The 57,671-nt window shown below is 60.7% G+C and carries 48 protein-coding genes (1 of these 48 running past the window's edge); 31 read left to right on the forward strand and 17 right to left on the reverse strand.

Annotation, left to right across the window (positions count from 1 at the left end):
- Positions 1-59: 59 nt before the first annotated feature.
- On the reverse strand, positions 60-1,400 hold the full coding sequence (locus tag LAT62_RS02380; protein WP_293378378.1) for a YjiH family protein: 1,341 nt from the start codon (positions 1,398-1,400) through the stop codon (positions 60-62).
- A 316-nt stretch (positions 1,401-1,716) separates the two neighbouring features.
- Between LAT62_RS02380 and hutI the strand changes: the two genes are divergently transcribed.
- From hutI to hutH, 4 genes are read left to right on the forward strand one after another with little or no spacing between them, the layout of a single operon-like run.
- Entirely contained in the window at positions 1,717-2,922 is a 1,206-nt protein-coding gene (hutI, locus tag LAT62_RS02385) for an imidazolonepropionase (protein ID WP_293378381.1), read from the forward strand.
- On the forward strand, positions 2,919-3,872 hold the full coding sequence (gene hutG / locus LAT62_RS02390; protein ID WP_293378384.1) for a formimidoylglutamase: 954 nt from the start codon (positions 2,919-2,921) through the stop codon (positions 3,870-3,872). The genes hutI and hutG overlap by 4 nt, the downstream gene beginning before the upstream one ends.
- A gap of 41 nt (positions 3,873-3,913) precedes the next feature.
- The gene (gene hutU, locus LAT62_RS02395; protein WP_293378387.1) at positions 3,914-5,596 is read left to right on the forward strand and encodes a urocanate hydratase; all 1,683 of its coding nucleotides are present in this window, start codon (positions 3,914-3,916) and stop codon (positions 5,594-5,596) included.
- 8 nt (positions 5,597-5,604) lie between these two features.
- Positions 5,605-7,137: a histidine ammonia-lyase gene (hutH, locus tag LAT62_RS02400; protein ID WP_293378390.1), complete on the forward strand. Its 1,533-nt coding sequence runs from the start codon at positions 5,605-5,607 to the stop codon at positions 7,135-7,137.
- An 18-nt stretch (positions 7,138-7,155) separates the two neighbouring features.
- Here hutH and LAT62_RS02405 read toward each other — a convergent pair whose 3' ends face one another.
- The 3 genes from LAT62_RS02405 to LAT62_RS02415 form a co-directional block, all read right to left on the reverse strand.
- Complete coding sequence (locus LAT62_RS02405) at positions 7,156-8,442, reverse strand: diguanylate cyclase (protein WP_293378393.1); 1,287 nt, start codon at positions 8,440-8,442, stop codon at positions 7,156-7,158.
- Complete coding sequence (locus LAT62_RS02410) at positions 8,439-9,194, reverse strand: ABC transporter substrate-binding protein (RefSeq protein ID WP_293378396.1); 756 nt, start codon at positions 9,192-9,194, stop codon at positions 8,439-8,441. Before LAT62_RS02410 ends, LAT62_RS02405 begins: the two co-directional genes overlap by 4 nt.
- Positions 9,195-9,308: 114 nt before the next feature.
- Entirely contained in the window at positions 9,309-10,304 is a 996-nt protein-coding gene (locus tag LAT62_RS02415; protein WP_293378399.1) for a threonine/serine dehydratase, read from the reverse strand.
- 247 nt (positions 10,305-10,551) lie between these two features.
- Between LAT62_RS02415 and LAT62_RS02420 the strand changes: the two genes are divergently transcribed.
- Positions 10,552-11,271 carry a DUF3581 family protein gene (locus tag LAT62_RS02420; RefSeq protein ID WP_293378401.1) on the forward strand — a complete coding sequence of 240 codons (720 nt, stop codon included), beginning with the start codon at positions 10,552-10,554 and terminating at the stop codon, positions 11,269-11,271.
- A 32-nt stretch (positions 11,272-11,303) separates the two neighbouring features.
- On the opposite strand, the gene manA is transcribed toward LAT62_RS02420, so the two are convergent.
- The 5 genes from manA to LAT62_RS02445 form a co-directional block, all read right to left on the reverse strand.
- Entirely contained in the window at positions 11,304-12,554 is a 1,251-nt protein-coding gene (gene manA, locus LAT62_RS02425) for a mannose-6-phosphate isomerase, class I (protein WP_293378404.1), read from the reverse strand.
- Positions 12,555-12,605: 51 nt separating this feature from the next.
- Complete coding sequence (locus LAT62_RS02430; RefSeq protein ID WP_293378406.1) at positions 12,606-13,493, reverse strand: DMT family transporter; 888 nt, start codon at positions 13,491-13,493, stop codon at positions 12,606-12,608.
- An 83-nt stretch (positions 13,494-13,576) separates the two neighbouring features.
- On the reverse strand, positions 13,577-14,671 hold the full coding sequence (locus LAT62_RS02435; protein WP_293378409.1) for an ABC transporter ATP-binding protein: 1,095 nt from the start codon (positions 14,669-14,671) through the stop codon (positions 13,577-13,579).
- The gene (locus LAT62_RS02440) at positions 14,658-16,466 is read right to left on the reverse strand and encodes an iron ABC transporter permease (protein ID WP_293378412.1); all 1,809 of its coding nucleotides are present in this window, start codon (positions 16,464-16,466) and stop codon (positions 14,658-14,660) included. Before LAT62_RS02440 ends, LAT62_RS02435 begins: the two co-directional genes overlap by 14 nt.
- On the reverse strand, positions 16,466-17,488 hold the full coding sequence (locus LAT62_RS02445) for an extracellular solute-binding protein (RefSeq protein WP_293378415.1): 1,023 nt from the start codon (positions 17,486-17,488) through the stop codon (positions 16,466-16,468). The genes LAT62_RS02440 and LAT62_RS02445 overlap by 1 nt, the downstream gene beginning before the upstream one ends.
- Before the next feature lie 295 nt (positions 17,489-17,783).
- Between LAT62_RS02445 and LAT62_RS02450 the strand changes: the two genes are divergently transcribed.
- Both LAT62_RS02450 and LAT62_RS02455 read left to right on the forward strand, forming a co-directional pair.
- Positions 17,784-18,767, forward strand: a complete 984-nt coding sequence (locus LAT62_RS02450) for a LysR family transcriptional regulator (RefSeq protein ID WP_293378417.1) — start codon at positions 17,784-17,786, stop codon at positions 18,765-18,767.
- Between the two features lie 142 nt (positions 18,768-18,909).
- On the forward strand, positions 18,910-20,532 hold the full coding sequence (locus LAT62_RS02455; protein WP_293378420.1) for a methyl-accepting chemotaxis protein: 1,623 nt from the start codon (positions 18,910-18,912) through the stop codon (positions 20,530-20,532).
- On the opposite strand, the gene LAT62_RS02460 is transcribed toward LAT62_RS02455, so the two are convergent.
- Positions 20,533-21,291, reverse strand: coding sequence for a phosphatase (locus tag LAT62_RS02460; RefSeq protein WP_293378423.1), 759 nt, complete (start codon positions 21,289-21,291; stop codon positions 20,533-20,535). It abuts the gene before it with no gap.
- Positions 21,292-21,446: 155 nt separating this feature from the next.
- Here LAT62_RS02460 and LAT62_RS02465 point away from each other — a divergent pair, with 155 nt between their 5' ends.
- From LAT62_RS02465 to LAT62_RS02485, 5 genes are all read left to right on the forward strand, one after another.
- A complete protein-coding gene (locus LAT62_RS02465; protein WP_293378425.1) occupies positions 21,447-23,276 on the forward strand; it encodes an ABC transporter ATP-binding protein in 1,830 nt (609 codons plus the stop codon).
- Between the two features lie 213 nt (positions 23,277-23,489).
- The gene (locus tag LAT62_RS02470) at positions 23,490-24,260 is read left to right on the forward strand and encodes an energy-coupling factor ABC transporter ATP-binding protein (protein ID WP_293378428.1); all 771 of its coding nucleotides are present in this window, start codon (positions 23,490-23,492) and stop codon (positions 24,258-24,260) included.
- On the forward strand, positions 24,257-24,931 hold the full coding sequence (locus LAT62_RS02475; protein WP_293378431.1) for an energy-coupling factor transporter transmembrane protein EcfT: 675 nt from the start codon (positions 24,257-24,259) through the stop codon (positions 24,929-24,931). Before LAT62_RS02470 ends, LAT62_RS02475 begins: the two co-directional genes overlap by 4 nt.
- Positions 24,928-25,479, forward strand: a complete 552-nt coding sequence (locus LAT62_RS02480) for a biotin transporter BioY (RefSeq protein ID WP_293378434.1) — start codon at positions 24,928-24,930, stop codon at positions 25,477-25,479. The genes LAT62_RS02475 and LAT62_RS02480 overlap by 4 nt, the downstream gene beginning before the upstream one ends.
- A gap of 96 nt (positions 25,480-25,575) precedes the next feature.
- Positions 25,576-25,785 carry a CPXCG motif-containing cysteine-rich protein gene (locus tag LAT62_RS02485; protein ID WP_293378437.1) on the forward strand — a complete coding sequence of 70 codons (210 nt, stop codon included), beginning with the start codon at positions 25,576-25,578 and terminating at the stop codon, positions 25,783-25,785.
- Between the two features lie 3 nt (positions 25,786-25,788).
- On the opposite strand, the gene LAT62_RS02490 is transcribed toward LAT62_RS02485, so the two are convergent.
- Positions 25,789-26,637 (reverse strand): LEA type 2 family protein, encoded by an 849-nt coding sequence (locus LAT62_RS02490; RefSeq protein WP_293378440.1) that lies wholly within the window; start codon positions 26,635-26,637, stop codon positions 25,789-25,791.
- A 258-nt stretch (positions 26,638-26,895) separates the two neighbouring features.
- Here LAT62_RS02490 and LAT62_RS02495 point away from each other — a divergent pair, with 258 nt between their 5' ends.
- From LAT62_RS02495 to LAT62_RS02505, 3 genes are all read left to right on the forward strand, one after another.
- On the forward strand, positions 26,896-30,228 hold the full coding sequence (locus tag LAT62_RS02495; protein WP_293378443.1) for a methylmalonyl-CoA mutase family protein: 3,333 nt from the start codon (positions 26,896-26,898) through the stop codon (positions 30,226-30,228).
- Between the two features lie 123 nt (positions 30,229-30,351).
- Positions 30,352-32,148: an autotransporter assembly complex family protein gene (locus tag LAT62_RS02500; protein WP_293378446.1), complete on the forward strand. Its 1,797-nt coding sequence runs from the start codon at positions 30,352-30,354 to the stop codon at positions 32,146-32,148.
- Positions 32,148-36,527, forward strand: coding sequence for a translocation/assembly module TamB domain-containing protein (locus LAT62_RS02505; RefSeq protein ID WP_293378449.1), 4,380 nt, complete (start codon positions 32,148-32,150; stop codon positions 36,525-36,527). Before LAT62_RS02500 ends, LAT62_RS02505 begins: the two co-directional genes overlap by 1 nt.
- Here the strand turns inward: LAT62_RS02505 and LAT62_RS02510 are convergent.
- From LAT62_RS02510 to gpmI, 5 genes are all read right to left on the reverse strand, one after another.
- A complete protein-coding gene (locus LAT62_RS02510; RefSeq protein ID WP_293378452.1) occupies positions 36,521-37,306 on the reverse strand; it encodes a TatD family hydrolase in 786 nt (261 codons plus the stop codon). The genes LAT62_RS02505 and LAT62_RS02510 overlap by 7 nt on opposite strands.
- Before the next feature lie 24 nt (positions 37,307-37,330).
- Positions 37,331-38,038: a divergent polysaccharide deacetylase family protein gene (locus LAT62_RS02515; RefSeq protein WP_293378454.1), complete on the reverse strand. Its 708-nt coding sequence runs from the start codon at positions 38,036-38,038 to the stop codon at positions 37,331-37,333.
- 77 nt (positions 38,039-38,115) lie between these two features.
- On the reverse strand, positions 38,116-39,405 hold the full coding sequence (locus LAT62_RS02520) for a S41 family peptidase (RefSeq protein ID WP_293378457.1): 1,290 nt from the start codon (positions 39,403-39,405) through the stop codon (positions 38,116-38,118).
- Positions 39,406-39,477: 72 nt separating this feature from the next.
- Positions 39,478-40,659 carry a peptidoglycan DD-metalloendopeptidase family protein gene (locus LAT62_RS02525; protein ID WP_293378460.1) on the reverse strand — a complete coding sequence of 394 codons (1,182 nt, stop codon included), beginning with the start codon at positions 40,657-40,659 and terminating at the stop codon, positions 39,478-39,480.
- Positions 40,652-42,205, reverse strand: a complete 1,554-nt coding sequence (gpmI, locus tag LAT62_RS02530) for a 2,3-bisphosphoglycerate-independent phosphoglycerate mutase (RefSeq protein WP_293378463.1) — start codon at positions 42,203-42,205, stop codon at positions 40,652-40,654. Before gpmI ends, LAT62_RS02525 begins: the two co-directional genes overlap by 8 nt.
- A 400-nt stretch (positions 42,206-42,605) precedes the next feature.
- Here gpmI and LAT62_RS02535 point away from each other — a divergent pair, with 400 nt between their 5' ends.
- The 7 genes from LAT62_RS02535 (at position 42,606) to LAT62_RS02565 (ending at position 49,289) form a co-directional block, all read left to right on the forward strand.
- Entirely contained in the window at positions 42,606-43,022 is a 417-nt protein-coding gene (locus LAT62_RS02535; RefSeq protein ID WP_293378466.1) for a rhodanese-like domain-containing protein, read from the forward strand.
- Positions 42,986-43,294: a glutaredoxin 3 gene (gene grxC / locus LAT62_RS02540; RefSeq protein ID WP_293378469.1), complete on the forward strand. Its 309-nt coding sequence runs from the start codon at positions 42,986-42,988 to the stop codon at positions 43,292-43,294. The genes LAT62_RS02535 and grxC overlap by 37 nt, the downstream gene beginning before the upstream one ends.
- A gap of 6 nt (positions 43,295-43,300) precedes the next feature.
- Positions 43,301-43,765 (forward strand): protein-export chaperone SecB, encoded by a 465-nt coding sequence (secB, locus tag LAT62_RS02545; protein ID WP_293378472.1) that lies wholly within the window; start codon positions 43,301-43,303, stop codon positions 43,763-43,765.
- A 554-nt stretch (positions 43,766-44,319) separates the two neighbouring features.
- On the forward strand, positions 44,320-45,726 hold the full coding sequence (gene glnA, locus LAT62_RS02550) for a glutamate--ammonia ligase (RefSeq protein ID WP_293378475.1): 1,407 nt from the start codon (positions 44,320-44,322) through the stop codon (positions 45,724-45,726).
- Between the two features lie 217 nt (positions 45,727-45,943).
- Positions 45,944-46,711: an ABC transporter substrate-binding protein gene (locus tag LAT62_RS02555; RefSeq protein ID WP_293378477.1), complete on the forward strand. Its 768-nt coding sequence runs from the start codon at positions 45,944-45,946 to the stop codon at positions 46,709-46,711.
- A gap of 124 nt (positions 46,712-46,835) precedes the next feature.
- Positions 46,836-48,032, forward strand: coding sequence for an FAD-dependent monooxygenase (locus LAT62_RS02560; RefSeq protein ID WP_293378480.1), 1,197 nt, complete (start codon positions 46,836-46,838; stop codon positions 48,030-48,032).
- Positions 48,033-48,056: 24 nt separating this feature from the next.
- The gene (locus LAT62_RS02565) at positions 48,057-49,289 is read left to right on the forward strand and encodes a UbiH/UbiF/VisC/COQ6 family ubiquinone biosynthesis hydroxylase (protein ID WP_293378483.1); all 1,233 of its coding nucleotides are present in this window, start codon (positions 48,057-48,059) and stop codon (positions 49,287-49,289) included.
- Here the strand turns inward: LAT62_RS02565 and LAT62_RS02570 are convergent.
- On the reverse strand, positions 49,286-49,741 hold the full coding sequence (locus tag LAT62_RS02570) for a tRNA (cytidine(34)-2'-O)-methyltransferase (protein WP_293378486.1): 456 nt from the start codon (positions 49,739-49,741) through the stop codon (positions 49,286-49,288). The genes LAT62_RS02565 and LAT62_RS02570 overlap by 4 nt on opposite strands.
- A 204-nt stretch (positions 49,742-49,945) precedes the next feature.
- Between LAT62_RS02570 and pilM the strand changes: the two genes are divergently transcribed.
- The 9 genes in view from pilM to LAT62_RS02615 are tightly spaced (at most 17 nt apart) and all read left to right on the forward strand, a layout consistent with a single transcriptional unit that may run on beyond the window.
- On the forward strand, positions 49,946-50,908 hold the full coding sequence (pilM, locus tag LAT62_RS02575) for a hypothetical protein (RefSeq protein ID WP_293378489.1): 963 nt from the start codon (positions 49,946-49,948) through the stop codon (positions 50,906-50,908).
- Entirely contained in the window at positions 50,905-51,534 is a 630-nt protein-coding gene (locus LAT62_RS02580; RefSeq protein WP_293378492.1) for a hypothetical protein, read from the forward strand. Before pilM ends, LAT62_RS02580 begins: the two co-directional genes overlap by 4 nt.
- Positions 51,531-52,181, forward strand: coding sequence for a hypothetical protein (locus LAT62_RS02585; protein WP_293378495.1), 651 nt, complete (start codon positions 51,531-51,533; stop codon positions 52,179-52,181). Before LAT62_RS02580 ends, LAT62_RS02585 begins: the two co-directional genes overlap by 4 nt.
- Positions 52,174-52,617, forward strand: a complete 444-nt coding sequence (locus LAT62_RS02590) for a hypothetical protein (protein ID WP_293378498.1) — start codon at positions 52,174-52,176, stop codon at positions 52,615-52,617. Before LAT62_RS02585 ends, LAT62_RS02590 begins: the two co-directional genes overlap by 8 nt.
- Complete coding sequence (locus tag LAT62_RS02595; RefSeq protein WP_293378501.1) at positions 52,614-54,206, forward strand: pilus (MSHA type) biogenesis protein MshL; 1,593 nt, start codon at positions 52,614-52,616, stop codon at positions 54,204-54,206. Before LAT62_RS02590 ends, LAT62_RS02595 begins: the two co-directional genes overlap by 4 nt.
- A 2-nt stretch (positions 54,207-54,208) precedes the next feature.
- Positions 54,209-55,144 carry an AAA family ATPase gene (locus tag LAT62_RS02600; protein WP_293378504.1) on the forward strand — a complete coding sequence of 312 codons (936 nt, stop codon included), beginning with the start codon at positions 54,209-54,211 and terminating at the stop codon, positions 55,142-55,144.
- Positions 55,141-56,331 carry a hypothetical protein gene (locus LAT62_RS02605; RefSeq protein WP_293378507.1) on the forward strand — a complete coding sequence of 397 codons (1,191 nt, stop codon included), beginning with the start codon at positions 55,141-55,143 and terminating at the stop codon, positions 56,329-56,331. The genes LAT62_RS02600 and LAT62_RS02605 overlap by 4 nt, the downstream gene beginning before the upstream one ends.
- A 17-nt stretch (positions 56,332-56,348) precedes the next feature.
- Entirely contained in the window at positions 56,349-57,185 is an 837-nt protein-coding gene (locus LAT62_RS02610; RefSeq protein WP_293378510.1) for a hypothetical protein, read from the forward strand.
- Positions 57,172-57,671: the 5' portion of a GspE/PulE family protein gene (locus LAT62_RS02615; RefSeq protein ID WP_293378513.1), read on the forward strand. Its footprint extends 1,471 nt past the window's final position; the window shows 500 of its 1,971 coding nt (coding positions 1-500); the start codon lies at positions 57,172-57,174; its stop codon lies off the right edge, out of view. The genes LAT62_RS02610 and LAT62_RS02615 overlap by 14 nt, the downstream gene beginning before the upstream one ends.

The following is a 57,671-nucleotide window of genomic DNA, read 5'->3' on the forward strand; positions in this document are numbered from 1 at the left end:
GCTCTCAGAGCGCTCAGTGGCTCAGAACCGTGACGAATTAACCACTCGGGACACTGGGGTCATCCGCCGGTCAGTGCCACCACCCCATAGGCCACCGGCACCGCAATGAACAGACTCAGCGCCACGCGAATGAACCAGACGGCCACGATCCGGGGTACGGACAACGGAATCCGGGTGGCCAGGATGCAGGGAATGGACGCCGAGAAGAACAGTACCGACGACACCGAGACGACACCGGCAGCGAAGCGCGCGGCCAGATCGGCTTCTGTCATCAGCAGAGCGGGCAGGAACATCTCGGCCAGGCCCGCAGCAGCGGCCCGCGAGAGATCCATCGCTTCCGGCAGTCCCCATACCGCCACGAACGGCCAGAACACCAGCCCCAGCCAGTCGAACACCGGGGTATGGTTGGCCACCACCAGACCGATCAACCCGACCGACATGATGGACGGCAGAATGCTGATGGCCATGATCAGACCCTCTTTCACGTTCAGCCGCACGCTTTCTACCAGCCCCGGAGACTCGGCAGCCCCCTGCAGACCGGCCTGCCAGGCCGCAGACAACCGCTTGCCGCGCGGCACACTGTCATCGGGCCGCTCGGACTGATTGTTCATGCCGCGCAGCGGCGGCAGGCGCACGGTAATGGCGGTTACCAGAAAAGTGATCAGCAGCGTCAGCCAGAAGTACCAGTTCCAGATGTGCATCAGGTCAAGAGTGCGCGCCACGATGATCATGAAGGTGGCTGATACGGTCGAGAAGCCGGTCGCAATGATGGCGGCTTCCTTGGCAGAGTACTGCCCGGAAGAATAGACCCGGTTGGTAATCAGCAGGCCAATGGAATAGCTGCCCACAAAGGAGGCCACTGCATCAATGGCAGACCGCCCGGGCGTCTTCCAGATCGGGTTCATCAAGGGCTGGAACAGCACCCCGACCAGTTGCAGCAGCCCGAAGCTGATCAGCAAGGCCAGAAAAACGGCACCGACGGGAACAATCAAACCAACCGAAATCACCAGGGTGTCAAACAGGAAGGGCAGCATGTCCGGCGCCTGCAACATGGCGGGGCCCCATCCGGAAATGGCCATCAGGGCGGCCACCACCCCCAGCAGTTTGAGCACCGTAAAGACCCGCTCGGTCAGCGTGCCCTTCCACTGCCCGGTAACAAACGGGTAGACAGCCCCTGCCACAATCATGGCCAGAGCCACCCAGGATGCGGCGCCACCGAGCAGGTTGCGCAGCCCCGTGACCATATGATCCAGCGGTATGGTGCGGGTCTCGCCAATGGTGATGGGTGCGAAAAAGATGAACAGGCCGAGCACACTGGGCACGACCAGCTTCAACACCAGTTTCCAGTCCGTTCTGGATGAGCCGCTCTGTTCGGCCGACGTTTTGCTGTGTTGCGACATGAGTTGGTCCCTCTGCGGGTGTTTGTTGTTGTCTGTCATGCTCCGGCAGCGGTAAGCGCCGGGGCACACTCTATTTGTATATACATTAAAAGCAACAAACCATCAGGCTGTCAATACAACAGCCTCTGACAACGTCCATCGATCCAGACTCACACATCTGATCCGAACGCCTTGTGCCCACTGACTTTCAGCCTTTATTCATCCTTTCCCCCGGTCTCCTGGTAACAATTTATTACAATTAAAAAGGCCAGACCGTTGACTTTCACAGCACCCTGATCAATTGTATATACATTAAGTCAAATCACAGGAGTGGTTCATGACACACCAACCTGAAACACGCCGACTCTGGCAGAACATGACGCTCTTTGACGGGCGGACGGTGCACCCGGAGCCCATGACAGTGGCCGTGTGCGGTGAGCGTATCGAACGGGTCTGTCCTTCTGCTGCAGCCACTGGCCTGGACGGTGAGGTGATGGCAAACGGCGGTGTCATGACGCCCGGCCTCATCGACTGTCACACCCACCTGGTATTTGGTGGTCGGCGCGCCGACGAGTTCGAGCAGCGCCTTGAGGGCGCCAGCTACGAAGACATAGCTCGAGCTGGTGGCGGCATTCTCAGTACCGTGAGCGCCACCCGCATGGCCAGCGAAGACGACCTCTATGCGCAGGCTCGTCCCCGCTTGGAAGCGCTGATGCATGATGGCGTAACCACGGTCGAGATCAAATCCGGTTACGGTCTCACTACCCGGGACGAAATGAAGATGCTGCGCGTCGCACGGCGTCTCGGGCGTGACCTGCCGGTGCGCGTGCAGACCACCTTTCTCGGGGCTCATGCCCTGCCTCCGGAATTCAAGGGCAACGCCGACGGCTATATCGATCTGGTGTGCAGCGAGATGATCCCAGCGGTCGCCGCCGCGGAGCTGGCCGATGCGGTGGATGTGTTCTGTGAAGGCATCGCCTTTTCAGTGGCCCAGAGCGAGCGCGTGTTTCAGGCGGCACAGGCACATGGCCTGCCGGTCAAGGCGCATGCCGAGCAGTTGTCGAACCTGGGCGGAAGCGCCCTGACCGCCCGCTACAAGGGGTTGTCGGCCGACCATATCGAATGGCTCGACGAGCCGGCCATCAAGGCCATGGCAGAGGCCGGCACTGTGGCCACCCTGTTGCCCGGCGCCTTCTATACGCTGCGCGAGACCCGCGTGCCGCCGATCGACCTGCTGCGTCAGTACGGCGTACCCATGGCGGTCGCCACCGACGGCAACCCCGGGTCTTCGCCGATTTTCCAGCTGACCCTGATGCTGCACATGGCCTGCACCCTGTTCCGTCTGACCCCGCAGGAAGTCCTGCAGGGCGTCACTGTGCATGCTGCTCAGGCCCTGGGCCTGCAACACGAAACCGGCCGCATAAAAACCGGACTGGCCGCTGACTTCTGTATCTGGGATCTGGAGGCACCCAATGAACTGGCGTATGCCGTGCAGCCGGGACGATTGACCCAGCGAGTCTTTGCCGGACAGGAGACGTTATGACAATCGATCAGACACCCGACATGACCGTCTGGACTGGCCGCATGGACCAGCAGCCCGACAGTGAGCGCTGGCACCAGCAAGTCAAACCCTGGCAGCACAATGCCAGCCCCGGCTTTGCACTGCTCGGATTTGCCAGTGACGAGGGTGTGCGCCGCAATCAGGGCCGCATCGGCGCTGCCGCTGGCCCCGCTGCAATTCGCCGGGCATTGGCCTCGCTGGCCGTCCATGACAGCAGGCCGCTGTATGATGCGGGCGATGTGGTCTGCGCCAACGGTGACCTGCCCGGCGCCCACGAACGGCTGGCCAGCAGCGTGGCCCAGTTGCTGGATTCAGGCCAGAAACCCATGGTCATGGGCGGCGGCCACGAAATCGCCTTCGGCACCTGGTCCGGCCTGGCCCGGCATCTAGGTTCCAATACCGACCGAACGCCGCGCATCGGCATCATCAACTTCGATGCCCATTTTGATCTGCGTCCGCTCAGTGAAGCCCCCTCTTCCGGCACCCCGTTCAGCCAGATTGCCGAACAGTGCCGGCAGCGAGGCTGGCCCTTTCACTATGCCTGTCTGGGCGTCAGCCGGGCCGCCAACACCCGGGCCCTTTTCAACAGGGCTGACGAGCTGGGTGTGGTCTACCGAGAAGACCAGACCATGACGCAGAGCACTCTGCCCGAACTGCACAGCCTGCTGGATGACTTCATGGCCGACTGTGACGCCCTCTACCTGACCCTGTGCCTGGATGTTTTCCCGGCGGCTCAGGTCCCGGGCGTCAGCGCCCCGGCGGCACGCGGCGTCGCGCTGGACCTCATCGAACCCCTGCTGAGGCAGATCGCCCGCAGCGGCTGCCTCGCAGCCGCCGATATTGCCGAACTCAATCCGGATTACGACATAGATCAGCGCTCGGCCCGCGTGGCGGCGCGCTGTCTGCATACCCTCAAACAGGAATGGGCCTGATACCGGGCGCCCATCACAGCCTATAGAACGGGAGACTATCCATGAACACGACACAGAATCGCCACGACCCCAGCCGCCAGATCGCAGCGCCCACAGGTACCGAAAAAAGTTGCAAGAGCTGGCTGACTGAAGCCCCGCTGCGCATGCTGATGAACAATCTGCACCCGGACGTGGCCGAGCGTCCGGAAGATCTGGTGGTGTATGGGGGCATTGGTCGCGCCGCGCGCGACTGGGCCTGCTACGACAAGATCGTCGAAACCCTGCAGCGCCTTGAGGACCATCAGACCTTGCTCATCCAGTCCGGCAAGCCGGTCGGTGTGTTCGAAACTCATGCCGACGCGCCCCGGGTCTTGATTGCCAATTCCAATCTGGTGCCGCACTGGGCCAATTGGGAACACTTCAACGAGCTGGATAAGAAAGGCCTGATGATGTACGGCCAGATGACGGCCGGCTCCTGGATCTATATTGGCTCGCAGGGCATTGTGCAGGGCACTTACGAGACTTTTGTCGAGGCCGGGCGCCAGCACTATGACGGCGAGCTCAAGGGGCGCTGGATTCTGACCGCCGGCCTCGGCGGCATGGGTGGTGCCCAGCCGCTGGCGGCAAGTCTGGCCGGGGCCTGCTCGCTGAACATCGAGTGCCAGCAGTCGCGTATCGACTTCCGTCTGCGCACCCGCTACCTGGATGAACAGGCTGATGACCTGGACGATGCATTGGCCCGCATTGAGCACTACGCGCGGGCCGGCGAAGCCAAATCCATCGGTCTGTGTGCCAATGCGGCCGAAGTACTGCCGGAACTGGTCAAGCGCGGTGTGCGCCCGGACATGGTAACCGACCAGACCAGTGCCCATGACCCGCTGCACGGCTATCTGCCCGCTGGCTGGACCTGGGAAGACTACCAGCGGCGTGCCGAATCCGAACCCGAGGTGGTCAACCGCGCCGCGCGCCAGTCCATGGCCGTGCATGTGCAGGCCATGCTCGACTTCCAGCAGGCCGGCATCCCCACCTTCGACTATGGCAACAATATCCGCCAGATGGCGCTGGAGGAAGGCGTCGACAATGCGTTCGACTTTCCCGGCTTTGTACCTGCCTATATCCGGCCGCTGTTCTGTCAGGGCATCGGGCCCTTCCGCTGGGCGGCCCTGTCCGGCGACCCGGAAGACATCTACAAGACAGACCAGAAAGTGAAGGAACTGATCCCGGACGACCCCCACCTGCACAACTGGCTGGACATGGCCCGCGAGCGCATCAGCTTCCAGGGTCTGCCAGCGCGCATCTGCTGGGTCGGCCTGAAAGACCGGGCGCGACTCGGCCAGGCCTTCAACGAGATGGTGAAGAACGGCGAACTGAAGGCCCCGGTGGTCATCGGCCGCGATCATCTGGACAGCGGTTCGGTAGCCAGCCCCAACCGTGAAACCGAAAGCATGCAGGACGGCTCGGATGCGGTATCCGACTGGCCCCTGCTCAATGCCCTGCTCAACACGGCCGGCGGCGCCACCTGGGTATCACTGCATCATGGTGGCGGCGTTGGCATGGGCTATTCTCAGCATGCGGGCGTGGTGATTGTCTGCGACGGCACAGAAGCGGCGCACCAGCGTGTGGGCCGAGTACTGCGCAATGACCCGGCCACCGGTGTCATGCGCCATGCCGATGCGGGGTATGATATCGCCATAGACTGCGCGCGGGAAAACGGACTGGACCTGCCCATGCTCAACCAACAGTGAGGACCCACATGGACACTCTGACACTGCAACCCGGCGCCATGACACTGGCTGACTGGCGCCGCATCTACACCAACCCCATACAGCTTGCACTGCCGGACAGTACGCAAGCCGACATGGACGCTTCGGTGGCCTGCGTCAATCGTGTGGTCGCCGAGGAGCGCAGGGTCTATGGCATCAATACCGGCTTTGGTCTGCTGGCCCAGACCCGGATAGAGCCTGGCGAGCTGGAGCACCTGCAGCAAGCATTGGTGCTGTCACACGCCGCCGGTGTCGGTGAGGCGCTGGACGACGCTATGGTGCGCCTGATCATGGCGCTGAAAATAAACAGCCTCGCCCGGGGGCATTCCGGCATTCGACCCGAGGTAGTGGAGGCGCTGGTCAGACTGGTCAATGCTGGTGTCAGCCCGCGCATTCCGGCTCGTGGCTCCTGCGGTGCCTCAGGCGATCTGGCCCCGCTGGCACACATGAGCCTGATCCTGCTGGGTGAAGGCCAGGCGCGCTGGCAGGGCCAATGGCTGGAAGCAACGGAAGCACTGGCCAAGGCCGGCCTCGAGCCCTTGCGTCTGGCCCCCAAGGAAGGCCTGGCGCTGCTTAACGGCACCCAGGTCTCCACCGCCTATGCGCTGCGCGGCCTGTTCGATGCCGAAGATCTCTATGCCGCCGCGACCGTCTGCGGGGCGCTGACCGTCGAGGCCACACTGAGTTCACGCACGCCTTTTGATCCGCGCATTCATGCCGTGCGGGGTCAGCCCGGCCAGATTGATGCGGCGGAGGCCTATCGTCACCTGCTCGGTGACGACAGCGCCATCAGTCGCTCGCACGCCCACTGTGACAAGGTGCAGGACCCCTATTCGCTGCGCTGCCAGCCCCAGGTGATGGGCGCCTGCCTGACCCAGTTGCGCCAGGCCGCTGAAGTGCTGGCTATTGAGGCCAATGCCGTCACGGACAATCCACTGGTGTTTGCCGATGACGACGAGATTCTGTCCGGCGGCAACTTCCACGCCGAGCCGGTGGCCATGGCGGCCGATAATCTGGCCCTGGCGCTGGCCGAAATCGGCAGTCTGACGGAGCGGCGCATCTCGCTGATGATGGACACGCACATGTCCCAGTTGCCGCCTTTTCTGGTCGAGAACGGTGGCGTGAACTCCGGCTTCATGATCGCCCAGGTCACTGCGGCCGCGCTGGCCAGCGACAACAAGGCCCTGTCTCATCCCGCGTCGGTGGACAGCCTGCCCACATCCGCCAATCAGGAGGACCATGTGTCCATGGCACCCAATGCCGGCATCCGCCTGTGGCAGATGGCCGACAATGTGCGTCATATCATTGCCATTGAATGGCTGGCCGCCTGTCAGGGGCTGGATTTCAGAAACGGCCTGCAGACCACGGAAGCCCTGGAGCAGGCGCGCTGCTGGCTGCGCGAAGAAGTGCCCTATTACGCCGAGGATCGTTTCTTTGCCCCCGATATCGAGGCCGCTGACCGATTGCTGCGCCAGCGTCGGATAAACAGTCTGCTGCCCTCGGGCCTGCTGCCGGGCCTGTAGCGCACTCTGTTCGCGGCGTCAGACTTGCTCGGCATCCGCCCAGACAATGGTGTTTCGACCTGTCTGTTTGGCCTGATACAGCCGACGATCTGCGGCAGCCAGCAGATCGTCCTGGCCGCCCTTTGCGCTCCCCGGGACTGCGCTGGCCACGCCCATGCTGACCGTCACATAGTCATTGATGTCGGAGTACTCGTGGATGATGGCCAGGGCTCTGATTGCCGCCTGAATATTGCGCGCCACGGCCAGGGCGCCCTCCATATCGGTGTGCGGCAGCACGCAGACAAACTCTTCGCCTCCGTAACGAGCAACCAGATCCGTGGACCGCGGCAGGGCCCTGGACAGCGCACGACTGACTTCACGCAGACAATCGTCACCCACGGCGTGACCATAGTTGTCGTTAAAGGCTTTGAAATAATCGATATCAATGAAGATGGCGGCCAGGTCAGCAGAAGACCGTCTGCCCTCCAGCCAGTGACGCTCCAGAAATTCATCAAAACGGCGCCGGTTGGCAATGCCGGTGAGGCCGTCGATCGTTGAAATCTGATGCAGCTCGTCGCGTTGGTCCAGACCGGTCTGAAAAGCAGACAGCAGCTCATGGAGCGCCTTGACCAGCATGCCCAGCTCATCCCTCTGATGGCTGGGCAGATCCGGTCTTGGCCACTCGCCGGGTTGCTGTGGGTCAGCGGCCAGAATGGCTGCATAGATCTTCAGCAAAGGCCGAGTGATCAGTATATGAAAACCGGCCACGACCAGTGCCGCAATGACAAACGCCTTGAGCATGCCGAGGGCGAAAGCCCGGGTGCTGCGCGCCAGGAAGTCCTGACCGATCACATACAGCGACAAGTCGACTTCCAGCTCTCCCACCGGCTCAGCAGAGCCAGCGCCAACCATGTGGTGTTCCAGGCTAATGCGGTAGTCGGTGATGTCGCCAAACAACCAGGTGGCCAGACGCCCCGGGTTCCCGTCCTGAGTGACCTCGTCAGAGGCCATAATCCGCCCGAAGTCATCTCTCAATACAGCGCGTCTGACAATCTCGCCGACGAACAGCCCGCTGATCACCTGCTCCGCCAGCTCGGTATTCAGTTGAAAGGCGGCCTCAGCAGCGGTGCCGCCGGCCACCTGCATAAGCTGGTCAGTCTGCTGCTGAACCTCGGCTCGCGTCAACCTCGCGTCCTGTGCCAGCTCGATCCCTCCGCCAATGATGCTGATGAGCAGCGCCACGATAAAGGTAAGAACGGCCTGCCGGGTGGTGATGCTGCGCCATCGTGAAACCCGGTGACGATGCTGCGCTGACCGCTGCTTCATCTGCCTGGCACCGGCGCTATCTCCCCGGCTGCCCGAAGTTCATCAAGCAAGGCCTGCATGGTGTCCACCACCTCGTGATCCGTATCCCGATTGATGGCGAAATAGAGGTGGGCTTCACTCAGTGTATACACCGATTCGAACTGATCAGGGTCCACGCCCTGCTCAGCCATCAGCCAGCGGGCGACATCTTCACCATAAGCCCAGAGGTCCACTCGCCCGGCCTCCAGCATGCTCAGCGCACTGGTATTGCTGATGGCGGTGCGCAATAGGTCAGCGTCAACGCCGGCCTCCAGCAAGCGCTGGGCGCCAATATCTTCTCGAATCACGGCTATCCGGTAGTCCGAATCATTCAGGCTGGAAATGCTGTCAATCCGGATGCCTGCATCACGAGGCGCGATCAGTGTCACGCGATCCAGTGCCAACGGGCCCACCCAGTGAAACAGGTCTTCCCGCGCCGGTGTCCGGGTCGTGGAAAAAAGCACCGTATCGGGCTCACTGAGCACTGTTTCATAACCCCTGGCCCAAGGCCATATCCGCACATCTTGCAGCGATTGGGCACTTCCCGCAGCGTCCAGAATGGTTGCCAGAACCTCGATCGAGTACCCCTGCAACTGGCCGTGCCGCTCAAAGTTGTAAGGCGGGTATTCCTCGGTAATAAAGGTCAGCCGGTCAAGCTCGGTGGCGTACGCCACCGAACAGACCGCAGCCACCAGCAACCACAACCGCGCCCACAGAACTGAAAACTTCTGCATCTAGGGGTCCCGAAGCGTTATTATTGACAGTGGCGGCACTCCGGCCGCCACTCTATCTCTGAATTTGAACTGCACTCAGTATAGTCCACCCCTTTGGGTGCCGCTAATTCGCTGTCACTGCAATACGCCGCGCGCCAGATGCTGGGCAAACCGGGACTGATCAGTGTTCGCACCACACAGGACAATGCCGACCCGACTGCCCGCCAGACGCTCGTGCAGCGGGCCCAGCAAGGCCGCCGTTCCGGCAGCGGTGGCCGGCTCGGTTACCAGCTTCATGTCACGAAACAGATGTACCATGGCCCGACTCAGGTCATCGTCAGTGACCCGGACCACTTCATCGACAAAGCGCTGGCACACAGCAAAGCTGTAGGGCATGGCCATGGGAGCGCCGAGGCTGTCTGCAATCGTGTCCACTCGTTCCAGCCTTTCCGGCTGGCCGGACTGAAAGCTTCGATACATGGAATCTGCTCCATAGGGCTCTACCCCATAGATGCGACACCCCGGTCTGAGCTGCTTGATGGCCGCAGCGACGCCGGCGCAGAGACCACCACCCCCAACCGGCACGATGACCGCATCCAGGTCGGGCATCTGCTGCACCATTTCCAGGCCCACGGTGCCAGTCCCCTCTGCAGTACGCGCACCTTCGAAAGGATGGATCAGCGTTCTGCCCTCGTCAGACTCTATTTCCTGACACCGGGTAAATGCGGTGTGCACGTCAGGCACCAGCTCAACTTCAGCGCCCAGTTCGCGGCAGGTCTCGATGCGTGCCGGGTTGGCATAGTCGGGCATCACCACGCGCGCACTGACGCCTTCAAGCGCTGCGGCATAGGCCAGGGCTATGGCATGATTGCCGGCACTGACCGTGACCACACCCCGCTGTCGGGCAGCGTCCGGCAGCGCATCCATATTGTTCAGCGCCCCACGTACCTTGAATGTACCGGTTCTCTGAAACAGCTCCAGCTTGAGCCAGATTTCAGTATGCCTGGGCAAGGTTTCGGCAATGCCGGTCTGCCATTGCCAGACGGGTGTCTCCAGCACTCGCCCATGCAATCTTTCGGCAGTCGCCCGGATGGCCGTCAGCGTGGGAAATTCGTTTTCAGACTGCGTCATGTTGTCTTCCTCAATTGTTCTGTTCATGGTAGCCAAATTCTGTAACGAAATCAGACGCACAGAGTGATTGCTCGCGACTGGACAGGGCCATCATCTTCCCGGCACAGAACTTTTTCCGGTTGCGGGGTTCACAAAACGCAACAATCCGCCACAATGGGGCCTCATCAAAGCAGGGTGCACTGTTCCTGCGGCGAGACAGGTTGTCGTGAGGTGACCATCAATACAGAGCAATGCAAGGATCTGGTTCGTGTTTCTTGACCCCTATTTCACCAGAGATGGTGAGCAGATCATCATCAGTGCCGCCCAGGGCAGCGCTTTCGCCAAGCAAATTGCCGGTGATTTCAATCCGATTCATGATCCGGACAACCGCCGCTTCTGTGTGCCCGGAGACCTGCTGTTCTCGCTGGCCCTGAACCGGTACGGGCTCAGCCGCAGCATGGCGGTCCACTTTGCCGGCATGGTAGATGCAGACCAGCCTGTGGTTTTTCCGGACAGTGAGACCGCGGAGCAGCAGGCCATCGAAGTCAGGGATCAGCGCGACAAGATGATCATGCACATTGATCACAGTGGCGAGACCTTGCACAACCCAGCCCTTCTAGAATCCTTCACGCGCGAGTACGTGAAATTCTCCGGCCAGAACTTCCCCTACATTCTGGTTCCCCTGTTGCGTGAGCACAATGTGATGTTCAACCCTAAGCGGCCCTTTGTTATCTACGAACGCATGTCTTTCGAGCTGAACACTATCGACCTGGCGGAGCCGCACCTGGAGCTGGCTGATCGCACCCTGACAGTGAACGGGCGCCGCGGTGATACCCAGTTTCTGTTCCGGGTGCTCGATGGCGACAAGGAAGTTGGCCGGGGGGCCAAAACACTGATTGTCAGCGGCCTGCAGCCGTATGACGAAGAGCAGATGCAGGTGGTGGTCACCAATTTCAATGCCGCCAAAGCCGCCTATCAGGAAGGCTGACGGACACGTCTGGCAGTCTTCAGCCTAGTGGCTCAGAACCGTGAAGAATTAACCACTCGGGACACTAGGTGCAGGGCGGTACTGACCCTGGCCAGGGTCAGTGACTGGCCGCACGCCAGGTGACGAGGCTCCTGAACCGGTGGCAGGAAAACAATACTGCCCTGCTCGAGATTCAACGAGCCAAGGCGCCCCATGCCAGACAGCACCAGCAGCAGCTCGGGCCCTGACGCCTTGTTCAGCGTGGCCTTTGCCTGCGCCTCCAACTGCAGTATCTGCAGCTGGAAGTCCCGGCAGGGCACCGGATAGTCCGTCACGGTCAAGCCTTCAGACTCCGTGATGCGGCCCTGCATCACCTGTGTTGTATCAGGTTCAAATCGCGTAATCGCCAGCAGCTCTTCCCGGTCCATGTGCTTGCGGGTCAAGCCACCACGCAGCACATTGTCCGAGTTCGCCATCACCTCCAGGCCCGTGCCTTCCAGATAGGCATGCGGTACGCCACTGCCCAGATAGAGCGCCTCGCCGGGGTGCAGTTGGTGGACATGCAGCAGCAGCGGTGCAACTACCCCCATATTCTCTCCAAACTGGTCATGCAGTCGGGCCACCACCGAGTAGGGTTCGTCAGGGGGCAGATCGCTCATCAGATCGCGCAGAATCAAGGTCCTGACGTCTTCTTCCTGCGCCAGACACCAGGCGAACAAAGCTTCCAGAGCAACCAGACCCCGTTCACGCAAAGGCCGAGCCCAGGCCCTGAGGGCTCGGCTTCCCGACAACTCCAGCAAGCCGGCAACCTCTGCCGGGGCTCGAAATCCGGCCATGGCAGTGAACGGTGTCAGGGCTACCAGCAACTCGGGTTTGTGATTGTCATCCCGATAATTGCGTTGCCCGGCATCCATAGACAACCCCAGAGCATTGTCATGGCGGAAGCCGGCTTCGGCCTGCACCTTGCTCGGGTGCACCTGAATGGACAGGGCCCGGGCGGCACTCAGCACCTTGAACAGATAGGGCAGTCGGCCCTGGAACAACTGATGGTCGGAGCCCAGCATGGTTTGCGGGTGCTGCTCTATCAGGGCGCACAGATCAGCGCAGCCGCTGACCGGCTGCTGCAGGGGTGTTGGCAGGCCGGGATGAGCGCCCATCCACAACTCCGCCAGTGGTTCATTGCCACCCGGGTGCGGCAGGTCCAGCAGCTTGATGATCTGATCTCGCGTTCCCCAGTCATAGCGTTGATAGACCGGACTGAGCGGCAGCCCTGATGCGACAATATCCTGAATGTTCTGCGTCATGTCCTGCCACCTGCACGCTTTTCGAGCTGTTGTTGCCCAGTATATCCTGAATCAACCCCGACGCGGGCGACGCTGGCTGATGGCGATACCGAGCAGTATGGCTACCAGGGCAATCAGCCGGTCAGCCGAAGCGGACTCACTGAGCAACCCGACACCGGCGACAAACGCAATCACCGGGATAATATAATTGATCATCGACAGAAAACTGGGCCCCTGGCGCTGCACAATCGTGAAGTAGACCCAGTTTGCCAGGCCGGATGAAAACACACCCAGCATGACCACGGCCATTACAGGCTGCCAGCGAAAATCCAGCGTCCATGGCTGATCCACGAGCAGCGCCACTGGCCAGAGCATCACGCTGCCGGCAATCAGGGTACCCGTACCGGCCACCAGTACCGAAATGGCGGGCAAGCGCTTGGTATAGATACTGGTCACGGCGTAGAACACTGTCGCCACAATGACCGCCAGTTGGGCCCAGAAGGCATCGCCTCCCAAACCGGACAGCGCCTCGGTGCCCACCAGCACCAGAACACCTACAAAGCCCAGGGTAAAGCCGATGATCTTGCGCGGAGTCATGGGCTCGGTGGCGATGAAGAAGTGCGCCAGAATCATCACGTTGATGGGCATCAGGGCCATCAATATGCCCGCCAGACTGCTGGAAATATAAAGTTCACCCCAGGAGATCAGCGTGAACGGTATCACATTGCCCAGCAGGGCAAGCACCGCGAAACGCCCCCACCAGGCGATGTCGCGCGGCAAGGTCAACCTCAGTGCCACCATGATTGCAAACAGCGTCACGGCACCCAGAGTGAGACGCGAGGCCACCAGCGTCAGCGGCGGAAATGACGGCAGCGCCAAAGCAATCAGCATGAACGCCAGCCCCCAGGCCAGCGAGAGATACAGAAGCAGGGCCCAGTCAACAGGCGTACGAGAGTTCAACAGCGGCGTCTATGATCGATCATCCAGTGGACGCCGAAGTGTAGTTCATCGCCGGCACTTCGTCAGCTGCAGGAACGACGCCCTCAGACGAAGCCCAGTGTATCCTGTACCGGAAAGCGTACGGTCAGTTCAGTGCCCGGCGTATAGGGCTCCGGCACCACCAGTGACAGCCTGGTCTGACCAAGATCAAGGCGCAGGCGCCACGAACGACCCTCGTAGATGCATTGCAGTACCTTGCCCATCAGTTCGTTGTGTTGTGCTGTGTCGAGCGCTGCCGGTGCCTCCCCAACAGGTCTATCTGACCGGGATTGCACCTCGATCGCGGACGGATGGAGCATGACCGACAGAGGCGTGTTGGAGCGCACATGCACCGATTTCTGCAGCTTGACGCGCAGAAATTGCCCGCTGACCAGTACCCGCCACAGGCCTTCCTGGTCGGCTTCCAGCGCTTCGCCACTGAGTCGACTGTCATAGCCGGCCAGGGCCGCCACCCAGGGCGATACCGGTGTTTCAAACAGGGAGCGGGTCGGCCCCAGCTGTTCCAGAAGACCATTGCGCAGTACCAGCAAACGATCCGCGAAAGCACAGGCCTCCAGCGGATCATGGGTCACGTAGATGACCGTCTTGTCCAGACGCTGGAACAGATCGGCCAGTTCATGGCGCATTTCAAGGCGCAGTTGCACATCCAGATTGGACAGAGGCTCGTCAAACAGCAGCAGGTCCGGGTCGGTCGCAAGCGCCCGGGCAATGGCGACGCGCTGCTGCTGACCGCCCGAAAGCTGGCCGGGCAATCGGTCGGCATAGGCCCGAATCTGCAACAGATCCAGCAACTCATCGACACGCTTGCGGCGTTCCGGACGGCTCAGGTGGTTGAGACCATAGCCGACAATGGTGCGCACCTTCATGTGTGGCCACAGCGCATAGTCCTGAAACACCATATTGACCGGTCGACGCTCCGGCGGCAGGCTGAAGCCGGCGCTGGCGATCAGGTTGCCGTTCACCCGGATACTGCCCGCATCGGGGTTGTCCAGGCCGGATATCAGTTTCAGCAGAGTCGACTTGCCACAGCCGGACGGGCCAAGCACACACAGTACTTCGCCCTCCTCCAGCTCAAGCGACAGGTCGCGCAAGGCCACTGCCTTGCCGTAATACTTGCTCAGACCTTCAAGCTGCAGCATTGTCGGGTTCTCCTGCGGGCGCAGCCTTGTGGGCCGCGGTAGATTGGAATAGTGGTCTGCAGGCCCAGCGCACACCCTGATTGACCAGCATGATAATAAGCACCGTGACCAGCCCGGCCACCATGGTCGAGGCGGTCGACAGCCCGTAGTAGCCCTGCTGAAACTGGCGATTGATCACCACCGGCAATACCGGATATCCGGGAGGGTGCAGTATGGAGGTGATGGCCAGGTCGAATACACCGGTGCCGAAAGCGGCCAGAGTCGCTGACAGAATGGCGCCCAGCGTCAGTGGAATGACAATGGTCAGTATCCGACGCGGCAGGGAAACGCCCTGCAGGGCAGCCGCGTTCAGAAAGGAGGCCGGCACCTGACTCATGGCGCCCAGCACCACACGGATGGCGATGGGAATGGCCCCCGCCATGGCAGCCAGCACCAGAATGGCGGGATTGCCATAAAGATTCAGGCCCCACTGACCGAGCCAGGGGTGATTCCAGACAAAGATGAAGCCCACCCCGAGTATGACCCCCGGAACCGCCAGGGTTGCCGTGCAGGTCACGTCGATCAGACGGTTCAGGGAAAAACGGCTGAAGGTCAGCAGGTAGGCCGCGGAGACGGACACGATAATGCTGCCCACTGCCGCCCAGGCGGCAATACGCAGTGAGTTCTGCAGGGCCTGCAGGAAGCGGGAACCCGGCGTCAGTATCTCGCCATAAAACCGCAGTGTCAGATTGTCCCAGGCCAGACCGCCGCTGATGCGCTCGATCACCGACAGGCTGAAGCTGGTGCCTATGGGCACCCCCAGCGCCAGCACGACAAACCCCAGTGCCACCACCGACAGCAGGATACTGAACTTCTGACTGCCGCTGTAGCCGGCTTGCGCGCGGGCGGTCAGAAAGTCGAAACGCGAACGTCGCAACAGCCAGAAATAGAGGCTGACGGCGATCGCCAGTATGACCACCAGGTAAAAGGACAGCACGCCCGCCAGATCAAAGCGGATCGGAGACTGGTTGATGGCGGTATAAATCGTGTAGGGCAATGTCGGGTAGCGATAGGTCGTGGCCAGCGCTGCGGGCAGCCCGAAGTCGCCGATGGTATCAATGAACACCAGCACCATGCCCGACAGGATGGCGGGCAGCAACAGCGGGAAGCGGATGGTCAGCAGTGTGCGCCAGACGCCAGCACCGCAGAGTTGCGCAGCATGCTGGTATTCACGAACGTGCCACTGCATGGCAGCGGACACCGCCAGGTAGGCGAACGGATAGTTGGTCAGGCTCATGATGACGACCAGACCATTGGGCGAGAATACCCAGTCGTAAACCATGGGCAGGCCCAGCCACTGGGCCGCTATGCCATCGCGGATAGCAAACAGAATCCAGCCCTGGGCAATCACGAAGGAAGGCATGATCAACAGCGCCCAGGCGGTCACATCCAGCGCTGCCGCGCCCGCAAAGCGTGCACTGTGCCGCATCACCGCGAGGCTGGCCCCCAGCAGAGTCCCCAGCACCGCAGTACCGGCCGCCAGATACAGAGAATTCGTCAGTGACACGCGCCACAACCGACGGTTGAACAGCTCGAACAGATTGCTCAGCCCGGCAAATTCGAAGTTGCCGCGCAGAATGCCCGGGTAGAAGGCCTGCGCCAGCACCAGCACCATGGGGGCGCCGATCAATACCAGCAGGAGCAGGCACACCAGGATGCCCAGACCGGTGTCAGCCGAGGGCCGCCTGAGGTACAGGCGACCCAGCAGGCGGCGCCCGGTATCTGCCAGTCCGGGCAGAACAGCGGGCGTGGTCATCAGTTAATGGCCTGATCGGCAAACCAGCTCTTGATGTCCGCTTCATGCTCGGCCGCCCAGGCTGCCGGAGCAATGCGGTAAATCGCATCAGCCGGAGGTCCGTCAGCACGCTGGTTGACGCCTTCAACCGAGGGCAGGAAAAAGCCGTCAACGCCACCCTCGTCGGTCAGGAATTGCTGCGTTTCTGCCGTCAGTACCCAGTTGATGAAGGCCTCCGCCGCGTCCTGGCGCTGTGTGTTCGCCTGAATGGCGACGCCGCGCGATGACGCAGGAGCGCCTTCTTCCGGCCACACTACAGAAACCGGGTTGTCGCTGTTCTGCAGATTATAGGACTGGGGTGAGGACAACAGGGCCACATGGGTCTCTCCTGCGGCCAGAGCACGACCGGTCGGCCCGTTGGTGCGGAAAACACGCAGGTCATTGTCCAGAATGTCGGAATACAGGTCCCGCGCACCGTCCATGCCAAGGTCATAGTGCAGTGATGCCACACAGGGGTAAGCCGGTGCCGCCACCGCAGGATCGGCCTGGCCGATCAGGCCGCGAAAACGGCTGTCGGTCAGGTCAGCAAAGGTCTGGGGTGCCTGATCCACCAGATCAGTACGGTAGGCGATCACGCAGGAAGCCGTGGCGCCGGCAGGCATCCAGCCCAGGGTGTCCGGTACCAGTTCTCTGGCCTGTTCGGTCAGGTTGGCAAAATTGCCGGGCTCCCAGCCGCGCCGGAACTGACCTTCCTGATCCATGTTGTGCAGGCTGCCCACACCGTCGAACATCAGTACATCCCACTGGGGGTTATTGCTCTCGGCAGCGATACGGGCCAGCAGGTTGCCGCCGCTCATTTGCACCACTTCAATGTCATAGCCCGTGTCTGCAGTAAACCGGTCGCCGACAATGTCTTCGAAATCGTTGGTGTAAAGGACCAGGGTGTCCGCGCTGGCGGCACAGGCCAGGCCCAGCAGACCAGTGCTGACGGCGAGGCTGAGACCCCGAAGGCGGAATCGATTGGCTACAGTTGCAACACTCATGATGAATCCTCTGTTTTGGGGCGGAACCAGATCCGACGTCCCATTGTGTATATGGCTTTTATATGTCGATTTGATGACGTTTCTGTCTCTTTTTGTTCGATGTTTTGCGTGCCATCCCGGCCAACAACGAGTCCTTTCGAACAAGACAGGCAGCAGCGTAATGTCCGGTTGAAGAAGTGGGAATGGGGCTGCAGGTCCGACTATTACGGACAATGAAGTCCGCATTCGGTCATTTTATGGTCACACTTGTCTGGTAGAACGAAGCTTCCATGCGACTTCCGGACCGAACGTCTACATGAACGACCTGCGCACGCAGCCTCGGCTGGCCCAGGGCAGCCAACCACTGAACAGTGACTCTCTGCCCCAGATTCTGGCTTTTGTCTATGCCGTCAGACATGGTGGCTTTGCGGCCGCCGGACGCAGACTCGGCCTGACCGCCTCCGCTGTTGGCAAGAGCGTCGCCCGACTGGAACGTGCGCTGGGCGTAACACTGCTCCACCGGACCACACGCAGCATCACGCTGACCGACATTGGCGAAGGCATCTACGAGCGTTACGGAGAAGCACTGCGTCTGCTGAAAGACGCTGATCTGATGGCTCTGCAGGAAGCCAGCCTGCTGACCGGCACCCTGCGCCTTGATCTGCCCAAGGTCTACGGTGCCCGGGTCATCGGACCCATGCTGACGCGCTTTGCCGAGCAGCATCCGCTGCTGGGCATGGACATTCGGCTGAACGATGAAATCTGCAATCTGGTGGCCGAGGGTATAGACCTGGCGGTGCGCATTGGAGAAGTTGCCGAAAGCCGACTGGTGGCCCGCGTTCTGGACCAGCAGTATCTGGTGATTGTCGCTTCTCCGGGCTATCTCGAGCGACACGGCAGTCCGCAGCAGCCGGAAGACCTCAAACACCATCAGTGCCTTGGGTTCCGTCATGCATCACATGGTCGAATAAGACCCTGGCAATTCAGAATGGAAAACACGATCACGCATCTCACTCTGGAACATCGCTATCTGTTCGACGAGGGTATTGCCCTCAAGAGAGCCGCCGAGACGGGCTTTGGTGTTATTCAGGTGCCTTCCTACATGGTGCGTCGTGCCGTCAGTGAAGGCACGCTGCAGACGATTCTGAACGACTATCAGCCAGAACCGACGCCCATTTCACTGGTCTACCCCGGCCAGACCCGGCATTCGCCGAAGATCAGGGCTCTGGTGGAATTTCTGCTGCTGGAATCCAGCGCCGGGCGATTGGGGCCAGACGGGACACAGCGCGTCGGGTTCTGAACCTCGACTTTTTTCGTCTCTGCTAAATTCTACTGAATATTTCCGTACAGCGGCCGACTATACTGGGGATAGCCGGGCACTATAGTGTCAGGCCGTGGGTATTCGAATTAAAAACAACCCCCGAGTTTACTGGAGTTGCCGCATGTTAATGAATCTGTCTATCAGACACCGCCTGATGGCGGCCTTTGGTCTGATCCTCGCCATCATTGTGGCCTGGGGCATACTCAGTCTGAGCCGCCTTGCCGCCACCAACGAGCAGATTACCGTGATCAGTCAGCAGCGTGTGCCTGGCCTGATTGCGGTCAATGATGTTTATGACCATTTCAACCGTGTCGTCGTGCCGGCAACTGCCATTGTCTACTCTGCCACGGCAGAAGAACGCAGAGTCCTGCAAGAGCAGATAACAGAGCTGACCGAGCGCCTGGATACGGCCAGTGACGAGTATGGCGAGACCATGACCTCCGAATTCGAGCGTGAACGCTTTGCTGCCTATCTTGAACTGGAACAATCGTTCTTCGAGGCGTTGGAGGAAGCCATCGGTTTTGCCGCCAACTTCCGGGCGGCGGATGCGATCCGAATCTGGAGTGACCAGTTGATTCCCATTTCGGATGAGGCGTCTTCCACCCTGCGTGAACTGGTCAGCTACAACCAGAACCTGGTCCAGGAAGCCGAGCAGAACGCCTCCCAGGCTTACCAATTGTCCATATTGCTGACTGTCGGGATTGCCGTCTTGGTGGCGTTGCTTCTGTTTGCCCTGGGCGCCACTCTGATCCGCAGTATCAGCGGCCCTCTGAGAGAGGCTGTGCGCGTGGCCGACAGCATTGCACAGGGCGACCTGTCCACCGAGATTCATGCCCAGGGCAATGACGAACTGGCGCAGTTGAAAGCCAGCCTGGGGGCCATGCAGGCCAGTCTGCGCGACGCGGTGGGCAGCATCCAGCAGTCTACTGAGCGCCTGGTCAATTCGGCCGATGCAATGAATGAAGTCACCGACCGGACGAAACAGAACAGCCAGCGCCAGAGCGACGAGCTCGAGCAGGCGGCAACTGCGGTCAATGAGCTGACTGTGGCCATTTCCGAAGTCGCCCAGACGGCCTCGGACACCGCTCGCGAATCCGAACAGGCTGACGAGCAGACCAGTGAGGGGCTCAGTGAAGTCAGCCGAGCCGTGGGTTCGATCGAAAAGCTGGTGAAAGATCTCGAATCGACCGGCCATGACGTGGACGAACTGTCTCAGCAGGTGCGCAATGTGACTGCCGTGCTGGATGTCATTCGTGGCATAGCCGAACAGACCAATCTGCTGGCACTCAATGCCGCCATCGAGGCTGCACGAGCCGGCGAAGCCGGGCGTGGCTTTGCGGTAGTGGCAGACGAAGTGCGGGCACTGGCCAGCCGCACTGCAGACTCAACCACCGAAATAGAAAGTATTATTCAGGCGGTTGAAACCGGCACAGCCAATGCGGTTAATGCCATGAAAACCAGCAATGAATCCGCCGCGCTCACCATGGACGCAGGCAAGAAAGCCAGCGAGGCCCTGCAGGCGATTGCCAGCCTGGTCAGCAGTATTCGCGACCGCAATACTTCTTCCGCCAGTGCCGCAGAAGAACAGGCCCATGTGGCCCGGGAAATTGATGCGAATCTGGTCAACCTGCGCGACCTGGGCCAGCAGAGCGCCAGCGACGCGCTGACGGTCAGCAGCGCCGGAAACGACCTGGTCACCCTGGCCGACGAACTTAAAAAGCTGGGCGCCCGTTTCCAGACCTGATCAGGTCCGGAACTGCTCGGCCCAGGGCTGCAGTTCGCCGGCAACGGGTTTATCATGTTCGGCCAGAAAATCCAGAAACCGCGGCGCATTGGCAGTGACCACGCGCGCTTCGGGAAAGCCGATGGCATTGGCTTTCTCGATACAGGCATCGAAGTGCCCCAGCGTGAAGGCACTGTGCGAATCACTGCCAAACGACACCTTCCAGTCCAGCCGGTCGACCAGCTCCAAAATGTGGAGGCAATTGGGCTCACTGCCCTGTCGGGAATGGGTGAATGAACTGTTGTTGATTTCGATCAGCACATTGTTGTCTTTTGCCGCGCGCACCACCTCCTCGTAGTCGATCGGGTAGTTGGGATTGCCCGGATGACCAAGAATCTGGCAGCGGCCGGTTTCCAGCGTGCGGATCACCGCACGCGTGTTGGTTGCCAGGTCTGACGGCGGGAACACCGGCTCATGAAAGCTGGCAATCACATAGTCGAGAAAGGGATACATGCCGTCAGGCAGGCCGAGGCCCCCCTCCATCGGCTGGATGTTCGCCTCGATACCCCGCAACAGAGCAACATTGCGATAAACGCGGGGCAATACCTTCATGTTTCCGAAGTGCCAGCCGTGTGCACCATCGGGCATATCCGGCGCGTGATCAGTCACCCCGAACATCTGCAGACCTCGCTCAACGGCAAGGGCCCAGTAGTCATGGACCGTGCTGTAGGCATGGTCGCTGGCCACCGTATGCATGTGGGTGTCGGTCAGAATCTGCATGTCACGCCTCTTCAGTCAGCCTATTGATCAGAAAGAGTGCATTTTAACACAGCCCTATGACAGTCCCGGGTATAGCCATGACAGTCTGCGACTGAAATGAACCCATTATTGCCCTATACTCTCCGGCCGTTGATTGTATGTGAGCGCTTTCATCCATGCTCGGATTTTTCGAACGCCTGATCAGGCCCTTCCCTCCCGAGGAGCCCAAACAGCCCCCGGACTCCCTGGTGGCTTTCTGTCGCCACTATACACGTGGTATGGAAGGTCCGCTGCTGATGATGTCTACAGTTACCGTTTGCGTGGCGGTACTGGAAGTCATGCTCTTTGGATTCATGGGTCAGTTGGTGGACTGGCTCAGCACCAGCGAACGGGACACCTTTTTGCAGGACGAAGGCTGGAAGCTGGCCGGCATGGCGTTTCTGCTGCTGGTGGTCATGCCCGCCCTGACGCTGCTGCGGGCCGCCATCGTGCACCAGACGCTGCTCGGCAATTACCCCATGGTCATCCGCTGGCTGGCTCACCGCTACCTGCTCAAGCAGAGCCTGTCTTTCTACCAAAACGACTTTGCCGGCCGTATTGCAACCAAGGTCATGCAGACCTCACTGTCGATCCGGGAAACCGTGGTCAAGCTGCTGGATGTACTGGTCTTCATTATCGTCTACTTCATCACCATGGTCGTGCTGCTGGCCCAGCTCGACTGGCGCCTGGCGGTACCCATGGTGGTCTGGCTGGTGCTCTATGTCGGCGTGCAACTGCATTTTGTGCCCCAGCTCAAGCAGGTATCCGAGGAGCAGGCCGACGCGCGCTCCATCATGACCGGTCGAGTGGTCGACAGCTATACCAATATCCAGACCGTCAAACTATTCGCCCATACCGAGCGGGAGGCCGACTACGCTCAGCGTGGCATGGGCGGTTTCCTGGACACCGTTTACCGGCAGATGCGACTGGTCACCGGCATCAATTTCAGCGTCGAGGCGATCAACTACGGGCTGGCCTTTGTGGTCGCCGCACTGTCAATCTGGCTCTGGCTGCAGGAAGCCGTGTCCGTGGGCGCCATTGCCGTGGCCATTGCCCTGGCTCTGCGCATGAATGGCATGGCGCAGTGGATCATGTGGGAGATCAGCGCCCTGTTCGAGAACATCGGCAACGTCAATGATGGCATGAATACCATTGCGCGCCCGCGCGACGTACTCGACGAGCCTCAGGCGCCGGCACTGACGGTTCCGCAGGGGCGGGTCGAATTTCGCCAGGTGCGCTTCCACTATGGCAAGGAATACGGTGTTTTCGACGATCTGAACCTGGACATCCGCCCCGGCGAGAAGGTCGGACTGGTCGGTCGCTCCGGTGCCGGCAAGTCAACGCTGGTGAATCTGCTGTTGCGCTTCCACGATGTCGAGCGCGGACAGATTATGATTGACGGGCAAGACATCAGCCAGGTGTCGCAGGACAGCCTGCGTGCACAGATCGGCATGGTGACCCAGGATACCTCTCTGCTGCACCGCTCGGTGCGGGACAATATTCTCTATGGGCGACCGGATGCTTCAGAGCAAGAGTTGCTGAACGCTACCCGTCAGGCCGAGGCTCATGAATTCATTCCCGAACTGACCGACCCCTATGGCCAGTCAGGCTATGACGCCATGGTCGGGGAGCGCGGCGTCAAGCTGTCCGGCGGCCAGCGCCAGCGCATCGCCATTGCCCGGGTGCTGCTCAAGGACGCCCCCATTCTGGTGCTGGACGAAGCCACCTCGGCGCTGGACTCGGAAGTGGAAGCGGCCATCCAGAAGAGCCTGAATCGCCTGATGGAAGGCAAGACCGTCATTGCCATAGCCCACCGCCTGTCCACCATCATGTCGATGGACCGCCTGATCGTGCTGGATCAGGGCCGGATCGTCGAAATGGGCACGCACCAGGAACTGGTCAATGGGGGTGGGATCTATGCCCAGCTATGGGCGCATCAGACCGGAGGTTTTCTGGGGGAGGAATAGAAGACAGTGCATATTAGTCGACAGATGACAGTAGACTGTCGACAGTGAAGGCATGGCAACCTTGGGTGGTCAGGCTGCGACTTTACTGTCTTCTGTGCACTGTCTACCGTCGACCAATATTTAATCTGTTGTAAACAACAATAACCGCATAATAGAGACAAACCACCAACTGCCCTCTTACAATCCGCTCATCATGAACACTAGAGACCCGTGATGAGTCCTGCCGACGCCAAAGCCGCTGTTGAATTTGATCAGGTCAGTCTGACCCGCGATGGTGTGCGGGTGCTGACTGACCTGTCACTGCGCCTGGATGAATCCCGTGTCGGTCTGATTGGCCACAATGGCTCGGGCAAGAGCTCGCTTGTGCGTCTGCTGAACGGGCTGCTGCCCGCCGACAGTGGGCAGATCAGGGTGCATGGCAGGGACCCCGCCAAGGGGCCCGAGCAGATGTCGGCCACGGTCGGGTTCATTTTCCAGAATCCGGACCATCAGCTGATTTTCCCCACGGTGATCGAGGAGCTGACGTTCGGCCTGCGCAATCAGGGCCTGTCCGCAAAGGAGGCGACCCGGCAGTCCAGTGACCTGCTGCATGCCCAGGGTCATGCCGACTGGGCCGAACGACCGGTGCACAGCCTGTCGGAAGGCCAGAAACAACTGGTCTGCATTTTTTCCGTGCTGCTGCTGAACCCGGATCTGCTGATCCTGGATGAACCTTTCTCGGCACTGGATCTGCCCACCCGTTACCGGTTGCTGGACCTGCTGCATGAACTGCCGCAGCAGATCGTGATGATCAGCCATGAGCTGGACACGCTGGAGCGCTTTGATCGGATAATCTGGCTGGAGCAGGGCCGGGTTCATCAGGACGGACCACCCGATCAGGTGCTGCCCGCCTACCAGGCCGACGCCCGGGCGCGCGCTGCCACTCTGGGCCTTGGGCGCGGTCGCGCTGAAAGCGACCGCCGGACGGAGCCGGCTGGCTCATGATCAGCCTTTATCTGGCCCAGACCGGATGGCTGCATCGCTGGCCTGCCGGACTCAAGCTGCTGGTGCTGGCGCTGGCCAGCATCGGACTCTACTTTGTCAGCATCGCCCACTGGGTCTTGTTCGCACTGCTGGGTGTACTGTCTCTCTATGCCTCGCTGGGCCGCCCTGCCTTGCGCCAGCTTCGTCTGCTGCGCCCGCTGTTGCTGCTGTTTGCACTGATGTTTTTAGTGCAGTGGTGGAGCGTTGGCCTGGAGGCCGGTCTGACACTGGTTCTGCGGATGTGCACCCTGATTCTGCTGGCCAATCTGGTCACCCTGACCACGCGCATGGACGCCATGATGGATGCCATCTCTCCCCTGCTCGCACCGCTTCGCCTGATCCGGGTGGAGCCGGCGCGAATCGCCTTTGCCGTCGCCCTGGTCATCCGCTTTGTACCTGTTCTGCTGAGCCAGTTGCACAGCCTGAGAGAGGCCTGGAATGCGCGTGGTGGCGGCCGTCAGTTGTGGCGCCTGGCCATCCCCATGACGCTGCAGGCGATTCGTCTGTCAGATCATGTCGCCGAGGGCCTGGCGGCACGTGGCGGCATTCGCCCCCGAACCGATAACCGGCGGCAGGCACCTGAGCGACCTGCCACCCAAACTTCCAACCTGCAACAAGGAGATAACACGTGAAGGACAGATCCCTGGTCCAGATTGCGCTCTACGCCTCGCTGGTCGCGGCGCTCGGCTTCATCCCTCCCATTCCATTCGCGTTTGGGGTACCCATTACCGCCCAGTCACTGGGCGTCATGCTGGCGGGCATCATGCTCGGTCCCTGGCGGGGCGCGCTGGCCATGCTGCTGCTGGTCTTTGTGGTGTCTCTGGGGGCACCGTTACTCGCCGGTGGCCGCGGGGGTCTGGGCGTGCTGACCGGACCGACGGTTGGCTTTTTTCTCGGCTGGCCCCTGGCCGCTTTCTTCGCCGGTCTGATTGCGCAGTCTCTGAGACGTCTTCCGCTGATGGCGGCTACTGCCATCGGCGCCTTCACCGGAGGCATAGTGGTGCTGTATCTGTGCGGCATCGCAGGATTCAAACTGGTGACCGGCAATGGCTGGATTGAAAGCACACTGACCATGGCGGTGTTCATTCCCGGTGATCTGGTCAAGGTGGTCATCACCTGTATGGTGGCCCAGGCCGTCTACAAGGGCATGCCACAAGCGGTCGCGACCAGAGCCACTTGACGGGCCGGCGGCCCTCACCTAATTTTGTCTGTAGCTGTCGCTCATCCCGGTGATTGGCGCGCAGAAACGGCTATATTGAACGGTGAGGGCCGGCCCATGCAGATTACTGATACCGCCAAAGTCCACTGCCCCTATTGCGACGCCCTACAGACTGTCGTTCTCGACCCGTCCGAGCCCGAACAGGAATATACGGAGGACTGCCAGGTCTGCTGTCAGCCCATGGTGCTGACGGTGCATTTCGAGCCCATGCATACGCCCTATGTGGTGGCTCGCCGCGAAGACGACGTACACAGCCCGGGTGATTGAGCCTCAACGCAACAGACTGATTGAACCCTCACGCACTGTGCTGAACGGAAAAACGTCCATCTGCGGCAAACTTGTCTGCATATCGGATTCGAAAGACAGCCCGTAATCCAGTTCTTCCCCATTGATGAGCGCATTGCTGAGGCCGCGCCCCAGTTCCGCGAGTGATACCGACAGCGGCAGTTCGATCACGCCCCTGTCCTGCTCCGGCAGGCGCATCCGTTGCTGTCCATCACCACCGGCGACCCGGTGCTGGTTCAGCGCGAATTCATAAGAGAAGCGATCAATCACCACCTCGAAAATATTCGGATTGTCGACCTCGAGAGTGAGCAACAGGTCCGCACTGCTGAGGGTCAGCCTGTCCAGCCGCAGACTGGAGGCACGAATGGACGGCAAATGCGGAATCGGAATGGCCCCGGACACCGAAACCGGAAGTCGACGCTGGCCGGCAACAGGTATGTCGACCGTCATGCCGGCATCTATCTGATAATCGAGCTGTTCGCGCCCGCGCAACCCGGAGACCAGGTCAAAGGTCTCGGCAAAATCCAGCCTCATGGGCAGTGTCACCTGGGTGGCGGCACCAGCGGCCAGAGATGACCCGGTGCCCTGCTGGCCACCCAGTACAGCTGCTTCATTCACCAGCAGCTCGTAGTCCAGCGCACCCAGCGAGATGCTGAAAGAATTGGGATTGCGCACTTCAAACTGTGTTTCAAGCTGTGCATCCACGGGGGTCAGCCCCACCAGGTGCGAGCTCAGCACACGGAACTCCGGCTCCTGCCAACGCGCTTCTTCAAGCAGGGTACAGCTCCCCAGAACCAGTACACTGCCCAATACCGCCAATCTGCTCCAGGACATCCGGGCTCTCCCCATTATTGTCGTCATCGTTGTGCAAAGACTAGGCACTTTCCGCCCTGCCGTCTATAAAGACTTGTTTACAGCCACACCCGTAATGGCATCGCCCGATTAATTGACGTTTACGTTAACGTCAATTAATTTGACTATACCGCCTATACCAACAAGATGTGTGTCAGCCTGCGCAACGCTCGTGATACCGAGCCAATTCAATGCAACAGGCAGTTCATCTGCCGGCAGGCACCAAAAAGGGTCAGCACTATGAGTGAGAGTCCACTGCGCATCGTCACTGCCGCCAGCCTGTTTGATGGGCACGACGCGGCCATCAATGTCATGCGCCGCCTGATTCAGTCGCGCGGCTGTGAAGTCATTCACCTGGGCCACAACCGCAGTGTGGACGACATCATCAAGGCCGCCCTGCAGGAAGACGCTGACGGCATCGCGATCAGTTCCTATCAGGGTGGCCACAATGAATACTTCCGCTACCTGATCGACCGCCTCAAGGCAGCGGGCGCTGACCATATTGCCGTAATCGGTGGCGGTGGCGGCACCATTACGCCGCAAGAAATCGACGAGCTTGAGGCCTATGGCGTCGAGCGCATCTATCACCCGAATGATGGCCTGAAACTGGGCCTGACCGGCATGATCGACGACGCCGTCGACCGTATTGCCGCAAAGCGCAATGCCCACAGCGGCGCCCTGCCCGAGCAGGCGCATGAGGATCTGCGCCGGGCTCGGCTGCTGTCACGCCTTGAGGAAGGCCTGGAAGAACCGGCCAGTGCAGAGCGGCCGGTTCCGACCATTGGCCTGACCGGCACCGGCGGCGCCGGCAAGTCGAGCCTGACCGACGAGCTGGTGCTGCGCTTTGCCACCTGTTTTCCCGACCGGCAATTCGCCGTGCTGGCCGTCGACCCGACGCGGCGGCGCACCGGCGGCGCCCTCCTGGGCGATCGCATCCGCATGAATTGTCTGCGCCTGCCCAATGTGTTCTTTCGCAGTATGGCCACGCGTCGTCAGCATCTGTCCACCAGCGAGGAGCTCAGTGATGCCATTACGGCACTGTGCCAGCAGGGCTTTGATCTGGTGTTTGTCGAAACCGCGGGGATCGGCCAGTCCGACAGCGCCATTGTCGATCTGGTCGACATACCGGGCTATGTCATGACCCCGGAGTACGGGGCGGCCAGCCAACTGGAAAAGATCGACATGCTGGATCTTGCCGAGTGGATTGCGATCAACAAGTTCGACCGCAAGGGTGCGCAGGACGCGCTGCGGGATGTGCGCAAGCAATGGCGCCGCAACCGCGTCGAATTCGAGCGGCCGGATGCCGAGATCCCGGTATTTCCGAGCATTGCCAGTCACTTTTCCGACCCGGGCGTCAATCGGGTGTTCAATCACCTGTGTCGGCTGGTCGGGGAACGCAGCAGCCAGGACTGGCCTGGCGACCTGCCCGAGGGAGATCCACAGGCGCATGTCCTGATTCCCGGCCAGCATCAGCGCTATCTCGCGGAAATTGCCGAGCAGGGCCGGAGTATTCGCGAAGACCTGCGCCAACAGGCCAAACAGGCACGGCAGGTACAGCATTTGTTCGAAAGCCTGCGCCTTCTGGGTGCGGAGCTGGACCCCCTGCATCCGGCACAGCCCGATACCCTGCCCCCCGAGCAGCAGGCATTGGCACAGCGCTACAATGAACTGCTGAATCAGCTCAAACCGGAGGCCCGGGAGGCTCTCGGCACATGGGATCAGCGCATGCAGTCGGTACAGGCTGAAACCTTCGAATACCAGGTGCGCGACAAGACCATCAGTGGTGACAACTATCGGGAAACGCTGAGTGGCAACCGGATTCCCAAGGTCGCTGCCAACAAGACGCGCGACTGGGGCGAGCAGGTCTGGTTCACCGGACAGGAAAACCTGCCCGGCCACTTCCCCTACACCGCCGGCGTCTACCCCTATCGGCGCAGCGGCGAAGACCCGACCCGGATGTTTGCCGGCGAAGGCCCGCCTGAGCGCACCAACCGCCGCTTTCATTACCTGTCGCACGGTCAGCCGGCAGCGCGCCTCTCGACCGCTTTCGACTCGGTCACCCTGTATGGTGAAGACCCGGCCGAGCGGCCGGACATCTACGGCAAGATCGGCAACAGTGGCGTGTCCATCGCCACCCTGGATGACATGAAGAAGCTGTATTCCGGCTTTGATCTTTGCGCGCCAACCACGTCGGTATCCATGACCATCAATGGACCGGCGCCGATGATTCTGGCCATGTTCCTGAACACCGCCATTGACCAGCAGGTGGAAAAGCATCTGCGAGAATCCGGCCAGTGGCCGGAGGCCGAAAAGACCATTCAGCAGCGGCTGGGCAAGAACCCGGTAGGCTATCAGGGCGATCTGCCCGAAGGACACAATGGCCTTGGGTTGGGCCTGCTGGGCATCACAGGCGATCAGGTAGTAGACGCTGATACCTATCAGCGCATCGCCGCCGACACCTTGCAACAGGTGCGTGGCACCGTGCAGGCAGATATTCTGAAAGAAGATCAGGCGCAGAATACCTGCATCTTCTCGACCGAGTTCGCGCTGCACCTGATGGGCGATGTGCAGGACTGGTTCATCAACAACGGGGTGCGCAATTTCTACAGCGTCAGCGTCAGCGGCTATCATATTGCCGAGGCGGGGGCGAACCCCATCACGCAACTGGCCTTCACCCTGGCCAACGGGTTTACCCTGGTCGAGTACTACCGGGCACGCGGTATGGACATCAACCGCTTCGCGCCCAACCTGAGCTTCTTCTTCAGCAACGGCATGGACCCGGAATACGCGGTGATTGGCCGGGTGGCTCGACGGATCTGGGCGCGTGCGATGAAACACCGGTATGGCGCCGATGCGCGCTCGCAGATGCTGAAATATCATATCCAGACGTCCGGACGCTCGCTGCACGCGCAGGAAATTCAGTTCAACGACATCCGGACCACGCTGCAGGCGCTGTATGCACTGCTCGACAACTGCAACAGCCTGCACACGAATGCCTTTGATGAAGCTATCACCACGCCCACGGAAGCCAGTGTGCGGCGAGCCGTCGCCATTCAGTTGATCATCAATCGTGAACTGGGGCTGAACCAGAATGAAAACCCGCTGCAGGGCTCGTTTACCCTGGAATACCTGACCGACCTGGTTGAAGAAGCGGTCTATGCGGAGTTCGAGCGTCTGAATGAGCGTGGTGGCGTTCTGGGCGCCATGGATGCCATGTATCAGCGCAGCAAGATTCAGGACGAATCCATGGTGTATGAACACAAGAAGCACAGCGGCGAATTGCCGATTATTGGCGTGAATACCTTCAAGGCGGCAGAAGACAGCGAGGACACACCGACGGTTGAGCTGATGCGCTCCACCGACAATGAAAAACAGCAACAGATCGAGCAGGTTGCGCGCTTTCGCAGCCTACACAAGGCCGCTGCCGAGCCGGCATTGCGCCAGCTTGCAGAGGATGCGCGGGCCCGACGCAACCTGTTTGCCACCCTGATGCACACAGTCAAGGTGGCCAGTCTTGGTGAAATCAGCCACACGCTGTTTGAAGTGGGCGGCGAATATCGACGCAACATGTGATTGATCAGTGCAGGCAGTCCGTGAGAGAACCGGCCTAAAAAGCCTGTATAGGGCATGCGCGTTGACCTCAGAGCCTGTTACAGTACGCAATTCGGGCTCCGTACGTTGTTCAGGTCAGTGTTTTTGGAAAATCGGCTGGTTTCTTTTCACACGCTCTTTGTAAAAGTGCGTTTTCGGGCAGCAGGGTGGGCCTGGCTGCCGGCCGTGCTGTGCCTGTGGGTCGGTCAGGCGCATGCAGAAACCCGTTTTGCGGCAACCAATGCCGATACGCTCGAAATCACCAGTGCCGTTGACAATGACCTGGTCGAGCGCTGGCGCGATGCACTGGACCGGTATCGGCAGGATCTGCGCCAGGGCCTGCAGGTAGCGAGCCGTCCCCTGTCGCAGCAGAGCGCAGAGATGCAGATTCTGGCGGAACATCTGCGTTCTGCCGGCTACTACAACCATGATATCCAGCCGCGTCCCGAGGAAGACTACAACCGTCTGCGCTACCGGGTGGATCCCGGGCGGCGCTTCGTGGTGCGTCAGATTATCTGGGACTGGCCGGAAGAACTGACCACTCCATTGAATGCCGAAGACACCATTCAGACCGGCGAGCCGCTGGTCGCGCAGAATATTCTGGACCTGCAGACCCGACTGCGGCGGGAGATCCAATCCAGCGCCTGCTACCTGCGCGTCAATGTGCGCTATGAACTGAGCCTTGACCGGCGCGGCAACGCCGGTGATCTGCGTTTCTATATGGAAGACAGTCCTCAGGTCAACATCTCGGAGGTCCGTATCGAAGGCACGGAAGAGGTCAGAAGTTCCTACACACGACGCCTGACCGGTATCGAGGATGGAGAATGCTTTCAGCGACCGCGTCTGGACCGCGCGCGGCTCAATCTGTATGAGTCCAATCTGTTTGCCCGGGTCGATGAACAGGTGTCGGAACCGGATGAAAACAATGAGGTCGTGGTCACCTACCATGTACAGGAACGCTTCCATCGCACCCTCAAGCTCGGCGGCGGTTATGACACCGATGCCGGCCCCGGCGTCAATGCGGAATGGGTACACCGCAACTTCAGCAGACGCGGTGAACGCCTGGTGCTCGATGCCCGGACCAGTTTCCTGACTCAGCGGGTGGGCGCGGCCCTGACGATTCCACGGCGGCGCCCCGAATGGCCCCGGCTGACCGTCAGTACCAGTCTGGAACGCACCCTGTTTGCCGACCAGCGCACCTATGTCTGGCAGAAGGGTTTCAATCTGGAACAGATCCTGACCGACAGCTGGGTCGGCAACTCGGGTGTTGACGTCCGCTCCTCCTGGACCACTACCGAAGAAGGGGTGGTCGACTTCGAGCAATGGCTGGCGCTGCCAACCAATGTGGTCAGAGATACGCGCGATGATGTGCTCGACCCGAGGCGCGGCACTCGCCTGCTGTTCGGCTTTACCCCCAACTTTTCACTGTCCGGCACACAACCTCACTATGGCCAGGTACGTGCCAGCTGGCGCGGTTATTGGGCTCAGACCGACAGCCTGACGCTGGCCGCGACCACCGAAGGCTCAACCCTGTTCGGGCTGGGAGATGAACTGGACCTGGATCGCCTGTCAGTTACCGAGCGTCTTTATGCCGGTGGTGGCGGCTCCGTGCGCGGCTGGCCTTTCCAGGGCGTCAGCCCCACGGATGGCGGCCGCACCCGAGTGCTGCAGAGCGTCGAGCAGCGCGTGCGCTGGTCCGAACGTTGGGGTACCGTCGGTTTTGTCGATGCCGCCTGGTTGTCGCGCAGCGCCACCCTCGACTGGGACGACCCTGCGCTCGGGGCCGGCCTCGGCCTGCGCTTCTTCACGGATTTTGCACCCTTGCGCATCGATGTCGGGTCACCCTTGCCGGACTGGGGCTCAGAGTGGCGTTTCTATTTCAGTATCGGGCAGGCTTTTTGATGGGCCTGGTAACACAAAGCATCACCACGGTTCTGCTGCGCACGGTGCAGGGTTTCTTGTACTTGCTGCTGGTCCTTTTGTTCGTCCTGCTGCTGGTGATCGGCACCCTGCTTGGCACGGCATCCGGCAGGGTCTGGGTGGCCCAGCAAGGTCTGTGGTTGGCCAATGAAACAACCGCCTGGCAGGTTCAGGTCAACGGCCTGAGCAGCCCCTCCCTGACCCAGTGGCAGGCTGACCGGGTGCGTGTTTTCCCGCCGGGGGTGGATGAAGCTGCGATCAGTGTCGACGATCTCGAGCTGCGCTACCCGCTCAATCAATGGGAACTGGCGATCACCATCGAGGAACTGACGGCCCGTCGAGTGGTGGTCGACCTGGACCGACTGCGCCGGATGGATCCGGGGCCACCCCGCGAAGAGCCGCTCGACCTCACAGAGGCAGAACCCATCGAGCTGGACGGGTTCGGCATCTGGCTTGAGCGTCTGGACATCGGTGAACTGCGTCTGACCAGCGCCGAGGGTGATGCCCTCTACGGGCGTCTGACCGGGGCTCTGGCCTGGCCCGAACTGGACAAATTGCCCATTGTCCGGTTGGACTGGCAGGACGACGATACCAACCTGCTGCTGCTTAGTGCGCAGCCCTCACCCGACGGTCAGCTGTGGCTGCTGAGCGGGGACATGACACTGCCCACCAACACCTGGGCCCATGCCATGAGCCAGTGGCCGGAAGACACCGCGCTTACCGGTCGTGTTGACATCACAGCCGATCTGGGTGGCCAGCGTGTACAGATCAATGAATTTTCGTTTCCATGGCAGGGTGAGCCGATAGAGCTGGAAGGCCAGGTGGCTCATGATCAGGGCAAACTCGGTTTTGACGAAGTGCGTCTGCGAGTGGCTGGTCGCGAAAGCCGCCTGCACGGCCATTACGGCCCTGATGGAACCCGCATGGAAGGTGAGTTGAACATTCCGATGAGCCTGGTGCGGCCCTTTCTCCCGGAAGACATCGCCGCTCATACACTGGATGCCGAAGACACGCTGCAAGCCCGTCTGATCTGGCCCGAAGACGGCCGCTGGACCCTTGAGGCTGAATTGATATCACGTTGGCATCATCATCCGGCCCAAATCGATCTGCAGGCAGCCGGCGTCCTGCTGCAAGTGGAAGCGCTGACCGCCAGCGCACGCCTGAGCGAATCGGTGGTCGATATCAGCGGGAACTGGGACCTTGCCGAGCAGCGCGGCCAGTTACAGGTGGACGGTCGCCTGGACGATGATGTGGCCACCCCCTACTGGTCTGATCCGGTATATGGCGGCGCCACCCTGTCAGGCCGACTGACCGGCCGGGGTCTGGATGAAGACGGGCAGTTCGAGTTGCCCATATGGAACGGCACCCTAACCGCCGAGGGGCTGCTGCCCACCGATACCGCCCTGGGCAATGTGCCCTGGTCTGCCGAAGCAGACACTGCCTTCGAGTTTCCGAGCGTGAGCTGGAGCAATTTGCGCCTTACCCTGGAGACCGGAGAAGAGGCCCCGACACTGTTCAGCAACGGTCGCTATGACCTCGCAGATCAATCGCTGGATGTGAACTGGGAGCTGGACGAACTGCCGCTGGGCCCCTTGCTCGCACAACTGATGGACTGGCCGCAGGACCTGACCGCAAACCTGACCGGCAGTGGGTCTGTTCAGGGGCCGCTTGACGACCTGGCTGGGCGTGCCAGCCTCACTGCCCAGGGTCTGCTCATGGGTGATGCCTGGGAAGCAGAGCTGGAAGCACCCCTGATGGCTATGGATCAGCTACTGGTAGAAACGCTCACGGCCCAATGGCGTGACAGCCGTCTGAGCGCTTCGGGTTCGGTGCGCCCCGACCTTGACCGCGACTGGCAGGACTGGCCAGTGCAGCTCGACATTGCACCCCTGGAAATCAACTTCGCCGATGGGCGTCAGCTTCTGCCAGACTGGCCGGAAGAACTGGCCGAAGGTCGGGTGGTCTCTTCACTGTCTGCACGCGGACGGGCGGCCGACCCGGACCTGCTGGCCCAGGCTCGGGTAAATGCGCGTTACCTGGGTGAAAGTCTGACCGGCTCATTCAACTGGCAGGCCGACCAGTTGCAGGCTGATCTGAACTGGCAGGACCGGTTTATCAGCCTGGAAGGCCGTGGTCGCCCCTGGGAACAGGGGCAATGGCAACTACAGGGTGAACGGTTGCGCACCGAAGATATCGCCCCCTGGGTGGATCTGCCCGACGAATTGATAGAGGCCCGCCTGACGCACCAACTGAACCTGAGCCTGGAAGGCAATACCACCGATGCGGACATCTCCCTGCGCACTCGCCATCAAGGCGTATGGGATCGTGAAACACTGGCCGCCAGCACAGACGTCACTCTCGAGTGGCGAGAGGCCTCTGCGCAGCAATGGCATTTGCAAGACCTGCAACTCGACTGGGGAGAAGCACAACTGAGTGCCAATGGCCAGAGTGGCACGGAGGACCTGCTGCCGCGACAGCTGGATGTTGAAGTGCAGGCCTTCCCGTTGCACCGTTTTCTGCCTGCACCAGAGGATTTTGTTGCCCAGGTGTCCGGGCATGCCCGGCTGGACGCCGGCTGGCCTGACTGGCAGGTCGACATCAATATGGATATGGACGGTGAGCAACAAGATCAGATTTTGCTGGGTCGCCTGGAAGGTCTGATCAGAGGCCGCGAAATGGCCCTGGAAAAGATCGACCTGTCGCAACTGGAAATCCGCATGGGCGACTCGCTGGAAGTGATTGGCCGCGGCGGACTTGAGGACGACCTGTGGGATCTGGCTGTTGACTGGAGTGGCCTGGAATGGGCCCCACCTGCAGACCTGCCCCTTCCGGGCAGTACCTGGACAGGGTCCGGCAGCCTGCGCATGAGCGGTGAAGGTGATGACCCGGACGTTCGCGCCTACATGGATTGGACAACCCGCTGGTCAGCGCTGGATGACAGTGAAGCGCTGGACCTTGAGTTCAACACTCAACTGATCACCACCGACGAAGCTCTGACACTGACCAGTGGCCTGCGCCGCCCGGGCCGGGACCTGATCATTGCCAGTGTGGAGACGCCACGTGAACCCTGGTTGCAACGATTGGAGACGCCGGTAGAAGATTGGCCGCTCGCCGTTTTCTGGAGCATTGATCTGAGCACCGAAGAAACCCTGTTCTGGCTTGGCCAGGATCAGCTTCAGGTGGCTGGCGCCATTGCCGGTGAAGGTCGCTTTGCCGGCTCCCTGGCCAACCCGGATATTGCCGGCAGTCTGCGTTGGGAAGACGGCACCTTCCGCCTGCCGGAAGTGGGGGCCGAACTGGATCGCATTCAGATCAGCCTGGACAGCACTGACATCAATACGATCAATGTGGACGGTTCGGCCCGGGCAGGCGACGGCACCTTCACCATTGGTGGAAACCTCGCGTTTGAAGACGGCACCCTGGTCAGCGATCTGCGCGCCGAACTCGATCAGGCTGCCGTTGTGCAACGTCCTGACGTGCAAAGCCTGGCTTCAGGGGTTTTGACGCTGACCGGCCCCTGGCCGGACTTTCTGCTGGCCGGAGATCTGCGCCTGATCGGCCTGACCGTCAACATCAACCGCCTGACCGGTCCGGCCGTAGCACAGCTGGAGATCCACAATGAAGATAACGGCAACGGTCTCAACGGCAGCCTGCCCATTGCCCTGGATATCGGCATCAGAACCGATGGTCCGGCAACCATCCGGGGCAATGGTCTGAACGCTCGCCTGTCCGGTGAGCTGCGCCTGGGCGGCACCATGGATGACCTGCAATCGGACGGGGCGCTGACCATCGAATCCGGCACCTTCAATCTGCTGACCCGCCAATTCCAGTTGCAGGAAGGGCAGGTACGACTGATTGAAGAGGCCATCGATCTGCAGATCATCGCTGTACATCAGCGTCGTGACGTTAACATTGAAGCCACTATCAGCGGCAGCGCCGACCAGTTGCAGTTGACGCTGCGCTCTGAGCCCTCCCTGCCGGAAGATGAAATTGTTGCGCAATTGCTGTTCGGCAAGTCGGTGCAGAATATGACGCCTTGGCAGGCCCTGCAACTGGCCAATGCGATCAATCAGCTTCGGGGAGGCGACAGCCTGGACCTGTTTATGGCCACACGCGAGACGCTCGGTCTGGATACGCTTGAGGTGGAGGCTGCTGGCGACGAAGGGGAGGCTGCGACACTGCGTGTTGGCCGCTATCTGAACAGTCGCGTCTACCTGGAGCTGGACACCGATCTCAATGAGGATCGAGACTGGGCCGGGTCTGTCGAGGTGGAGCTGACCCCCAACCTGAACCTGGAAACCCGGGCCGGCACCGGTGGGCGCAGCGGCGGCCTGGAATTGCGCTGGCGCCGGGACTATTGAGGCGACTTGGCAGCCGGGAACAGATTGTTCGCATTCTGCTCGAGTGCACGGGCCAGGGCCAGACGTTCGTCGGGCAAACGCACGCCCCTGACCTGACAAAGCGCACGAAACACCGACGGTATCTGCACCGGGCTGTTGCGACAGCCCTGAAAGCCCGACAGCGGCATATCGGGCCCGTCGGTCTCCAGTACCAGAGCAGACGCCGGCAGTCTGGCGACTGCTGCCCGTGTGCGGCGGGCACGCGGATAGCTGATCACGCCCCCCACGCCCAGCCAGAGGCCAGCCACACGGTATTCCTGAGCCATTTCGAAACTGCCGGCAAAAGCATGTACCACGCCGCCGCACACCGGCGGGCAACGCTTGAGACTGCGAATCAGCTCATTGTGTGCGCCGACCTGATGAAGGATGACCGGCAGTTGAAACTGCCGGGCCAGGTCCAACTGCGCTTCCAGTAATTCAACCTGCTGATCCATCTTGCCTGCCGGGCCGTGCAGGCCTGTTTCACCGACCGCCACCACATTCCCTTCACGCAACCCAGTTTCAAGCTGTGCAAGATGGTCCGACTCATGCTGTTCGGAAAACCAGGGGTGCAGACCCAAGCCGCAGTATATGCTTACCCGGTCATGACGCAGCATCGACAGGCGCGGCCACTGAGCGGCGGCAACGCCCGGCACCACAATGCGCTCGACGCCGCGTCGCCAGCATTCTGCCAGCAACGCCTCCCGGTCGCCGTCAAAAGCAGGGAAATCAAAATGGCAGTGGGTATCAGTAAACACCATAGCGGAGCCACCTTCGGCCGACGGTCAGTCTGCCAGTGTCAATGGCTGTTGCGTGCGAATCAACTCCGATGGGGTGACCAGCTCTACTCCGACCTCGTCCAGTAACGGGAGTATCCAGTCCAGAAAATCGATCGTTTCCGGGTAGGGGTGGCCAATCATGATCACCCAGCCCTGCTGCTCCATGATGGCCAAAGCCTGTTCGAACTGCCCGCTGATAAAGGCATCCGTCTGCTCATGATCCAGAAAGACATGGCGCTTGAGCGCCGGCACATCATGCTGTCGCGCAGTCTGATAAGCGATGCTGCGGGCACTGGTCAGGGAGTCGATAAAATAGAGGTTGTGCTCTGAAAGGGTCTCCATGACCAGACCCATCGGCTCTTCGCGCTCTGTCAGCAGGCTGCCCATATGGTTGTTGAGCCCGGCGGCATGCGGGACATCAGCCAGCGCCTCGTCCAGCGTCTCCTGCCATTCATTGGCCGTCATGTGGGCTTCCAGCCCCATCGGGCCCAGGGGGAAACGGCTGTGGTTGGCCATCGGCATGTGCAGCATCACTTCGCGTCCTTCGGCATGCGCACGCTCGGCCAGCGCGGTGCTGTAGGCCAGCCCGGGGAGAATGGAAAAAGTCAGGTTTCCCGGCAGGTCGATTGCCGCTTCACCGAGGCGCCGATTGTTGCCCAGGTCATCGATGATGATGACCATGCGTGGACCCGGAGCGGCGTCGGCTGCCGGCACTGAAAGACCGGCTACCATGACCAACAGGAGGTACAGTGCTGTGCAATGCCTCCATGATCCGCCCCGAGTCCGCATGATCACCGCTGCAGTATCGACAGACCCTTGAGCAGATTCAATGCCTCATAGAGCTGGAAGTCGCGATTGATTAGTTCTTCCTCGTCCAGCTCTGAAGGATCCATGTCTGCTTCATCCGCCAGCCGCTCGAGATGGCCGCGCAGGTCGCGCTCACGGCGCAGCGGCATATCATCCACAGCGAACTGGCCCTGGCGTACCACCAGATCCGGGGTAATGCCCTCGGCCTGAATCGACTGACCGGCAGGCGTATAATAGCGGGCAGTGGTCAGTTTGAGCGCGCTGTTATTGTCCAGCGGCAGCACGGTCTGTACCGAGCCCTTGCCGAAACTCTGGGTGCCCAGGATTACCGCACGACCGTGGTCCTGCAGGGCACCGGCCACGATCTCACTGGCCGAAGCCGAGCCGCCATTGACCAGTACGACCAGGGGAATATCCGGGTAGGGCGTGGAGCGGCGCGCATGGTAGCGGTGAGCACTGTCGGGAATCCGGCTTTCGGTGTAGACCACCAGTTCTTCGGACAGGAACACATCCGCCACATCAACAGACGCATTGAGCAATCCGCCCGGGTTATTGCGCAGATCCAGCACCAGACCACGCAGGTCACTGCCGTATTCTTCTTTCAGGCTGTCAATCTCGCGGGCCAGGTCGCGTCCGGTGTTCTGCTGGAAGGAACTGATGCGGACAAAACCGAACCCGGGTTCCAGCATACGGCTGCGGATCGAGGTCACCTGAATGATCGCCCGCTCGATGGTGATTTCAAGCGTTTCGCTGCCCCGCAGGATGGTCAGTGTGATATCCGTTCCCGGTTCACCACGCATGATGTCCACAGCCTGGTTGAGGCTCATGCCCTGCACGGACTCGCCATCAAGCCGGGAGATCAGATCACCGGCGCGCACGCCGGCATGATAGGCCGGCGTGTCATCAATCGGTGACACCACCTTAACCAACCCGTCTTCCATCTGTACTTCAATACCCAAGCCGCCAAAGCGGCCTGAGGTGGATTCCCGCAGGTCGGAGAAGTCATCCGGTGTCAGATAGCTGGAATGAGGATCGAGCCCGGACAGCATGCCGTCGATGGCATTGCGGATCAGTTCGTCGTCATCCACTTCATCCACATAGGCGCGCTTGATGCGGTCGATCACCTGCGCCAATTGACGAATCTCGTCAACCGGCAGGTTACCGCTCAGTTCAATCGAGTGACGGTCTGCATAAACGGTCGAACCTACGCCTATTGCAAAGCCAAACAGCAGGACCGCTACCAGACTGACCGCCGAACGTGTCTTGAAAATCATGTACTTCTCTCCACTTTACGCCCGCCTTCGGTGCCGGACTGGATTGCGCCTGTATTCCGGCGCCCTGATCATTTAACGTGCAAGCCAGTTCTGTGGATCAGTCGGCTCACCCCGATGGCGGACCTCGAAGTACAGAGCAGGCTCGGAAAAGCCCCCTGAATCTCCGACCTGGGCAATGGTTTCCCCACCGCGTACCCAGTCGCCTACATCCCGCTCCAATACCTCATTGCGTCCGTACAGACTGAGATATCCTTCTCCATGGTCGATGATCACCATCAACCCGTATCCTTTAAGATAGTCGGAAAAGACTACCCTGCCGTAGTGAATGGCTCGTACCGAACTGCCTGGCTCGGCGGCCACGAGTAATCCGTCTGACACCAAATTCGTGCGCTCGTTGCGCTGACCATAGCGTAACCTGACCTCGCCCTCAACGGGCCAGCCCATTTGCCCGCGCAAGTCCGCGAACGGAATTTCGTCGTCGCCGAATTCGAACTGCTCCAGCGCCTGCTCCACTTCGCGCAGCAGCGCTTCCAGTTCCTCGCGCTCGGCCTCCTTCTCGGCCACTTCCTGTTCCTGCGTGGCGATTTCCTCGGCCAGTCGGGCCACCACCTGACGCCGCTCATTGCGGTTCTGCAACAACCGATTATTCTCTTCAATCAACTGCGCGTTCTGCGCTTCGAGGTCGGCCTGCCGTGCGGCGATACCCGCGGTCACTTCGAGCAACTCGGTCAGAGTCTGTTCGTATGCCCGCAGCTCCGCCACCTGAGCGGCATTAAAGTATTGGTAAAAGGTCATCATCCGCTGCCCATGTGACAGCGAATCCGGCGACAACAGCGCTTTCAGCGGCGTCTGTTGCTGACTCTTGTAGGCGGACACCAGCAAGGTCTCGATGTCGCGTGCCTGCTCCTGACGACGGGCCTCCAGAGTGCGCTCGCGCGAGCGCAATCCGGTAAGCTCGTCCTCCGTCTCTGCCAGCGCAGACTCCACATCACTCAGACGCCGTCGATTGGCGGCAATCTCGCGCTCGGACTCTTCAAGACGCTGTGCCATGCGGCTGCGCTCCGCCCGGTTTTGCTCCAGGCGATTCTGCAGTCGCTCGATCTCCGCCACCAGCGCATCGATATCAGCCTGCGACACCGAATTCTGACCGGGCACCTGCAGGCTGACCACCGTCAGCCCCAGACACAGCAGCAGAGCGCCGCGGCGCAACAGGCGCCGCGACGACAGCCCGACCTTGTCGTGCGCGTCAGCCAAGCAGGTTATCACCCGTCATCTCTTCCGGCTGCGTCTCGCCCAGCATGTACAGCAAAGTCGGCGCAATATCACACAGGCGCCCTTCTTTCAGCGCCTTCTGCCTGTTGTTGCTGACATAGACCAACGGTACGGGAAACACCGTATGGGAGGTCACGGCGCCACCGGTTTTCGGGTCGACCATCAGTTCGACATTACCGTGGTCTGCGGTGATCAGGCACTGGCCGTCCACATCCAGGATGGCCTGAGTGACTTCTGCAAGTGCCCAGTCCAGCGTCTCCACGGCCTTGATGGCGGCATCCATCTTGCCGGTATGCCCGACCATATCACCATTGGCGTAGTTGCAGACCACCAGGTCATATTTGCCGGAGCGGATGGCCGCAGCCAGCTTTTCGGTGACCTCAGGCGCACTCATTTCCGGCTGCAGGTCATAGGTCGCGACTCTCGGTGAGGGCACCAGTTCGCGATCTTCACCCGCATATTGCTTTTCTTCGCCACCGTTGAAGAAGAAGGTGACATGGGCGTATTTTTCAGTTTCGGCAATCCGCAACTGGGTCTTGCCCTTGTCCGCCAGGTATTCGCCAAGCGTGTTCTTGAGCGGTGTCGGCGGATAGGCACAGGAGGCTTTGATGTCGGCAGCGTATTCCGTCAGGGTCACGAAGTCGGAGAGTGCCGGCCGCACACTGCGGTCCAGATCGCTGTCCAGACCGTCGTCAACGAAGGCCCGGGTCAGTTCGCGCGCCCGGTCAGGGCGGAAGTTCATGAATACGGCACTGTCACCATCCGCCATTACAGCCGCGTCATCACCGGACCGAATCGAGGTGGGGGGGACAAATTCATCATCCTTGTCCTGCTCATAGGCGGTATGCAAGCCCGCCACCGGATCGGCGGCTACTATCTCGGCCTTGCCCTGCGTCAGCAGATCGTAGGCCTGCTGCACCCGCTCCCAGCGGTTGTCACGATCCATCGCGTAGTAGCGTCCGATCAATGACACCACGCCGCTTACGCCCTTGGCTTTACTGTGCTCCTGCAGCTTTTTCAGTGTCGCCTCGGCGCTGCGCGGCGGGGTATCGCGGCCATCCAGGAAGGCGTGTACACAGACGTCGACGCCGCGGGCTGCCGCCAGATCGATCATGGCAATGAGATGGTCTTCATGGCTGTGCACGCCACCAGGGGAAGCCAGGCCAAGAATGTGCACCTTGCCGCCGGCTTTTTTGGCGCTTTCGACAGCATGAACCAGCGCTTCATTGTGGGCAAAGTGGCCGTCTTCAATATCCTTGGAGACGCGGGTAAAGCTCTGGTACACGATGCGCCCGGCACCCAGGTTCATGTGCCCCACTTCGGAGTTGCCCATCTGCCCCTCGGGCAGACCGACCGCCAGCCCGGAGGTTTTCACCAGGTTGTGGGGATAGTCCTTCCAGAGCCGATCCCAGGTGGGCGTATTGGCCTCACGAATGGCATTCGACTGTGATGTTTCGCTGTATCCGAAGCCGTCCAGAATAATCAGGGCGACGGTTTTCTTTTGCGCAGACTGATTTGCTGCAGACATAGTGACCTCTGCTTCAATGCGTTAACTCAACTCCCCCGACCAGATCCATGAACACCCGTCTTGCTGCAGGTAGTCTCTGCCGGTGTCCCGTTCATTTCTGATCTTGTTATGGCGAACTGCGGACGCCTTGCGGTCTCCGTTCAGTCGCTGCCCGGTCATTATGGTCTGTGTGGCATCAATGAAATCGGCTTGAGGGGCACTTTCGCTCCCTATTCTACTCAGATTGAGCCGGGGTAGCGAGTCACCTGCCGCCACACCACCATCAGGGCAGGGGTCGGGCGCCGTTTTTACGCTTCACGGACCGTCCGATAATGCCTGCTCGACTGGGGATGATGGCCTCCGACTCATGGTGTATACTCGCCGCTCTTCTCTGGAAGCCGAATGAGTCTGAGTAGCCGAGATGCTGGAATTAATCGATTTTGTCAGTCAGAACTGGATGCTGGTGGCCCTGTGGGCGGGCTTTCTGGTCTGGGTCATCCTGTCGGAAACCTCGCGTGGCGGCCAGTCTCTGACGCCGCAGCAGGCCACCACCCTGATCAACACCCAGGATGCGGTGGTCGTGGATGTGCGTAAAGCGGAAGACTTTGGCAAGGGCCATCTGCCTCACGCCATCAACATCCCGGCGGCCAAGCTCAAAGAACGCATGGGTGAACTGGAAAAGCACAAGAAGAAGCCCATCATTGTCGTCTGCCAGGTCGGGCACAGTTCGGGCGCCTCCGGTGCTGAATTGCGCAAGGCCGGCTTTGATCCGGTATACCGGCTCAAGGGTGGCGTAATGGAATGGCAAAGCAGTCGTATGCCGCTGTGGAAGAACTGATGTCACCGCGCGCACCTGTCGTGATCTACACGACCCGGTTCTGCCCGTTTTGCATCCGTGCCAAGCAATTGCTGGCGAGCAAGCAGGTGGACTTTGATGAGCGCCCGGTCGACAACGACTCTGCCCTGCGCGCCGAGATGACGAAAAAAGCCGGCAGCCGCACCGTGCCGCAGATCTGGATTGGCGATGTGCATGTTGGCGGGTGTGATGAACTGTTTCAATTGGAAAGACAACAACGACTCGACGACCTGCTGGGTCGCACACAGGAGTGACATTTTATGGCTGAAGAACAACCCAAAACCCGTTTTGGTATCCAGCGGCTCTTTACCCGCAACACCTCGTTCGAATCACCGAATGCTCCCCAGATTTTCCGCGAGCAATGGAAACCCAAGATCAAGGTTGATCTTAACACCAAGTCCAGCAAGCTGGCCGATGACGCCTACGAAGTCGTGATCCGGGTTACGGTCACCGCCAAGCTGGAAGAGCAGACCGCCTTTCTGGCTGAAGTCGAGCAGGGCTGCATCGCCACCATCGTCGGGTTTGAAGAGCAGCAACTGGAGCAGATGCTGGGCGCCTATGTCCCCAGCCTGCTGTTCCCGTATGCCCGCGAAACCGTCGACAGCATGGTGGTCAAGGGCAGCTTCCCGCCTGTAATGCTGGCACCGGTGAACTTTGACGCCCTGCACAAGCAGCGCCAGGAACAGCAGCAAGCGGCTGACTCCGATAGCGAAACGGCCCACTGAAGCTGACTTTGCAGCAGGTGGGCCCGCGCCCGCCTGCTCTTGCTGACCCTCCACCTGTTCTGTTCCCCCGCCCCTGAAGAAAGCGCCCCACAATGGTGCAGCAACGCCAGTAGTGGGTCCCCTGAAAACCTCGACCAGCAGCCCATAGAGGCTCTGTCACGTGAGAGCCATGCCACTATACTCAGCCCTGTAAAGGCTGCGCACCGATATCGTGCGTCACTTCAGTGCACGGCCGCACCATAAAGGTGCTTTTTTGAGCACAACCCGACTGTCTTGCGCCGGCTTTCAGCACGGCTGCGCCACCTCCTTTGCAGTTCCGTCGCAATTGTGAGCACCAACGGATGGGCCACACGGCCCGACATGACGGGGCATAGCTATCCTGCACCCCCTCGCAGGCGCGAACCCGGCGACGCAATACCCCCTGTTGCAAGAGGGACTGGCACAGGCCTTGCTTTGAATGCCCACAAGTGGTGCAGTGGAGCGCAAGCCCACTCATCTTGAGTGTAAAAGCAATCGGCCCGGCCCAGGGCCCAAATAGTGGAGAGGCCTTTAACATGTCAGAGCATACTCTGAAGCTGATCAAGGATAACGACGCCAAATGGGTGGACCTGCGGTTCACCGACAGCAAGGGGAAGGAACAGCACGTCACCATCCCGGCAAAAGGCGTCGACGAAGAATTTTTTGAAACCGGACAGATGTTCGATGGCTCGTCCATCGCCGGCTGGAAAGGCATCAACGAATCCGACATGATTCTGATGCCCGATGACGCCGCTTCGGTTATGGATCCCTTCACCGAAGACAGCACTGTTATCGTGCGTTGTGACATCGTGGAGCCGTCTACCATGCAGGGCTACGAGCGTGATCCGCGGTCTGTGGCCAAGCGCGCCGAAGCCTACCTGAAGTCGACGGGTCTGGGCGATACAGCCTTCTTCGGTCCGGAGCCAGAGTTTTTCGTGTTTGACAGTGTCAACTGGCACGTCAATATGCAGGGCGCTGGCTACTCCATCGAGTCGGAAGAAGGCGCCTGGGCGTCAGCTGACAAGTTCGAAGGCGGCAACATGGGCCACCGTCCGCGCGTCAAGGGCGGCTACTTCCCCGTGCCTCCGGTCGACAGCCTGTATGATGTCCGCTCTGCCATGTGTGATGCCATGGAAGCCATGGGTCTGGACATCGAAGTACACCACCACGAAGTGGGCAATGCCGGTCAGTGTGAAATCGGGGTCAAGTTCAACACCCTGGTCGCCAAGGCCGACGAAGTCCAGATCATGAAGTACTGTGTACACAATGTGGCCCACGCCTATGGCAAGACAGCCACCTTCATGCCCAAGCCGCTGGTCGGTGACAATGGTTCCGGCATGCACGTTCACCAGTCTTTCTGGAAGGACGGCGTGAATCAGTTTGCCGGCGACAAGTACTCGGGCCTGTCCGAGACCGCCCTGTACTATATTGGCGGCATCATCAAGCACGCCCGTGCCCTGAACGCCTTCACCAACGCTTCCACCAACTCCTACAAGCGTCTGGTGCCGGGCTTTGAAGCCCCCGTCATGCTGGCCTACTCGGCCCGCAACCGTTCCGCGTCCATCCGGGTGCCTTACGTGGCCAGCCCGAAAGGCAAGCGGATCGAGACCCGCTTCCCGGATCCGACGGCCAACCCGTATCTGGCCTTTGCCGCGCTGCTGATGGCTGGCCTCGACGGCGTCAAGAACAAGATCCACCCCGGCGATGCTGCCGACAAGGACTTGTATGACCTGCCGGCGGAAGAAGCGCTGGAAATTCCGACCGTGGCCAACTCTCTGGAGCAGGCCCTGGAAGCGCTGAAAGAAGATCATGCCTTCCTGACCGAAGGCGGTGTCTTCTCCGAAGACATGATCAACGGCTATATCGAGCTGAAAGAAGATGACATCGAGCGTCTGCGCATGACGACGCACCCGGTCGAGTTCGATCTTTACTACTCGGTCTAAGCCTTGATGACCTGAACACCGCGCGCCAGTCTCGACTGGCGCGTGCAGGTTGCAGCAGCCAAATGCAAAAGCCCCGTTACAGGGGCTTTTTTGCGTCTATGACCGTCATAAATCGCTGCACGACTGACGTCAATAGGTTCCATTTACACATTAAATAGATGCCTATTTCTAGATATATATAATCAATAGAACAGCAACCATCAGGGGAGTCGCTGTTTTGTTCTTGTATTCGGTTTTTACTTCGCACCGTCGGTTGTCCATTCTGTTGGCGGCCATCATCGGCCTGACCGCATCACTGGCCAAAGCGGATACGCTGGTCGTCGCCGGGGATCCGTGGCGTCCCTATCTTGACCCGGACGTGCCCAATCAGGGCATTGCCATTGAAATCGTTCGGGAATCACTGGCGACTCAAGGCTTTGATCTGGACTGGGAGATCATGCCCTGGGCCAGGGCGCTCTATGGCGCCCGCGACGGAGAGTACGATGTGCTGGTCGGCGTCTGGTACACCGAGGAGAGGGCGCAGTTTCTGCACTACAGCGACCCCTTTCTGGCCAATGAAGTCAAGCTGATCAAGCGGGCCGGTGATGACTTCGACTATCAGGCCCCCGAAGACCTTACCGGCAAGCGCCTGGGCCATATCATTGAATATGCCTACGGCGATGTGTTCGACAACGGAGAACATTTCTTCAAGGAACCGGCGGTCAACCTGGTCACCAATATACGCCGCCTCCGCCGCAACATGATCGATCTGACACTGGAAGATGAACTGGTGGCGCGCGAGAACATCGGCCAGGTCAACCCGGACTACCTGAATGATATCGAGTTTGTCGATACTCCGATTTCCAGAAACGATATGCATCTGACCGTTGGCCAGAACCACCCGGACGGCGAAGCCATTATTTCGGCGTTCAATGAAGGGCTGATGGAAATCAGGGAAAACGGCACCTACGACCGAATACTCACGGACTACAACATCAGTCAATAGTTAATGGCTGCGCCAGGCACGGCATGCACCCGGCCTCAGTATCCTTGCCAGGGAATGGTCCTCAATCAACAACGCCCGCCAATTATTGCTATCATCGGCACTACATTTTCCGGTGTCTTCACTTATGGCTCCGACATACGACATTGCAATCCTGGGCGGGGGCCTGACCGGTCTCGCCATGGCTCATGCACTGCCCGCTCACTGGCGGCGCAACTGTGTGCTGATCGACAGTGCCGAAGCGCCTTCTGACAGCGCAGTATCTCTGGCAAAGCAGCCTCCGGGGCTGGATGACCGGGGCACTGCGCTCAACCGGCGCAGCCTGGATATTCTGGAGACCTGGGGCCTGATGAAGGGGCTGCGTGATCAGGTCGGCGAGATTCGTCATATCGAAGTCAGTCAGCAGGGCTACTGGGGCACGGCCGACCTGGAGACTGGACCAAAGGAACCGGCCTTCGGAGCCGTGGTCAGCAACCGCCAACTGGGAGCGGCCCTGTATCAGGGGCTGCAGTCCGGACCGGCTGCTGATCAACCCGAGATCCGGCACAACAGCACCGTCGCCGACGTCCGCTTCACCGCCGATCGGGTCAGCCTGACGCTGGAGGATGGCGACACCCTGTCAGCCCGCCTGCTGATTCTGGCCGATGGCGGCCGCTCTGGTCTCGGAGACCGGCTCGGGCTGACCTATCGCCAACATGATTATCATCAGGTGGCCTACACGCTGAACCTGGAACGGGAATACCCCTCGGATGGTCGAGCCTACGAACGCTTCAGCCGCGAAGGCCCGCGCGCCCTGCTGCCTCTGGCCGGGCACCGACAGACCGCGGTCTGGGTGGTGCCAGACAGCCTTACTCTGCACCTTGACCATTGGACCAAGACAGACTGGCAGCAGGCGCTGACCGAGTGTTTTGGCTACGCTCAGGGACGGATCACGGCAGTGTCAGCAGCGTCAAGCTACCCATTGCAGTTTCGCCAGGTGCGCGAACAGGCGCGGGCCCGCCTGGCGGTGATCGGCAATGGCGCCCTGACCCTGCACCCAGTGGCCGGACAGGGGTTCAACTTGCATCTGCGCAGCCTCCATGAACTTGGTGAAGCGCTACAGGCGACCCCCGACCCGGGTAACGCACAGCTGCTGCGCCAATGGGCTGACCGGGTGGCACAGGACCAGCGACAGATCGCCCAGGCCTGTCATGGGCTGGTCAGCCTGTTCGGGTTGCAACCCTCGATGGTCGCGCATGCCCGGGGCCTGGGTCTGGCCGCCCTTAACGGGCTGCCCGGGGTGCGGAAAATACTGACGCAGCGGGCCATGGGGATGTCGACTTGATGGCGCGATACAGGAGAGTGCACAGTGGCTGAGCAGCCGATGGAGTCGGTCGACATTCTGATTGCCGGTGGGGGCATGGTGGGCGCCAGCCTCGCGTTGGCACTGCGCGGCCTGCCCTGGACCCTGGGGCTGGTGGACCCGCGTCCGGGGCTCGACGAGCCCTTGCCGCCGGTTGATGGCCCGGCGGCATTCGGCCCGCGGGTCAGCGCGCTCTCGCTGGCCAGCGAACAGTTTCTGCGTGAGTTGGGCATCTGGTTGCAGTTGCCGGAAGATCGTCTGGCCAGTTATACGCACATGCAGGTCTGGGATGCCGAAGGCAGTGGCAAGCTCAGCTTCTCGCCAGAACAGGCCGGACTGAAGCAACTCGGTCATATCGTGGAGAACCGGGTGGTCGAGCATGCGCTCTGGCAGGCCCTGCTGGACTGGCCTGAGCTGGTCAGACCAGTGGCGGCCAGAATAGAAACCGTGGAGCGCGAAGCTCATCATGCTGGTCACGCCGATGGCTGGCGGGTTGTATTGAATGACGGCCGCACGATTCTGGCCCGACTGTTGTTGATCGCCGACGGCGCCCGCTCACCGCTCCGCGCGCAACTGCAGTGGCCAACCCGTGAGTGGTCCTATGACCAGACGGCCGTGGTAGCCACGGTTCAGCACACGCAACCGCATGCGCAGACTGCCCGGCAGGCGTTTCATCGTCAGGGACCACTGGCCTTCCTGCCGCTGGCTCTGCCGGACACCAGCTCTATTGTCTGGTCGCTGGACACGCCGGCGGCCGACGAGTTCATCGGCCTCGGCAAATCGGCTCAGTGTCGGGCCCTGAGTGCCGGTATCGGGAGTGTTCTGGGCGAGGTATCTCTACACAGCCCGGTTCTGCACTTTCCCTTGCATCAGCGCCATGCCAAACGGTATGTCCAGCCCGGTGCGGCACTGGTGGGCGATGCGGCTCACAGCATCCATCCGCTGGCGGGTCAGGGGGCCAATCTGGGGCTCAAGGATGCGGCGGCGCTGGCGGCGGTCTTGCATGACGCCGCGGCCAATAATCTGCCCCTTGAAGAGCCACTGATTCTGCGCCGCTACCAGCGGCAACGACAAACTGACAACCTGCAGACCATGCTCGCCATGGAGGGCCTGAAACGGCTCTTCGGTGCTCGCCATCCAGCACTGCATCTGGCCCGCAATCTGGGCATGAGCGGGTTCAATCGAAGCCCGACCCTGATGCGCAACGCCATCCGGCAGGCGGCCGGGCTGCCGGTCTAGGCAAATCCCGACTGTCGCCAGGCCTCATAGGCCACCACCGCCACCGCATTGGACAGGTTGAGGCTGCGCCCCTCCGCCCGCATGGGCAGCCGACGCCACTGCTGCTGCGGCCAGAGTGACAGCACCGAGTCCGGCAAGCCCCGGGTTTCCGGACCAAACAGAAAATAGTCCCCTTCGCTGAGCGTGGCCTCGAACAGGGAGTGCTCCGCCCGGGTGGTTAACGCCCAGACACGCGCCGGCTGTTGGGCAGTCAAAAAACCGTCGAAATCCGCGTGGATCCGCACCGTTGCCCATTCATGATAATCCAGCCCGGCGCGCCGCAGCGCCTTCTCCTCCATCGCGAACCCCAAAGGCTCGATCAGATGCAGATGGCAGCCGGCATTGGCGCACAATCGAATGATATTGCCCGTGTTCGGTGGAATCTCGGGTTGGTAAAGCACGAGGTGGAACATGATGTCCGCTTTTCCTATTGCCAATAAGCCGGTAGTATGGTTTAACGGTCAAGAATTTGTCATTTTGCGCTCTTGGCCCTGGCCATAATACCAAGATAAGAGTGATCAGGATCCCAGTGATTGAGCCGCGCAGATGCACAACATTCCCAGGTGGAAAGTGATGCGTCCGCCGAAATCATACAGAAACGGAGGTAGTAGCGTCTGATGGGGCGTTTATTCCGGAGCGGACAAGGCGTGGTGGGCTGCGAAGCCAGACCCGACCATCTTCTGCTGGCTCATGTGGTGCCCGGCAGGCGTCCTGCGATCAAGCGCCTTCAGCAAGTGCCCTATCGGGACATCTCCGCCGAGCAACTGCGCGACATCGCCAAAGCCTCCCGACTGCGCAGCCAGCCCTGGGTCTGGATTCTCCCTCATGATGCCTATCAGCTGATGCTGGTGGATGTTCCCGATGTGCCGGAAGAAGAAATCCGTTCCGCGCTGCGCTGGCGGGTCAAGGACCTGATCAGCTTCCCGCTTGAAGAAGCCGCCGTTGACACCTTGATGCTGCCCGGCGAAGCCTTCCGTGGCCGCAGCCGAATGGCCTTTGCCGCCATCGCACGACGTGCGCAGACCGAACCGGTTGAGTCGGCCTTTGGTCGGGCCGGGCTGCGCCTGGCCAGCATCGATATTGCCGACACGGCATTGCGCACGCTTAGTACCTACAGCAGCCAGCACAATGCCAATGCGCTGCTGCGCGTCGAAGCAGATCAGTCTTTTCTGTGCGCCAGCTACCAGGGCGACCTGTGCCTCAATCGCAGCCTGTCTCTGCGCCTGAGCGATCTGGTCAGTCCGGACGAGGAACCGCACGCCCCGGCAGCTGAAGGCGGCATTGCTCTGGACACCGACACCGATGTGCGCCTCGACACCCTGGCGCTGGAGCTGCAGCGTTCTTTCGACTATTTCGAGACCCAGCTTGGTCTGGGCAGTCTGCAGGAGTTGCGGTTACTGACAGAAACCCCGCTGGAGAGCTCGCTGTTCGATTTTCTCGCCAAGCGCTTTTCTCTGCAGGCGGCACCCCTGAACCTGGCCGACCATCTGGACATACCGGACACCATCGATGAAGCAGAAGTCGCCCGTTTTGCCGTGGCTATCGGCGGAGCGCTGCAATGGCTGGGAGGGCGCAAATGATGCAACGCATTGATCTTCGCCAGTCGCGCAATGACGAACGTCGTCTGCGCGCCGGCACATTGATTCTGCTGCTGATCGCCGCTGTGCTGGCAGCCGGGCTGGTCAGTGCCCTGCAATTCCATTTGTATCAGCAGCGCCAACTGGCACTGACTGCAGCAACCGAAGACGCCCAGGCCGCTCAACGTGAGCTGGAGGCGTTTGCCGTGTCCAACCCCGACCTCAGAAATACGGAAGCGCTTGAGGCCAGTATAGACACGCTGCGCGACAACCTCGCCCAGCGCCGCCAGCTGCTGACCAACCTGCAGCGCAGCACCGGCGCCCGCCCCTATTCGTATGATGCCTTTCTGCGCACCCTGGCAGAGCAGCGCCTTGACGGCGTCTGGCTGACCGCCTTCAGCATCGACAACCGGGCTGAACTGAGTCAGGTTCGGGTGCGTCTGCGCGGTGAGACAGAGTCACCTGACCTGTTGCCGCAGTATCTGGATCGTCTGCGTGACGGCGGCGGCACTCGGCTGCATTTCGACGACCTGCGTCTGCAGCAACTGGACGGCGATGCCGGCTTCTATGGCTTCAGCCTCGAAACCCGGGGCATGAGTGAAGGTACGGCAGGGAGGCGGCAACCATGAGATTGAGGGCGCTCCTCTACCGACTGAACCAACACCTGCTCCGGCTGCGGGCGCGCGATTCCTGGCTGCTGGGCATCATTCTCGTATTGTTGATCGGCAGCGCCCAGTATGGCGCCATCACGCTGCTGGGCTGGCAGAACGTGGAGGAAGACCGCGCACAGATAGCGCGCCAGGAACGGCTCACCGCTGAGTTCGAAGCCCAGTTGCTGAGCCTGCAACAGGATCAGGATGACCCCCGTCAGGACCAGTTGCAGCGCCAGATTGAACAGTTGGGTGTCGATATCACGAGGACCAATGAGACCATTACCACCATCACTGCCAACCTGGTGACACCGGAAGAGATGGTGCGCGTATTGCGCCAACTGCTGGAGCGTCAGGACGGACTGCGCCTGCGCCGGCTGGAGACTCTGCCGATGACGAGCACCGGCAGCTCCGGGGACGAAGGCACCCAAGTCTATCGCCATGCCCTGACCATGGAACTGGACGGCAGCTTCAATGCGATTGCCCGTTATATCCGTGCTGTTGAAGACTCGGAGTGGCAGATCTACTGGCAGAGCATGCATTATGAAATCGGGCAGTACCCGAACGGGCGTCTGACCATTACCCTGTACACGCTCAGCAATGAGGAGGGTTGGCTCAATGTCTGATCATTCCACCGCCCGCAGGGGCTGGATGTGTGCCATCTTCCTGACTCTGGGTGCGGCCGGTGCACCGGCGGACGAGTTGGCCGATCCCATGCGTCCGACCCCGACGCCACCCCCCGTCACTACTCCGGCACCGTCGACAGCCCAGCCTGCGCAAGCGCCGCGCTTCAACCCGGACCAATACCGCCTGCAGGCGGTGTATCAGATGGGATCGATACAACGTGCCCGCATCAACGGCACCTGGTACGAAACAGGCGACAGGCTCGCGGATGGGGTCACTATCAGCCGCATTGATCCTGACAACGTGCAGGTAAGGGCGCAGGGCAATTCACACACGCTGCAGCTGGATCAGGCCAGGGCCCGGTTCCAGCGACTGAACGATCAGGAAGGCGAAAACACTGGTTCTTCATCTTCAGGACAGCCACAGGAGGCTCGATGAATCTCGCTGCCATCGCTTTACCCCAAGCCCGTCCGCTTGCGCGCAGGCGCGCGTTTACGCTGCTGCCCATGCTGTTGTGGCTGGCCGCCTGTGCGGGCACTCCGGCGGGCCAAGAGGGGGCGGAGGCGCCTGAGCCTGCCGCTCAGGAACGCATGGCTGAGCGCCTGGCCGATATGGCGCCTGAGGCACGTGGCCGTGAGGCAGCACCCGAATTGCCGCCGGAACTGGATGCCATGGTGCTGGATGCCGAGCCGACCTCACTAGAGCGGTTCGATGTGTCAGCCACCGATGTCGAACTGGCGCAGTTCCTCGATGATCTCGCCGAAGTTGCCAATACCAATATACTGCTGGACTCCGGCGTAAACGGTACTGTGTCGCTGCGCCTGCGCGATGTCACGGTGCGGGATGTCATGCATGCATTGCAGGACCAGATGGGCATCGCCTTTTCGCGCACCGACTATGGCTATCGGGTCAGCGGTGACCAGTTGCAGACCCGAATGTTCCGGGTCAACTATCTGGACGTGCAGCGCAGCGGCTCCTCGACCACGGGTATCAGCACCGGCCAGATCACCAGCGGCGGCCAGTCCAGCCAGCTGGATACGCGCAATGAAACAGATTTCTGGGGCACGCTGGAAGCCACCCTAAGCATGATGATGGGCTCGGGCGGAGACCGCCAACTGGTCATCAACCGACAGACCGGCCTGATCGTGGTCAAGGCGCCGCCCAGTGAACTGCGCACCATCAGCGATTTTCTGTATGAAGCCGAGCTGGCGCTGCAGCAGCAGGTGATCATCGAAGCACGGGTTCTGGAAGTGCGCCTGACCGACACCTTTGCCTCGGGTATCGACTGGAGCATTCTGGGCGACGACATCGGTGGCGTCAGCGGTCTTGATATCGGCGCTGGCGTATCCGGCAGTTCACCCAGTTCGGCTGACTCGGATCTGGATGGCGTCTTCAACCTCAGCCTGAACCTGCGTAACTTCAACTCGGTGCTGCGGGCTCTGCGCACCCAGGGCGAAGTAGAAGTGCTGTCCAGCCCGCGAATTTCGACGGTGAACAACCAGAAAGCCATGATCAAGGTGGGCAGCGAGGAGCAGTTCGTCAATGTCAGCTCAGTGACCACCACTGACAGTGATGGCGAGCAGCAACTTAACCCCAGCTTCACGCTTGAGCCCTATTTCTCCGGTATCGCACTGGATGTCACACCGCAGATTGCCGACAACGACCAGATTATCCTGCATGTTCACCCGTCAGTGATTCAGGTGACCGCCACCAACCGCTCGTTCACCATTCAGGGAGAGGCGTTCAACCTGCCGGTGGCCAGTTCAACCATCCGCGAAACCGACAGTGTCATCCGGGCGGAAAATGGCCAGGTGGTGGTGATCGGCGGTCTGCTGCAGAACTCCATCACCAGCCTTCGCAGTGGCGTACCCAATCGCGGCAGCGGACTGTTCAGCTGGCTGCTGGGTCAGGATCGAGAATCCACCGAGCGGACCGAACTGATCATTCTGCTGCGCCCGGCTATTGCCGACGCCGGCACCTTTGAGGAAGATATAAGGAATACCTCGACACGACTGCTAGAACCCTGACCATGTATGAGGCCTTTTTCGGACTAGATCATGCGCCATTCAGCCTGACCCCGGACACCGGAAGACTGGTCAGCCTGGACAGCCACGCCGCCTGCTTCGACCTGCTGCGGTTTGCCATCGAGTCCAATGAAGGCTTCGTCAAGATCGTGGGTGATGTCGGCACCGGAAAAACCCTGCTCAGCCGCCGCCTGCTGCAGTTTCTGCAGGACGATGAACGATACCTTCCCATCTATGTGCCCAACCCGATGCTCAGTGCACTGGGTCTGATGCGCGCCATTGCCTCGGCATTACAGATCGAAGGGGCGGGTACACAACGCTATGCCGACCTGTTCGAGGGCATACAACAGTGCCTGCTGGCAGAGGTGGATCGGGGGCGCACCGCCGTGATCATTATTGACGAGGCGCAGGCACTGCCACCCGACACTCTGGAAGCGCTGCGCCTGATTACCAATCTGGAAACAGAGACCCGCAAGCTGGTGCAGATCGTGTTGCTGGGTCAGCCGGAACTCGACGCCGTGCTGAGCCAGCATCGCTTCCGCCAGCTGCGCCAGCGCATTGCCTTTCACGCCACACTGGAACCCATGGCCGCCCACCATGTCGGTCATTATGTACAGGCGCGGATGCAGGCATCCGGCTACCGGGGAGCACCCGTGTTCACGCCGGGCGCTCTCAAACGGCTGTACCGATACAGCCGGGGCGTACCTCGTCTGCTCAATATCCTGTGCCACAAGGCGCTGCTGTCAGCCTATGCCCGCGGTCAGCAACTGGTCACCCCGGGAGACATTCGCCGGGCCGCTGCCGATACCCAGGCCACGGTGCGCTGGGGTGGCGGCTGGTGGCCGGCTCTGGGTCTGATACCGCTGGTTCTGCTTGCAGTTCTTCTGCTGGTGATGAACTTCGGCGGCGCTTCCGGCCTGCTATTGGAGTTCTTGCCATGAGCCGGCTGGTCGCAGACGCGCTGCAGCGCAAGGCAGCAGCCCCGGGTCATCCGCCGACCGATGCAGCCGACTCGCCTGCCGCCGGCACACCCATCGACGAGGCTGCGGAATACTCCGAACCCCGTTTCGACCCATTGGCCGGTGCCCGCCGCGAACGCCCCCCGCATTGGCGCCGGGCCGCGTTTTTCTGTGCCTATGCCGGGCTACTGGCCCTGATCGGCTGGCAAGGCATCGTGCTGTTGAGCCCCGAGCCCGAGACGGAATCCTTGGCAGAGGCAGAAACCGCTGCCGAGCGTCCGCAAATCTCGCTGCGCGCCGATAGCGGCTTGACAGAGACCTGGGGGCTGAGCAGTTGGCCGCAAGAAGAATTCAACCTGGTGCTGCCCGCACGTCTGCCCGAACCCGACCCAGAAGCGCCCTCAGCGCAGCCTGCCGGAGACCCGGTGCCCGAGCCCAGCAAAGGCACTGGTTCAGCATCAGACAGCGGGCCGGATATTGCGCGGGTGACCCAAACCGTGACAGACGAGTCCAGCAGTGCGGAAGCACCCTTGGAAGACCTGCCGGAACTGGCACCGCCCACCGCGGATAATGCGGCAGTGGTTGCCGTGCAGGTCCTGGACGCCGAGCCAATTGAACAGGTGGTCGAGCCTACTGCCGGGGGATCGGACTCCGGTACCCGCTTTACAGCCAGCGGCCAGACATCCACTGCGTCAACTGGCACCGTGTTCTCCAGCACGGAACGCCAGCAGGCGCTGCGCGAAGCCCGGCAGCGATTTGACGATGGTGACAGGGAGCGCGCCCTGAGCAGCCTGCGAGAGCGGCTGGCCAGAGATGACCATACCGATGTACGCCAGCAGTATGCGCGCCTCCTGTTGCGGGATGGCCAGGCAGAAACAGCCCGCTATGCCGTGCGCCCGGGCCACAATCGGCAGGAGCTCGAACTGCGCGCCTATGCGGACTATCAGGCCGGTGCCTACAGCGACGCACGTCGGCACTATGAAGAACTGCTGCGCCGGGCCGATAACCCTCAGCAGGAATGGTATCTCTGGCTGGCGATCTGCAATGATCACCTGCAAAATGATGGACAGGCTATACTGTATTTCGAGACATACCTGAATCGGACCCAAGGCCAGCCGGAAAGCCTGGTTCGCTATGCCCGCGAGCGGCTGCAGCAGCTGTCGGGCTGATCCGGCGAGGAGACCGTATGCAGAACCAGCGTCTCGGAGAAATATTGCTGGCCAGGAAACTGGTCACTCGTGGGCAGTTGGAAGATGCTCTGACAGAACAGAAGGAGTCACCAGAGCGCCTGCTGGGCCATATTCTGGTGAATCGGGGCTTTCTGTCGCATGCCGAACTGATTCGGATTATTGTCAATGACAAGCATCTGCCCATGGCACACGCAGTGCTGGACCGGGTCCGGATTGCCAATCAGGCCACTGATGAACACGGTGTTCCACTGCTGCGGGTTTCCACCGGCGAAGCCGCAGAGCTGGCCATGCCCGAAAAGGAGTTCCCCGTACCTCGCCCAGTGCCCGAGCTCGCGGACTTTTCCATGACATCGGAAACCGAGAAAGAGCTGGCCTCCGATGCGTTTGAGGCCGTTGAAGCGGGCCGGCTGGACGAAGCGCGCCAGATCATCACCCAGGGGTTGACCATACTGTCCGACAGTATTGCGCTGCTCTACCTGAGCGCCTGGCTGCAGGCGGCCGACGGACGCGAAAAGTCTGCCCTGGAGGTGCTGGAAAAGCATTTTGGCAACCAGCACGACAACGCCTCGGTCATCTGGCTGCTGGCCTGGTGCCAGCAAAAGCTGGACAATCACAGGGCTGCCGTCGCACAGTATCAGCGTCTGCTGCGCCGGGCACAGCCGCTGCAGATCTGGTACTACTGCCTGGCCTACTCACTGGACGACCTCGGCTATCACAAGAAAGCGCGCGAAGTGTATACCTATTATGTGCGCATCATGCGCGGCGAGAACCGCTACACCTGGTTCGCTCGTCAGCGCCTGCGGGAGATCATAGAACAGCATGACACAGACTGAAGCATCGAGCGGCCAAGCCGCCAAACCCCGTATCCGACTCGGCGATCTGCTGGTCGAAAAGGGGGTTCTGACCGAAGGGCAGCTCAAGCTGGCACTGGGAGAGCAGAAGAACTCCGGCAAAAAGATCGGTCGCCTGCTGGTCGACATGGGCATGGTCTCGGAAGATCGCATGCTGACAGTGCTTGCCGACCACCTTGACATCCCGTTTCTTGACCTGCGCCGCTTCAATCTGGATCGGGAACTGGTGCAAAAGCTGCCCGAAAGTCATGCCCGACGCTATCGCTGTATTTTGCTCGCCGAACGGGGCAATTCGGTGCAACTGGCCATGTCAGACCCCCTCGACCTGATGGCACGGGATGAAATCGCCCGTACTCTGGGCAAGGCGGTTGAACCCGCCATCGTGCGTGAAAGCGAACTGCTCGCCACGCTGGATCAGGTCTATCGCAAGAGTGGCGCCATCGCCTCACTGGCCGGCGAACTGGAAAC

This window comes from Natronospirillum sp. (assembly GCF_022565775.1).
Classification (GTDB): Bacteria; Pseudomonadota; Gammaproteobacteria; order Pseudomonadales; family Natronospirillaceae; genus Natronospirillum.

Excerpts from the sequence above, each read along its gene's own strand:
- LAT62_RS02460 (WP_293378423.1), bottom strand. The coding sequence starts at position 21,291 with ATGCAGATTCTGACCGACACCCACATGCATACGGTGGCCAGCGACCAT.
- manA (WP_293378404.1), bottom strand. The coding sequence starts at position 12,554 with ATGACGCAGAACATTCAGGATATTGTCGCATCAGGGCTGCCGCTCAGT.
- LAT62_RS02440 (WP_293378412.1), bottom strand. The coding sequence starts at position 16,466 with ATGACCACGCCCGCTGTTCTGCCCGGACTGGCAGATACCGGGCGCCGC.
- LAT62_RS02520 (WP_293378457.1), bottom strand. The coding sequence starts at position 39,405 with ATGATTTTCAAGACACGTTCGGCGGTCAGTCTGGTAGCGGTCCTGCTG.
- hutH (WP_293378390.1), top strand. The coding sequence starts at position 5,605 with ATGGACACTCTGACACTGCAACCCGGCGCCATGACACTGGCTGACTGG.
- LAT62_RS02560 (WP_293378480.1), top strand. The coding sequence starts at position 46,836 with ATGGCTCCGACATACGACATTGCAATCCTGGGCGGGGGCCTGACCGGT.
- LAT62_RS02505 (WP_293378449.1), top strand. The coding sequence starts at position 32,148 with ATGGGCCTGGTAACACAAAGCATCACCACGGTTCTGCTGCGCACGGTG.
- LAT62_RS02610 (WP_293378510.1), top strand. The coding sequence starts at position 56,349 with ATGCAGAACCAGCGTCTCGGAGAAATATTGCTGGCCAGGAAACTGGTC.
- LAT62_RS02415 (WP_293378399.1), bottom strand. The coding sequence starts at position 10,304 with ATGACGCAGTCTGAAAACGAATTTCCCACGCTGACGGCCATCCGGGCG.
- LAT62_RS02605 (WP_293378507.1), top strand. The coding sequence starts at position 55,141 with ATGAGCCGGCTGGTCGCAGACGCGCTGCAGCGCAAGGCAGCAGCCCCG.
- LAT62_RS02455 (WP_293378420.1), top strand. The coding sequence starts at position 18,910 with ATGTTAATGAATCTGTCTATCAGACACCGCCTGATGGCGGCCTTTGGT.
- LAT62_RS02590 (WP_293378498.1), top strand. The coding sequence starts at position 52,174 with ATGTCTGATCATTCCACCGCCCGCAGGGGCTGGATGTGTGCCATCTTC.
- LAT62_RS02450 (WP_293378417.1), top strand. The coding sequence starts at position 17,784 with ATGAACGACCTGCGCACGCAGCCTCGGCTGGCCCAGGGCAGCCAACCA.
- LAT62_RS02380 (WP_293378378.1), bottom strand. The coding sequence starts at position 1,400 with ATGTCGCAACACAGCAAAACGTCGGCCGAACAGAGCGGCTCATCCAGA.
- LAT62_RS02510 (WP_293378452.1), bottom strand. The coding sequence starts at position 37,306 with ATGGTGTTTACTGATACCCACTGCCATTTTGATTTCCCTGCTTTTGAC.
- LAT62_RS02470 (WP_293378428.1), top strand. The coding sequence starts at position 23,490 with ATGAGTCCTGCCGACGCCAAAGCCGCTGTTGAATTTGATCAGGTCAGT.
- LAT62_RS02435 (WP_293378409.1), bottom strand. The coding sequence starts at position 14,671 with ATGCTGCAGCTTGAAGGTCTGAGCAAGTATTACGGCAAGGCAGTGGCC.
- LAT62_RS02585 (WP_293378495.1), top strand. The coding sequence starts at position 51,531 with ATGAGATTGAGGGCGCTCCTCTACCGACTGAACCAACACCTGCTCCGG.
- LAT62_RS02405 (WP_293378393.1), bottom strand. The coding sequence starts at position 8,442 with ATGAAGCAGCGGTCAGCGCAGCATCGTCACCGGGTTTCACGATGGCGC.
- LAT62_RS02595 (WP_293378501.1), top strand. The coding sequence starts at position 52,614 with ATGAATCTCGCTGCCATCGCTTTACCCCAAGCCCGTCCGCTTGCGCGC.
- pilM (WP_293378489.1), top strand. The coding sequence starts at position 49,946 with ATGGGGCGTTTATTCCGGAGCGGACAAGGCGTGGTGGGCTGCGAAGCC.
- hutU (WP_293378387.1), top strand. The coding sequence starts at position 3,914 with ATGAACACGACACAGAATCGCCACGACCCCAGCCGCCAGATCGCAGCG.
- LAT62_RS02490 (WP_293378440.1), bottom strand. The coding sequence starts at position 26,637 with ATGTCCTGGAGCAGATTGGCGGTATTGGGCAGTGTACTGGTTCTGGGG.
- hutG (WP_293378384.1), top strand. The coding sequence starts at position 2,919 with ATGACAATCGATCAGACACCCGACATGACCGTCTGGACTGGCCGCATG.
- LAT62_RS02465 (WP_293378425.1), top strand. The coding sequence starts at position 21,447 with ATGCTCGGATTTTTCGAACGCCTGATCAGGCCCTTCCCTCCCGAGGAG.
- LAT62_RS02445 (WP_293378415.1), bottom strand. The coding sequence starts at position 17,488 with ATGAGTGTTGCAACTGTAGCCAATCGATTCCGCCTTCGGGGTCTCAGC.
- hutI (WP_293378381.1), top strand. The coding sequence starts at position 1,717 with ATGACACACCAACCTGAAACACGCCGACTCTGGCAGAACATGACGCTC.
- LAT62_RS02485 (WP_293378437.1), top strand. The coding sequence starts at position 25,576 with ATGCAGATTACTGATACCGCCAAAGTCCACTGCCCCTATTGCGACGCC.
- LAT62_RS02535 (WP_293378466.1), top strand. The coding sequence starts at position 42,606 with ATGCTGGAATTAATCGATTTTGTCAGTCAGAACTGGATGCTGGTGGCC.
- secB (WP_293378472.1), top strand. The coding sequence starts at position 43,301 with ATGGCTGAAGAACAACCCAAAACCCGTTTTGGTATCCAGCGGCTCTTT.
- LAT62_RS02495 (WP_293378443.1), top strand. The coding sequence starts at position 26,896 with ATGAGTGAGAGTCCACTGCGCATCGTCACTGCCGCCAGCCTGTTTGAT.
- LAT62_RS02570 (WP_293378486.1), bottom strand. The coding sequence starts at position 49,741 with ATGTTCCACCTCGTGCTTTACCAACCCGAGATTCCACCGAACACGGGC.
- grxC (WP_293378469.1), top strand. The coding sequence starts at position 42,986 with ATGGCAAAGCAGTCGTATGCCGCTGTGGAAGAACTGATGTCACCGCGC.
- LAT62_RS02410 (WP_293378396.1), bottom strand. The coding sequence starts at position 9,194 with ATGCAGAAGTTTTCAGTTCTGTGGGCGCGGTTGTGGTTGCTGGTGGCT.
- LAT62_RS02600 (WP_293378504.1), top strand. The coding sequence starts at position 54,209 with ATGTATGAGGCCTTTTTCGGACTAGATCATGCGCCATTCAGCCTGACC.
- gpmI (WP_293378463.1), bottom strand. The coding sequence starts at position 42,205 with ATGTCTGCAGCAAATCAGTCTGCGCAAAAGAAAACCGTCGCCCTGATT.
- LAT62_RS02580 (WP_293378492.1), top strand. The coding sequence starts at position 50,905 with ATGATGCAACGCATTGATCTTCGCCAGTCGCGCAATGACGAACGTCGT.
- glnA (WP_293378475.1), top strand. The coding sequence starts at position 44,320 with ATGTCAGAGCATACTCTGAAGCTGATCAAGGATAACGACGCCAAATGG.
- LAT62_RS02475 (WP_293378431.1), top strand. The coding sequence starts at position 24,257 with ATGATCAGCCTTTATCTGGCCCAGACCGGATGGCTGCATCGCTGGCCT.